At 61.9% G+C, this 51,779-nt stretch carries 49 protein-coding genes; 29 read left to right on the forward strand and 20 right to left on the reverse strand.

Annotated features, from left to right (window positions below; all coding sequences use genetic code 11):
* Positions 1-379 precede the first annotated feature (379 nt).
* Genes QD408_RS24430 through QD408_RS24445 form a run of 4 tightly spaced genes read left to right on the forward strand, consistent with a single transcriptional unit; the run spans position 380 to position 5,756 of the window.
* Positions 380-1,327 (forward strand): ornithine cyclodeaminase family protein, encoded by a 948-nt coding sequence (locus QD408_RS24430; RefSeq protein WP_414141072.1) that lies wholly within the window; start codon positions 380-382, stop codon positions 1,325-1,327.
* Positions 1,324-3,789, forward strand: coding sequence for an ATP-dependent helicase HrpB (gene hrpB / locus QD408_RS24435; RefSeq protein WP_414141073.1), 2,466 nt, complete (start codon positions 1,324-1,326; stop codon positions 3,787-3,789). Before QD408_RS24430 ends, hrpB begins: the two co-directional genes overlap by 4 nt.
* Positions 3,790-3,810: 21 nt before the next feature.
* Complete coding sequence (locus QD408_RS24440; RefSeq protein WP_088683061.1) at positions 3,811-5,121, forward strand: ActS/PrrB/RegB family redox-sensitive histidine kinase; 1,311 nt, start codon at positions 3,811-3,813, stop codon at positions 5,119-5,121.
* A gap of 56 nt (positions 5,122-5,177) precedes the next feature.
* Positions 5,178-5,756, forward strand: a complete 579-nt coding sequence (locus tag QD408_RS24445; protein WP_088683004.1) for an ActR/PrrA/RegA family redox response regulator transcription factor — start codon at positions 5,178-5,180, stop codon at positions 5,754-5,756.
* Positions 5,757-5,765: 9 nt separating this feature from the next.
* On the opposite strand, the gene QD408_RS24450 is transcribed toward QD408_RS24445, so the two are convergent.
* Together QD408_RS24450 and QD408_RS24455 are read right to left on the reverse strand one after the other, a co-directional pair.
* Complete coding sequence (locus QD408_RS24450) at positions 5,766-6,260, reverse strand: MmcB family DNA repair protein (protein WP_088683005.1); 495 nt, start codon at positions 6,258-6,260, stop codon at positions 5,766-5,768.
* Positions 6,261-6,310: 50 nt separating this feature from the next.
* Complete coding sequence (locus tag QD408_RS24455) at positions 6,311-6,436, reverse strand: hypothetical protein (RefSeq protein WP_280950446.1); 126 nt, start codon at positions 6,434-6,436, stop codon at positions 6,311-6,313.
* Positions 6,437-6,438: 2 nt separating this feature from the next.
* On the opposite strand from QD408_RS24455, the gene QD408_RS24460 reads away from it, so the two are divergent.
* Complete coding sequence (locus QD408_RS24460; protein WP_414141074.1) at positions 6,439-7,122, forward strand: L,D-transpeptidase; 684 nt, start codon at positions 6,439-6,441, stop codon at positions 7,120-7,122.
* 63 nt (positions 7,123-7,185) lie between these two features.
* Here QD408_RS24460 and QD408_RS24465 read toward each other — a convergent pair whose 3' ends face one another.
* The 5 genes from QD408_RS24465 to hslV all read right to left on the reverse strand — a co-directional run bounded on the left by QD408_RS24465 (position 7,186) and on the right by hslV (position 13,977).
* Entirely contained in the window at positions 7,186-9,357 is a 2,172-nt protein-coding gene (locus tag QD408_RS24465; RefSeq protein ID WP_414141075.1) for a malate synthase G, read from the reverse strand.
* An 85-nt stretch (positions 9,358-9,442) separates the two neighbouring features.
* On the reverse strand, positions 9,443-10,855 hold the full coding sequence (locus QD408_RS24470) for a cytochrome P450 (RefSeq protein WP_414141076.1): 1,413 nt from the start codon (positions 10,853-10,855) through the stop codon (positions 9,443-9,445).
* A gap of 48 nt (positions 10,856-10,903) precedes the next feature.
* On the reverse strand, positions 10,904-11,851 hold the full coding sequence (locus tag QD408_RS24475; protein WP_088683009.1) for a DUF1402 family protein: 948 nt from the start codon (positions 11,849-11,851) through the stop codon (positions 10,904-10,906).
* 188 nt (positions 11,852-12,039) lie between these two features.
* On the reverse strand, positions 12,040-13,347 hold the full coding sequence (gene hslU / locus QD408_RS24480) for an ATP-dependent protease ATPase subunit HslU (RefSeq protein WP_414141077.1): 1,308 nt from the start codon (positions 13,345-13,347) through the stop codon (positions 12,040-12,042).
* A 102-nt stretch (positions 13,348-13,449) separates the two neighbouring features.
* Entirely contained in the window at positions 13,450-13,977 is a 528-nt protein-coding gene (gene hslV / locus QD408_RS24485) for an ATP-dependent protease subunit HslV (RefSeq protein ID WP_414141078.1), read from the reverse strand.
* Positions 13,978-14,153: 176 nt separating this feature from the next.
* Between hslV and hisB the strand changes: the two genes are divergently transcribed.
* From hisB to coaA, 9 genes are read left to right on the forward strand one after another with little or no spacing between them, the layout of a single operon-like run.
* Positions 14,154-14,762, forward strand: coding sequence for an imidazoleglycerol-phosphate dehydratase HisB (gene hisB / locus QD408_RS24490; protein WP_010033258.1), 609 nt, complete (start codon positions 14,154-14,156; stop codon positions 14,760-14,762).
* 22 nt (positions 14,763-14,784) lie between these two features.
* Positions 14,785-15,270: a DUF2628 domain-containing protein gene (locus QD408_RS24495; RefSeq protein WP_414141079.1), complete on the forward strand. Its 486-nt coding sequence runs from the start codon at positions 14,785-14,787 to the stop codon at positions 15,268-15,270.
* A gap of 2 nt (positions 15,271-15,272) precedes the next feature.
* Positions 15,273-15,923 (forward strand): imidazole glycerol phosphate synthase subunit HisH, encoded by a 651-nt coding sequence (gene hisH / locus QD408_RS24500; RefSeq protein WP_414141080.1) that lies wholly within the window; start codon positions 15,273-15,275, stop codon positions 15,921-15,923.
* Between the two features lie 52 nt (positions 15,924-15,975).
* Positions 15,976-16,158 carry a hypothetical protein gene (locus QD408_RS24505; protein WP_088683013.1) on the forward strand — a complete coding sequence of 61 codons (183 nt, stop codon included), beginning with the start codon at positions 15,976-15,978 and terminating at the stop codon, positions 16,156-16,158.
* Entirely contained in the window at positions 16,155-16,712 is a 558-nt protein-coding gene (locus QD408_RS24510) for a hypothetical protein (protein WP_414141081.1), read from the forward strand. Before QD408_RS24505 ends, QD408_RS24510 begins: the two co-directional genes overlap by 4 nt.
* 6 nt (positions 16,713-16,718) lie before the next feature.
* Positions 16,719-17,465: a 1-(5-phosphoribosyl)-5-[(5-phosphoribosylamino)methylideneamino]imidazole-4-carboxamide isomerase gene (gene hisA / locus QD408_RS24515; RefSeq protein ID WP_414141082.1), complete on the forward strand. Its 747-nt coding sequence runs from the start codon at positions 16,719-16,721 to the stop codon at positions 17,463-17,465.
* Positions 17,466-18,254, forward strand: coding sequence for an imidazole glycerol phosphate synthase subunit HisF (gene hisF / locus QD408_RS24520; protein ID WP_414141083.1), 789 nt, complete (start codon positions 17,466-17,468; stop codon positions 18,252-18,254).
* A gap of 17 nt (positions 18,255-18,271) precedes the next feature.
* Complete coding sequence (locus QD408_RS24525; RefSeq protein WP_414141084.1) at positions 18,272-18,595, forward strand: phosphoribosyl-ATP diphosphatase; 324 nt, start codon at positions 18,272-18,274, stop codon at positions 18,593-18,595.
* Positions 18,592-19,587 (forward strand): type I pantothenate kinase, encoded by a 996-nt coding sequence (gene coaA, locus QD408_RS24530; RefSeq protein ID WP_414141085.1) that lies wholly within the window; start codon positions 18,592-18,594, stop codon positions 19,585-19,587. Before QD408_RS24525 ends, coaA begins: the two co-directional genes overlap by 4 nt.
* A 14-nt stretch (positions 19,588-19,601) precedes the next feature.
* Here coaA and QD408_RS24535 read toward each other — a convergent pair whose 3' ends face one another.
* The 3 genes from QD408_RS24535 to QD408_RS24545 form a co-directional block, all read right to left on the reverse strand.
* Complete coding sequence (locus QD408_RS24535) at positions 19,602-20,213, reverse strand: alpha-ketoglutarate-dependent dioxygenase AlkB family protein (protein ID WP_414141086.1); 612 nt, start codon at positions 20,211-20,213, stop codon at positions 19,602-19,604.
* Between the two features lies 1 nt (position 20,214).
* On the reverse strand, positions 20,215-20,652 hold the full coding sequence (gene arfB / locus QD408_RS24540) for an alternative ribosome rescue aminoacyl-tRNA hydrolase ArfB (protein ID WP_088683020.1): 438 nt from the start codon (positions 20,650-20,652) through the stop codon (positions 20,215-20,217).
* A 109-nt stretch (positions 20,653-20,761) separates the two neighbouring features.
* Entirely contained in the window at positions 20,762-22,372 is a 1,611-nt protein-coding gene (locus QD408_RS24545; protein WP_088683021.1) for a phosphoenolpyruvate carboxykinase, read from the reverse strand.
* A 339-nt stretch (positions 22,373-22,711) separates the two neighbouring features.
* Here QD408_RS24545 and QD408_RS24550 point away from each other — a divergent pair, with 339 nt between their 5' ends.
* From QD408_RS24550 to trxA, 12 genes are all read left to right on the forward strand, one after another.
* Positions 22,712-23,449 carry a response regulator transcription factor gene (locus QD408_RS24550; RefSeq protein ID WP_189636746.1) on the forward strand — a complete coding sequence of 246 codons (738 nt, stop codon included), beginning with the start codon at positions 22,712-22,714 and terminating at the stop codon, positions 23,447-23,449.
* Positions 23,450-23,528: 79 nt separating this feature from the next.
* On the forward strand, positions 23,529-25,319 hold the full coding sequence (locus tag QD408_RS24555; protein WP_414141087.1) for a stimulus-sensing domain-containing protein: 1,791 nt from the start codon (positions 23,529-23,531) through the stop codon (positions 25,317-25,319).
* Entirely contained in the window at positions 25,316-25,768 is a 453-nt protein-coding gene (locus tag QD408_RS24560; RefSeq protein ID WP_414141088.1) for an HPr kinase/phosphorylase, read from the forward strand. The genes QD408_RS24555 and QD408_RS24560 overlap by 4 nt, the downstream gene beginning before the upstream one ends.
* Before the next feature lie 150 nt (positions 25,769-25,918).
* On the forward strand, positions 25,919-26,320 hold the full coding sequence (locus QD408_RS24565; RefSeq protein WP_004672623.1) for a PTS sugar transporter subunit IIA: 402 nt from the start codon (positions 25,919-25,921) through the stop codon (positions 26,318-26,320).
* A gap of 9 nt (positions 26,321-26,329) precedes the next feature.
* A complete protein-coding gene (locus tag QD408_RS24570) occupies positions 26,330-26,605 on the forward strand; it encodes an HPr family phosphocarrier protein (protein WP_088683024.1) in 276 nt (91 codons plus the stop codon).
* A gap of 144 nt (positions 26,606-26,749) precedes the next feature.
* Positions 26,750-28,150 (forward strand): adenosylhomocysteinase, encoded by a 1,401-nt coding sequence (ahcY, locus tag QD408_RS24575; protein ID WP_088683025.1) that lies wholly within the window; start codon positions 26,750-26,752, stop codon positions 28,148-28,150.
* Positions 28,151-28,352: 202 nt separating this feature from the next.
* Complete coding sequence (locus QD408_RS24580; RefSeq protein ID WP_414141089.1) at positions 28,353-30,938, forward strand: ATP-binding protein; 2,586 nt, start codon at positions 28,353-28,355, stop codon at positions 30,936-30,938.
* Complete coding sequence (gene tsaE, locus QD408_RS24585; RefSeq protein ID WP_414141090.1) at positions 30,935-32,446, forward strand: tRNA (adenosine(37)-N6)-threonylcarbamoyltransferase complex ATPase subunit type 1 TsaE; 1,512 nt, start codon at positions 30,935-30,937, stop codon at positions 32,444-32,446. The genes QD408_RS24580 and tsaE overlap by 4 nt, the downstream gene beginning before the upstream one ends.
* Before the next feature lie 13 nt (positions 32,447-32,459).
* Entirely contained in the window at positions 32,460-33,191 is a 732-nt protein-coding gene (locus QD408_RS24590; RefSeq protein ID WP_414141091.1) for a nucleotidyltransferase family protein, read from the forward strand.
* A 4-nt stretch (positions 33,192-33,195) separates the two neighbouring features.
* Positions 33,196-36,390 (forward strand): double-strand break repair protein AddB, encoded by a 3,195-nt coding sequence (addB, locus tag QD408_RS24595; RefSeq protein ID WP_414141092.1) that lies wholly within the window; start codon positions 33,196-33,198, stop codon positions 36,388-36,390.
* Positions 36,383-39,937, forward strand: a complete 3,555-nt coding sequence (gene addA, locus QD408_RS24600) for a double-strand break repair helicase AddA (RefSeq protein ID WP_414141093.1) — start codon at positions 36,383-36,385, stop codon at positions 39,935-39,937. Before addB ends, addA begins: the two co-directional genes overlap by 8 nt.
* A gap of 71 nt (positions 39,938-40,008) precedes the next feature.
* Positions 40,009-40,329: a thioredoxin gene (gene trxA, locus QD408_RS24605; RefSeq protein ID WP_008528748.1), complete on the forward strand. Its 321-nt coding sequence runs from the start codon at positions 40,009-40,011 to the stop codon at positions 40,327-40,329.
* Positions 40,330-40,404: 75 nt separating this feature from the next.
* On the opposite strand, the gene QD408_RS24610 is transcribed toward trxA, so the two are convergent.
* The 10 genes from QD408_RS24610 to QD408_RS24655 all read right to left on the reverse strand — a co-directional run bounded on the left by QD408_RS24610 (position 40,405) and on the right by QD408_RS24655 (position 50,456).
* Complete coding sequence (locus tag QD408_RS24610) at positions 40,405-41,757, reverse strand: bifunctional folylpolyglutamate synthase/dihydrofolate synthase (RefSeq protein ID WP_414141094.1); 1,353 nt, start codon at positions 41,755-41,757, stop codon at positions 40,405-40,407.
* A 27-nt stretch (positions 41,758-41,784) separates the two neighbouring features.
* Positions 41,785-42,690: an acetyl-CoA carboxylase, carboxyltransferase subunit beta gene (gene accD / locus QD408_RS24615; protein WP_088683032.1), complete on the reverse strand. Its 906-nt coding sequence runs from the start codon at positions 42,688-42,690 to the stop codon at positions 41,785-41,787.
* 141 nt (positions 42,691-42,831) lie between these two features.
* Positions 42,832-43,671: a tryptophan synthase subunit alpha gene (gene trpA, locus QD408_RS24620; RefSeq protein WP_039617059.1), complete on the reverse strand. Its 840-nt coding sequence runs from the start codon at positions 43,669-43,671 to the stop codon at positions 42,832-42,834.
* Positions 43,672-43,674: 3 nt separating this feature from the next.
* Positions 43,675-44,895 (reverse strand): tryptophan synthase subunit beta, encoded by a 1,221-nt coding sequence (trpB, locus tag QD408_RS24625; RefSeq protein ID WP_088683033.1) that lies wholly within the window; start codon positions 44,893-44,895, stop codon positions 43,675-43,677.
* A gap of 2 nt (positions 44,896-44,897) precedes the next feature.
* Positions 44,898-45,566: a phosphoribosylanthranilate isomerase gene (locus QD408_RS24630; protein WP_088683034.1), complete on the reverse strand. Its 669-nt coding sequence runs from the start codon at positions 45,564-45,566 to the stop codon at positions 44,898-44,900.
* 74 nt (positions 45,567-45,640) lie between these two features.
* A complete protein-coding gene (locus QD408_RS24635; protein ID WP_414141095.1) occupies positions 45,641-46,399 on the reverse strand; it encodes a M48 family metallopeptidase in 759 nt (252 codons plus the stop codon).
* 108 nt (positions 46,400-46,507) lie between these two features.
* Positions 46,508-46,942: a DUF2852 domain-containing protein gene (locus QD408_RS24640; RefSeq protein ID WP_414141096.1), complete on the reverse strand. Its 435-nt coding sequence runs from the start codon at positions 46,940-46,942 to the stop codon at positions 46,508-46,510.
* A 143-nt stretch (positions 46,943-47,085) separates the two neighbouring features.
* The gene (locus QD408_RS24645) at positions 47,086-48,363 is read right to left on the reverse strand and encodes a polyhydroxyalkanoate depolymerase (RefSeq protein WP_414141097.1); all 1,278 of its coding nucleotides are present in this window, start codon (positions 48,361-48,363) and stop codon (positions 47,086-47,088) included.
* Positions 48,364-48,565: 202 nt separating this feature from the next.
* Positions 48,566-49,408: a fumarylacetoacetate hydrolase family protein gene (locus tag QD408_RS24650; RefSeq protein ID WP_414141098.1), complete on the reverse strand. Its 843-nt coding sequence runs from the start codon at positions 49,406-49,408 to the stop codon at positions 48,566-48,568.
* Between the two features lie 94 nt (positions 49,409-49,502).
* A complete protein-coding gene (locus QD408_RS24655; protein WP_414141101.1) occupies positions 49,503-50,456 on the reverse strand; it encodes a glutathione S-transferase family protein in 954 nt (317 codons plus the stop codon).
* A 172-nt stretch (positions 50,457-50,628) separates the two neighbouring features.
* Between QD408_RS24655 and QD408_RS24660 the strand changes: the two genes are divergently transcribed.
* The 3 genes from QD408_RS24660 to QD408_RS24670 form a co-directional block, all read left to right on the forward strand.
* Entirely contained in the window at positions 50,629-50,913 is a 285-nt protein-coding gene (locus tag QD408_RS24660; RefSeq protein WP_088683063.1) for a DUF2218 domain-containing protein, read from the forward strand.
* Between the two features lie 36 nt (positions 50,914-50,949).
* Positions 50,950-51,549 (forward strand): nitroreductase family protein, encoded by a 600-nt coding sequence (locus QD408_RS24665; RefSeq protein WP_414141100.1) that lies wholly within the window; start codon positions 50,950-50,952, stop codon positions 51,547-51,549.
* Between the two features lie 80 nt (positions 51,550-51,629).
* The coding region (locus QD408_RS24670) for a transposase (protein ID WP_414141102.1) at positions 51,630-51,779 on the forward strand (150 nt) is incomplete at its 3' end.

Consider the following 51,779-nt stretch of genomic DNA (forward strand, 5'->3'; position numbering starts at 1 on the left):
GAACACAAACCAGCATCAGCCAATCCGCTTGAGTTTCACTAGAACGAGTAACTTCGTCGCCAGCAGCGCCGCCGCCCTCGTCAGTGAGTGGGCTTATAGAACTAACCCTCCCAAACAGTCAACACTCATTCCAAAAGTTTTTTGACATTTTTGTAACAGGTTGAAAATCAAGGGTTTTTAGCAACAATTTTCAAAAGCGCGCAAAATTGCCGCCTGATGAAGCGGTTTTTGGGATTCATTTTCGCCGAATCCCGCAGAATGGCTTCGCCGATGAAGACAAGGCTTATATGGGAAGCCCGAGATCGAATTCCAGCGTGCTTGCCTCTCACACGCCTCACTCGCTAGTTTGGAGAAGAACGATCCGGCGGAGTGAAGAATAATGCTTGTCCTCGATGAAGAACAGACGCGTGCGGCCCTGCCCTGGCCGGAGCTGATCGAGGCGATCGCCGCCATGTTTACGAGCGAATGCGTGATGCCGGTGCGCCATCACCACGACATGGACGTGCCCGGCGAGGAAAGTGCGACGCTGCTTCTGATGCCGGCCTGGGTTCCCGGGCGCTATGCCGGGGTGAAGGCGGTTTCCGTTTTTCCCGGCAATGCGCGGCGCAGCCTGCCGGCAATCTCAGGGACCTATCTTCTTTCCTCCGGCGCCACCGGCGAAATGCTCGCCGTCATCGACGGCGGCGAATTGACGGCACGGCGGACGGCGGCGGCATCGGCGCTGGCCGCCCGTTATCTCGCCCGCCCGGATGCGCAGGAGCTGCTCGTCTGCGGAACCGGTCGGCTGTCGCTCAACCTGATGTTCGCCCATGGCGCGACCCGGCCTATCAAGAAATATAGGATCTGGGGACGCAACACGGACGCGGCAGAGAAAACCGCAGCAGAGGCACGGACGCTCGGTCTGGATGCGGAGGCGACCTCGGACAGGGAAGCAGCCGCTCGAACGGCCGACATCATTTCCTGCGCCACGCTTTCGAGCGAGCCGTTGATATCGGGCGAATGGCTGAAGCCCGGCGCGCATCTCGATCTCGTCGGCGCCTTCAAGCCGAGCATGCGCGAAAGCGACGATGAGGCCATCCGCCGTGCTTCTGTCCATGTCGATACCCGTGCCGGCGCCTGCAGCGAGGCCGGCGACATCGTCCAGCCGTTGAAAAGCGGCGTGCTTGAGATGAGCGACATCAAATCGGAGCTTGCCGAGCTTATCAGCGGCGCGCGTGGCGGGCGAAGCCATGACGGGGAAATCACCCTGTTCAAGTCGGTCGGCGCAGCACTCGAGGATCTCGCCGGCGCCATCCTTGCCTATGAGACGGTGGCGGGCCGCAAGTGACGATCAGCGCATCCTTGCCGGAGCTTCCGGTTTCGCATGTCCTGCCGGCCGTCGGCGCGGCGCTGGCCGAACGAGGGCGCGCCATCCTTTCCGCCCCGCCCGGCGCCGGCAAGACGACCTTGGTGCCGCTCTACTTGCTCGACCAAGCCTGGCGCGGCGACGGCAAAATCATCCTGCTCGAGCCGCGGCGGCTCGCGGCACGGGCGGCGGCAAGCCGCATGGCATCGCTGATCGGCGAACAGGTGGGCGAGACGATCGGCTACCGCATGCGCCTCGACAACAGGATATCGGCGGCGACCAGGGTCGAAGTGGTGACCGAAGGGGTTTTCGCCCGGATGATCCTCGACGATCCGGAGCTGTCAGGCGTCTCGGCCGTGCTCTTCGACGAATTCCATGAGCGGTCGCTCGATGCCGATTTCGGGCTGGCGCTGGCGCTCGACGTGCAGTCGGCGCTACGTGACGATCTGCGTATCCTGGTCATGTCGGCGACGCTCGACGTGGAACGCGTGGCCGCCCTGCTCGATCACCCGCCTGTCATCGAAAGCCTGGGGCGCAGTTTTCCGATCGATATCCGCTATCAGGACCGGCCAGGCGGCGAGCGCATCGAGGATGCTGTCACACGGGCGATTATCAATGCGCATGCCGATGAAGACGGCTCGATGCTGGCCTTCCTGCCCGGACAGGCGGAAATCACGCGCACCGTGGAGCGCCTGCAGGGGCGCTTCGGGCCTGAAACGCTGATTGCTCCCCTCTATGGCAATCTCAGCCAGAAGGAGCAGGATGCCGCGATCCGGCCGGCGGCCAAGGGAACGCGCAAGATCGTCCTTGCCACCTCGATTGCCGAAACCTCGATCACCATCGACGGTGTCAGGATCGTGATCGACAGCGGGTTGCAGCGTCTGCCGGTTTTCGGGGCCTCGACCGGGATTACGCGGCTCGAGACGGTGCGCGTCTCCAGGGCCTCCGCCGATCAGCGGGCCGGCCGCGCCGGACGAACGGAACCCGGCATCGCAATAAGGCTGTGGCACCAGGGACAGACGGCGGCTTTGCCGGCTTTCACGCCGCCGCAGATTCTTTCCAGCGATCTTTCCGGACTGGTGCTCGATCTCGCCCATTGGGGCGTTCAGGACCCAACGTCGCTCGCCTTCGTCGATCAGCCGCCGGAAACGACGCTCAGGGAAGCGCGGGCACTGCTCGGCCAACTCGGCGCGCTCGACAAGGACGGCGCTCTGACGGCGCGCGGCAAGATCATGCGCGATCTCGCTTTGCCGCCGCGGCTTGCCGCCATGGTCGTTTCATCAGGCGAATCGGGCCATGCCCGGGAGGCGGCGATGATATCAGTGCTTCTGACCGAACAGGGGCTCGGCGGACCGAGCACCGACATCGAGGAACGGCTGCGGCGTTTCAAGGCCGAGCGCGGCGAAAGAGCCGACGCCTCGCGGCGGCTGGCAGGGCGGCTGGCCGCCGGCCTCGACAGCGTTGCCGCAACGGCGCCGGCGCTCGCGGGCCAGCTTCTGCTGCATGCATTCCCTGACAGAATAGCGCTTCAGCGCGGCGGACGCGGACGATTCGTGATGGCGAACGGGCGGGGAGCGGAACTGCCGGAAACCGAAAGGCTGGCCGGCAGCCAGATGCTCGTCATCGCCGATCTCACCGGGCGGGCGGCGCAGGGGCGGATTCTCGCGGCCGCCGAAGTGACACGCGCCGACATCGAAGCAGAGCTGCCGGGCGAGATCAAAACGGGCGACCAGACATTCTTCGACCGGCAGAGCCGGCAGGTGCGGGCGCGGCGGGCAACCCGGCTCGGCGCGATCGTCTTCGACGAGACGCCCTTGCCGCGCCCTTCCGGAACCGCCGTCACAGCGGCGCTGATGGAAGGGGTGCGCGAATTGGGGCTCGATCAGCTCGCCTTCTCGAAGGAGGCACTCCAGCTTCGCGAACGGATCGGGTTCCTTCACCGGACGATCGGCGATCCGTGGCCCGACGTCAGCGACGATGCAATGCTTTCCCGGCTGGACGAATGGTTCGCCCCCTTCCAGACGGAGGCGCGCGGCCTTTCGGAAGTTTCCGCGGGCGGTCTTTCGAACGGGCTGATGTCGCTGGTGCCGCACGAGCTGCAGCGCGATCTTAGCCGGCTTGCGCCGACGCATTTCGAGGCGCCGACCGGACAGCGGCATCCGATCCAATATGAGGGCGAAGAGCCGGTGCTGACGATCCGCGTGCAGGAGCTGTTCGGGCTGAAGCAGCACCCGGCCATCGCCGGAGGCCGCCTTCCTCTGCTCCTGGAACTGACCTCGCCGGCGCACCGGCCGATCCAGACGACCCGCGACCTGCCGGGCTTTTGGGCCGGCTCTTGGAAGGATGTGCGCGCCGAGATGCGCGGGCGCTATCCCCGCCATCCCTGGCCGGAGCGGCCGGAAGAAGCGCCCCCGACGACACGGGCAAAACCGCGTGGTACATGAGGGCGAGCCAAGGAGCCTGGCATGATCGACAAGACGGAAAGCCACACGCTGGAAGATCGGCACAGCAGCCGCAGGCTGCGCCTGCAGACGCTGGTGCGGCTGCGCTGGCTTGCCGTCGGCGGGCAAGCGGCGACCGTGTTCATCGTTGCCTTCTGGCTGAAATTTCCCCTGCCGCTGATCGCCAGCTGCTCACTGATCGCCGCCCTTGCCTGGGTGAATTTCTACCTGACGATCCGCTATCCGCCGACGCATCGGCTGGGGCCACCTGCCGCCTTCGCGCTGCTCGGCTTCGATCTTCTGCAACTCTGCGCGCTGCTCTTCATCACCGGCGGCCTTGCCAATCCCTTCGCCGCTCTCGTCTGCGTGCCCGTCATCATCTCCTTTGCCTCGCAGCCCATCCGCTACAGCACCGCGCTGATCGGTTTTGCGATGGTCTGCATCACGGTGCTTGCCTTTTCGCCCTTCCCGCTGCCCTGGTTCGACGGGGTAGAGATCAATGTGCACAATGTCATGCAGTTCGGTGTCTGGTGCTCGATTGCCTCGACGATGGCCTTTGCCGCTTTCTATGCCTATCGCGTCTCGATGGAGGCGGGCCAGCTTGCCGACGCGCTGGCGGCAACCGAACTGGTGCTGCAGCGGGAAAAGCATCTTTCGCAGCTCGACGGGCTGGCTGCCGCCGCCGCGCATGAACTCGGCACGCCGCTGGCGACGATCAGCGTCGTCGCCAAGGAAATGGAACGGGAGCTCAAGGACGACGACCGGTTTCGCGAAGACGTGATGCTGCTGCGCAGCCAGAGCGAACGCTGCCGCGACATCCTGCGGCGGCTGACGACGCTTTCCTCGGAAGGCGAGGCACATATGCGCCGGCTACCATTATCCTCGATGATCGAGGAGATCGTGGCACCCCACCGGGAATTCGGCATCACGCTCGAGCTCATCGAAAAGAGCCCGCGCAAGGGCGAACCAGTCACCGACCGCAATGCCGGCATCATGTACGGGCTCGGCAACCTCATCGAAAATGCCGTCGATTATGCCAGGGAGAAGGTGACCGTGACGGTCGAGCACAATCACGACAAAGTGCGGATCATCATCGAGGACGACGGCAATGGTTATTCGCCCGACATTCTGACGCGGATCGGCGAACCCTATGTGACCAAGCGGCAGAAGGAGGATACGGCCGGCGGGCTCGGGCTCGGGCTTTTCATCGCCAAGACGCTGCTGGAACGCTCCGGCGCATCGCTGATTTTCGAGAATCGCGACCCGGAAAGCGCGGGTGCGCGCATCCGAATCGAATGGCCACGCATGCTGATCGACGCAAATTCGACAAAATGAGTTTATCGGCATAAGTAGGAATTGAGATCGGCGCTCAGCCGCCAGGACCCGAGACGATGACAGAACAGAATCATGAAAATTTCGCAGCATCTGATGAAGACCATATCGGTCCCGACGCCAGCCTGCTGATCGTCGACGACGACGGGCCGTTCCTGCGCCGGCTGGCGCGGGCGATGGAGACGCGCGGTTTTCAGGTGGAAACGGCCGAATCAGTGGCGGAAGGCGTTGCGAAATCGAAAGGCAGGCCGCCAAAATATGCGGTGGTCGACCTTCGCCTCGGCGACGGCAACGGGCTCGACGTCATCGAAGCGATCCGCCAGCGGCGCGACGACACCCGAATTATCGTATTGACCGGCTATGGCAATATCGCCACGGCGGTGACCGCCGTAAAACTCGGCGCCGTCGATTATCTCGCAAAACCTGCCGATGCCGACGACGTCTTTTCGGCGCTGACGCAGCGGCCAGGCGAAAAGGCGGAGCTTCCCGAAAATCCGATGTCGGCCGACCGCGTGCGCTGGGAGCATATCCAGCGGGTCTATGAAATGTGCGAGCGCAATGTTTCCGAGACGGCGCGCCGGCTCAACATGCATCGGCGGACGCTGCAGCGCATCCTTGCCAAACGCGCGCCGAAATAGGCAGCGGGATTAGACATCGTCCACATTGAACGGCTTTCCGTTCGCCCATTCGGCCATCATCAGCCTTTGGGCGGCGGCCCGCGAGAAATTGAGCGTGACCGATTTGCGCGTGGCGGGCGCCAAACGGTGTTCCGGCGCCTCGCGAATCATGTGGGCGCCATAACCGTCCGAGAGGAAAAGCCCGCATTCTTCAGGAAAAATGTCGAGCGGCACGCCCTCGTGAGTCGCAAAGAACAGTCGGTCGCAATGCAGCCTATATTCCGGCCATTTGCGATCGACCCTGAAATCCTCGATCGAGGTCTTGATTTCGATGATCCAGACCTCGCCCTTTTCCGAAAGCGTGATCAGATCGGCGCGGCGGCCGCTCGCCAGCGGCAGTTCCGGCAGTACGGCGTGACGCATTTCATGCAGCAATATCTGCGTTCCCCGCCGCACCATCATGGCTCTATCCGATTGCCGGCCATCGATTAACGGATTGTTATTGTAAACGCTCAAAATCGTCATGGATAACCATCGCGGTGTCGGGTGTGTTGTTGCAAAAAAACCATGCGCTTTTAATTTGCGCGCGAGACGGATTTGTCGTGCTGCAGCAGTCTTGCAAAGCGCAAGTTAATCGAAAATAAACCATAATCAACGATGGTCGAAAGACCTTCTCCTTGCCCCAAAACTTCAAGAGTCATCTATGCGCTTCCGCAATGCATTCCCTGTATTTGGCCTGCTGACGACGCTCGCTCTGGCCGGTTGCTCCACGAGTTCCGACAGCGCCTCCGTCGACGACAAGGGCGCAGGCCCGACGGTACAGACGGCACAGATCTTCAACGACGCCTACGGCGTGACGAAGGATGCCGGATACTCCCTGCCGGCGATCCCGATCGACAGGGTCAAGCCGCAGTTCCGCCGCCAGGTCGTCAGCTACCAGACCACCGAGCGTCCCGGAACGATCATCGTCAACACGCGCGAGCGCTTCCTCTATTACATCCTGGCCAACGGCAAGGCGATGCGCTACGGCATCGGCGTCGGCAAGCAGGGCTTCGCATGGGCCGGCACCGCCTACGTCGCCTGGAAGCAGGAATGGCCGACCTGGCACCCGCCGAAGGAAATGGCCATTCGCCGCCCCGACGTCGCCAAATACGTCGAAGACGGTATGGGCCCGGGTCTCAGCAATCCGCTCGGCGCGCGCGCCATGTATCTCTTCAACGAGGACGGCAAGGACACGCTCTTCCGCCTGCACGGCACGCCGGAATGGGCCTCGATCGGCACCGCCGCTTCCTCGGGCTGCATTCGCCTGATGAACCAGGACGTCATCGACCTTTACAGCCGCGTCCGTCCCGGCAAGGGGACGTCCAAGGTCGTCGTCATTCAGTAAGCTAGATACCGAATTCGGTATAAAAAAGGCCGCCGGAACCTCGTTCCGGCGGCCTTTTCATATTCACACGGCCTGCTTCGCTTTCAATTCGAGGCGGCGGCGGTGAAGCACCGGCTCGGTGTAGCCGTTCGGCTGCTCCCTGCCCTTCAGGACGAGATCGAGAGCCGCCTGGAAGGCGATCGAACCATCGAAATTGCCTGCCATCGGCTGGTAGGCGGGGTCCGACGCGTTCTGCCGGTCGACGACGGCGGCCATACGCTTCATCGTCTCGACGATCTGAGCCTCGCCGACGACCTTGTGATGCAGCCAGTTCGCCATGTGCTGGGCCGAGATGCGCAAGGTCGCGCGGTCTTCCATCAGGCCGACATTGTTGATGTCGGGCACCTTCGAGCAGCCGACGCCGTGATCGATCCAGCGCACGACATAGCCGAGGATGCCCTGGGCATTGTTGTCGAGCTCGCGCTGGATTTCCTCCGGCGTCCAGTTCGGCCGCACCGCGACCGGCACGGAGAGAATATCCGACAGCTTGGCGCGGGCGCGGTCCTTCAGCCCCTGCTGGACCTTGGCGACATTGACGCGGTGATAGTGGGTGGCGTGCAGGGTCGCCGCCGTCGGCGACGGCACCCAGGCGGTGTTGGCGCCGGCTTTGGGATGGGCAATCTTCTGTTCCAGCATCGCCGCCATCAGATCCGGCATCGCCCACATGCCCTTGCCGATCTGGGCATGACCCGACAGGCCGCATTCGAGGCCGATATCGACGTTCCAGTTCTCATAGGCCGAAATCCAGGCCGCCTGGCGCATGTCGCCCTTGCGAATCATCGGGCCGGCTTCCATCGAGGTATGGATTTCGTCGCCGGTGCGGTCGAGGAAGCCGGTATTGATGAAGACGACGCGCTCGCGGGCGGCGCGAATGCATTCCTTGAGATTGACGGTGGTCCGGCGCTCCTCGTCCATGATGCCCATCTTGATGGTGTTGCGCGCCATGCCGAGCGCATCTTCGACCCGCGAAAAGATCTCGACGGCGAAAGCGACTTCTTCGGGCCCATGCATCTTCGGCTTGACCACATACATGGAACCGGTGCGGGAATTCTTCTTCCGGCCGGCCGGGCCGATATCATAGAGCGCGATCAGGCCGGTGATGACGGCATCCATGATGCCCTCGGGCACTTCATTGCCGTCCCGGTCGAGGATCGCGGGATTGGTCATGAGGTGGCCGCCATTGCGCACCAGCATCAGCGAGCGGCGATGCACCTCGAAGGAAACGCCATCGGGGCCGGTATAGTCCAGATCCGGGTTGAGCTTGCGGATGAAGCTCGTTCCACCCTTCGCCACCTCTTCCTGCAGATCGCCCTTCATCAGGCCGAGCCAGTTACCGTAGACGACGACTTTGTCTTCGGCATCGACGGCGGCAATCGAATCCTCGCAGTCCATGATCGTCGTGATCGCCGATTCCAGCCAGACGTCGGAAATATGCGCCGGGTCGGACTTGCCGATCGCCGTCGACGCGTCGATGACGATATCGATGTGAATGCCGTTATTCCTGAGGAGAATATGCGAGGGAGCGGCCGCATCGCCGCGATAGCCGGCAAAATGCCCGCTATCCCGAAGCGTTACCTGCTCGCCGTCGACCGATCTGACGACAAGCGCTCCATCCTGGACGGCGAAGCTTCCGACGTCCTTCCAGCTCCAATCCTGCAGCGGCACCGATGCATCGAGGAAGTCGCGCACCCAGGCGATGACCTTCTCGCCGCGCTTCGGATTGTAGCCCTTTCCCTTCTCGGCGCCGTCGCTCTCGGGAATGGCGTCCGTGCCGTAGAGCGCATCATAGAGCGAACCCCAACGGGCATTGGCGGCGTTGAGCGCATAACGCGCATTCATGACGGGAACGACAAGCTGCGGACCGGCGATCGAAGCGATTTCAGGATCGACATTTTCTGTCGAGACCTGAAAATCCGAGCCCTCCGGCAGCAGATAACCGATTTCGCGGAGGAATGATTGGTATTCGTCCATATCCGCCGGCGCACCATGGCGGCGATACCAGTCATCGATCTTTGCCTGCAGTTCGTCGCGTTTGGCGAGCAATGCGCGATTCCTCGGGCCGAGATCGTGAACGATCGCCGAAAAATCAGCGAAAAACTTCTCCGCATCGACCGCCAGACCCGGCAATACGTCCTTGACTAGGAAATCGTGAAGGACGGTTTCGATGGCAAGACCGTTCTTGTCTATGCGGCTCATGCGACATTCTCCCTGCAGCAGCTTTCGGAAGCTGACACTTTGCCCGGCTTTCATTCACAGTCAATTCAGCAATAATTCGAAAGATTTATGCTCTTTCGGAAATTATGCGCGGCGTCACGCGCATCGGCAGTCCGTTCTGTGGCTGAGTCGTCAGCTTCTGCACCGGCCAGGGGTTGGTCTGATCGGTGGAATCGAAGCGATAACGGTGCATCAGGACGGCAAGGGCGATCACCGCCTCCTGAAGCGCGAAGGTCGCTCCGATGCAGACGCGCGGACCGGCGCCGAAAGGCAGGAACTGGAAGCGTCCGATAGAGCCGCGATTTTCCGGCAGGAAGCGCTCCGGCATATAGACGCGCGGTCTGTCCCAGTGACGTTCGTGGCGATGCAGCGTCCAGGGCATGATGAGCACCGTGACGCCGGCCTCGATCTCGACCCGCTCGCCCTTGGCGCTCGTCCAGGAATCATCCGCTATAGCGGCACGGTTGATGGATGGCGCAGGGGGATAAAGGCGCAGGGCCTCCTCGAAGGCGGCGCGCGTCTGCGGCATCATATCCAGCCATTCCACAGGTTCGGCGCCGGTGGCGAGCACCGCGTCGATTTCCTCTTCCATCGCCGCGCGGATATGTGGGCTGTTCGATACGCAATAGAGCGTCCAGGCCAATGCCCTGGCTGTGGTCTCATGCCCTGCGCCGATGAAGGTCAGGATATTGTCTTCGATCTCTTCCTTCGTCAGTCCGTCAGGGCCTGCCTGTTCCAGGAGCAGCGTCAGGAAATCCTCGGGCGCGGCACGGCGATCCGCCTTCATCTTGGCAAGCCGCATATCCATCGTGTCACGCACGATGGCGCGGAATTTCTCCAGCACTTTCTGGCCACCGATGCGTGTCACACGTGGAACCCAGGATGGAGCGCGCATCAGATCCATCGGGTCGACGCGACCCATGCGATGCAGAAGTTCATTGACGTCGTCAGCGAAATGGCCGCTCGAGGTGACGATTTCACCGGAGAATAACGTGTCGGCGAGAATCGCGAAGGTCAGCTCGGTCATATCTGTGCTGATATCGAAAATTGCGCCTGCCTCGCCTGCGCTCTCATATTTGCGGACATAGTCTTCGGACTGGCGCAGCATCTGTCCGGCAAAGCCCTGGGCATGGCGGGGTGTGAAGACAGGCGCCACCGCCTTGCGTGATCTCTTCCAGACCGGACCTTCGGCGGTCAGAAGGCCGTCACGGAGGATCGGTCGCAGGACGAGCTGGCGAACATCCGACATGCGGTAATTATTGGCATTGTCGACCAGCACATGCTTGATGAGGCCGGGATCGTTGACGATCAGCGTCCTCTGGCCGAAGAAGCTCGTTCTGATCCAGGGCAGCGTATAGGAGGGCTCGCCCCAGAGTTCGAGCGGGTTGCGCAGTATGATGCGGATGATTTCCAGCCGGCTCGGCGGCACGGTGCGCGGCAGCGGTGCCGGCGGAACGAAGGGATCAGGACGCATGTCCATCGTCAAAGCCTTTCGGGGAAGATCGGCGCCTTCCCGGCAAGCTTGAAGCTAGAGCAGGCCCTTGAGTTCGTCCAGCTTGTCGTTGATCAGCCAGCCGTAATAATTCTCCTCCGGCCAGACCGTCGTGCCGCCAGAACGGTTCTTCGCGGCAAGGGCCGCGGCACGCTGGCGCGAATTGCCGACATTATAAAGCGTCGCGGTCAAGCCGGGATTGCCCGAGATATCCATGCCGGCAATCTCCTTGTAATCGTCGATCGACCTGCGGATCGAAGCGGCGACGAAGGCAAGCGAGATATCGGGGTCCATGATGGCCTTGTAGACCGCGCCGGCATTCTTCTCGTTCAGCTTCGGATAACCCGACACGCGGCTGACGAGATCAGAGAGCATCAATGCCGTCAGCGGGTTGACCTGGCCGAGACCGAAGGTCTGGCCGGCATAGAAGGGCTGGAAGAAGACGGCGCTGAAGCGGTTGTTGGGGAAGCTTTGACCGCCGACGGTCTTACCACGGAAATCGCTTTCCCAAACGTCTTCACGGCAGGACCAGAGCGTATAGGAATCGCTCTTGCCCTTGCATTCGGCAAATTGCGGCCGCGCGACGAAGTCGTCGATGTTTTCGCCGTCATAGGCGAAGCGGAAGCTTTCTCCGGCATAGGAGGCGGCTTTTACATAATAGGCCTGCAACCGGTCGTAGGCGTCGACATTATAGGTATGTTCGCCGACGATCGCGCCGATGACATGAATGGGATTGATGCCGTAGGCGCTGGAGACCTTGCGGATCTTGGCCATCAGCTCGCGATCGGTCGCCAGAAGCTCGTGGACCTTCTCATATTTCAGATCGAAGCTGCTTTTGGTGCCCTTGGTGCGGCGAACGGATGCGCCCGGAATATCGGGCTGCTCGGCATGACGATTGCCTGCCGGCACTGTCTGCATTGCGAAGGCCGGCGCTGAATTCACCAGGGCAACGGCAATCATAAGGCTTGTCAAAAGGCGTCGCACGATCCGCTATCCCGTCCGTTCATCGTCCTGTTCGCGATGCGGCTGACTGGACCAGAATCTTGGCCGAATAAAGCCGGAGCGGAAAACAAAACGGGCCTTCACTAAAAAGTAAAAGGCCCGCTGTCGAGAGTGGAATTCGTCACAACTCGGCATTCACACCGGTAAAGAGATGGACCGGTGCGCCGAAATCACAGAATGAAGCGCGACAGGTCGGTATTCTGCGCGAGATCGCCGACATGTTCGCGAACATAGGCGGCATCGATCGTAATCGCCGTGCCGCCACGATCCGGGGCGTTGTAGGAAATATCGTCCAGGACCCGCTCCATCACCGTCTGCAGGCGGCGCGCGCCGATATTCTCGACGGAGGAGTTCAGATGCACGGCGACGTCAGCGAGCGCGTCGATCGCGTCCTCGGTGAAATCGAGGTTCAGGTTTTCGGTCTCCATCAGCGCGCGATACTGGCGGATGAGGCTCGCTTCCGTCTCGGTCAGGATCCGGCGGAAATCCTCCTTGTTCAGCGGGCGCAGCTCGACACGGATCGGCAGTCGGCCTTGCAGCTCGGGAAGAAGATCCGACGGCTTGGCGACATGAAAGGCGCCCGACGCGATGAAGAGGACATGGTCGGTTTTAACAGGTCCGTATTTGGTCGAGACCGTCGTGCCTTCGACGAGCGGCAGGAGGTCGCGTTGCACGCCTTCACGGGAAACGCCCGCACCCATGCCGCCGTCACGGGCGGCGATCTTGTCGATTTCGTCAAGGAAGACGATGCCGTCATTCTCAACCGAGCGGACGGCCTCGCGCTGGATCACCTCATTGTCGATCAGCTTGTCGGACTCGTCGCGGATCAGATCGGTATAGGAAGCCTTGACTGTCGTGCGGACCTTCTTGGTACGGCCGCCCATAGCCTTGCCGAACATTTCCGACAGGTTCAGCACGCCGATATTGGCGCCCGGCATGCCGGGAATTTCGAAGCCGCCCATGCCGGAACCGGTATCGGCCACCTCGATATCGATTTCCTTGTCGTCGAGTTCGCCGTCCCTCAGCTTCTTACGGAAGTTCTCGCGGGTGGCAGGCGAAGCGGTGGTGCCGACCAAGGCATCGAGAACACGCTCTTCGGCGCTGACATGCGCCTTGGCCTGCACTTCGGCCCGCTTCTTCTCGCGCACCAGGCCGATGCCGACCTCGACAAGATCGCGGATGATCTGCTCGACATCGCGGCCGACATAGCCGACCTCGGTGAATTTGGTGGCTTCCACCTTGATGAAGGGCGCGCCGGCGAGCTTTGCCAGGCGGCGGGAAATTTCCGTCTTGCCGACGCCGGTCGGCCCGATCATCAGGATGTTCTTCGGCATGACTTCGTCGCGCAGGCTCGGATCGAGCTGCTGGCGGCGCCAGCGGTTGCGCAGCGCGATCGCGACGGCGCGCTTGGCCTCATGCTGGCCGATGATGTAGCGGTCGAGTTCGGAAACGATCTCGCGAGGGGAAAAGGTCGTCATTGCGTATCATTCTCCTGGCGGTCCGGGGCAATCAGCGGCACCCGGCCGTAATTCATCGTTATTTTCGCCAAGCCTTGAAAGCATGGTTGGTCCGGCCGCACGTCAGCCTTCGACCTCAAGCGATTCCACTACGATATTATGGTTTGTGTAGACGCAGATGTCGGCGGCAATCTCGAGGGCGCGGCGCGCGATCTCTTCGGCCGATTTGTCGGTATCCATGAGCGCGCGGGCGGCCGCGAAGGCGTAGTTGCCGCCCGAGCCGATCGCCGTCGTGCCATGCTCAGGCTCCAGAACATCGCCGTTGCCGGTGATCGCGAGCGTGATCGACTTGTCGGCGACGAGCATCATGGCTTCGAGATTACGCAGGTATTTGTCGGTACGCCAGTCCTTGGCGAGTTCGACGGCGGCTCGCATCAGCTGGCCGGGATACTGCTCCAGCTTCTTTTCGAGCCTTTCGAGCAGGGTGAAGGCATCGGCGGTGGCGCCGGCGAAACCGGCGATGACCTCGCCCTTGCCGATGCGGCGCACCTTGCGGGCATTGCCCTTCATGACGGTCTGGCCGAGGCTCACCTGGCCGTCGCCCGCCATCACCACCTTGCCGCCTTTTCGAACTGTAATGATCGTTGTCATAAAACACCTGTCTGCCCATGACGCGGGCTACTCTGCCAAGCCGCTCACCGGCCTTGTTGAACCCTATGTAAGTGGGCCGGAGCCGATTGCAAATGGGCCGGCTTTTCTCTTCCCCGGCTTCTGGATATTTCCCCATGCGCCTGATAAGGAACGGCCTTATTCCGATGGAGGGCCAGATGGCCGAGACCGCAGCAAGCCGCACGGGCAGCGTTTCCCGCAAGACCAACGAGACCTCGATTTCCGTTTCCGTCAATCTCGATGGCACCGGCAAATCGAAGATTTCGACGGGCGTCGGCTTCTTCGATCATATGCTCGACCAGCTTTCGCGGCATTCCCTCATCGACATGGAGATCGACGCCAAGGGCGACCTGCATATCGACGATCACCATACCGTCGAGGATACGGGTATCGCGATCGGCCAGGCGATCTCCAAGGCGCTCGGCGACCGGCGCGGCATCACGCGCTACGCTTCGATAGACCTTGCCATGGACGAGACGATGACCAAGGCCGCGGTCGATCTTTCCGGCCGGCCCTTCCTCGTCTGGAACGTCGCCTTCAGCGCGCCGAAGATCGGAACCTTCGACACCGAGCTCGTCCGCGAATTCTTCCAGGCGCTCGCCCAGAATGCCGGCATCACCTTGCATATTCTCAACCATTATGGCGCCAACAACCACCATATTGCCGAGACATGCTTCAAGGCCGTTGCCCGCGCATTGCGCACGGCGACAGAGATCGATCCGAGACAGGCGGGCCGTGTTCCCTCGACCAAGGGCACGCTCGTCTGAGCCCCTCAAGGGAGCGGCGAGAATGACTTCAAGCTATATTTTCCTGACGCCGCCCGGCAGCGCAGGTACACGCCTTGACGAAACGCGAGCCATCCGCGACGGCTTCACGTGGCTCGGCTTCCTGTTCCCGTGGATTTGGCTACTGGCGCATCGGCTGTGGCTGCCGGCGGGCGTGGCCTTTCTGGCGCAGGCAGTCGGCGGCGCGCTGATGGACGAGCCGGGTCTCGGGCTGGCGGGAGCGGCGATCGCGCTTGGTGTGAATGTGCTGGTCGGCCTCGAAGGCCAGAATTTGCGCATTCGCAGCCTTGCCGCCAAAGGCTGGAACGAAGACGGGCTCGTTACAGCCGATACGATCGGCATTGCCGAGGACGTCTATTTCTCGGACAAGGCAAACATTACAGAGAGCGACGGCGCCGCCGCACCGGACTGGGAGAACAAGACCCGCCCGGACGGCCGCCACGGCCATGCCACCTCGCTCGGTCTTTTCGGTTTTGATGGAGGACGCTGATCATGCGCGTCGCGATTATCGACTACGGTTCCGGCAACCTGCGCTCGGCGACCAAGGCTTTCGAACGGGCTGCCCGCGAGGCGGGCATCGATGCGCATATCGATCTCACCGACAAGGCGGAGAATGTCGCCGCGGCTGACCGTATCGTGCTTCCCGGCGTCGGCGCCTATGCCGATTGCCGACGTGGCCTCGATGCCGTGCCTGGGATGACCGAAGTGCTGATCGAGGCTGTCGAGAAGAAAGCGCGGCCATTCCTCGGCATCTGCGTCGGCATGCAGCTCATGTCCTCGCGCGGCCTCGAAAAGACCGTCACCCATGGTTTCGGCTGGATTCCCGGCGACGTCATCGAGATGACGCCTGGAGATCCCACGCTGAAGATCCCGCAAATCGGCTGGAACACCCTCTATCTCCAGCGCGAACACCCGCTCTTCGACGGCATTCCCACAGGATCGCAGGGGCTGCACGCCTATTTCGTCCATTCCTACCATCTTGCCGCCGAAAATGCGGGCGATGTCATCGCGACCGTCGACTATGGCGGCCCGATGACCGCTCTCGTCGGGCGCGACAACATGGTCGGAGCCCAGTTCCACCCGGAAAAGAGCCAGAAACTCGGGCTTGCGCTGATCGCCAATTTCCTGCGCTGGAACCCGTAATACGGCCGCCTTATTTTTCCTTTATGGAAACGGCGGAACAGGAGTGTGCTCGATGCCGGCTTCGCGGAAATCAGGCAAGGTGCTCTATACGCTCAGGCCCTCCCGGGAAGGCCTTCCTCCCTTCTCGGATATCAGGCTTCCCGGCGGAACGATCATCCGCCGCGTTGACGAAGCCATCCATAGGAGGGCGCTTTCCAATGCGGCCAAGGCGTTGAAAGAAAGGCTGGACCGATGATCCATGAGTTTCTTGCCGGCAACGAGAATTCCCAGCTGCGCGCCAATGGCATCAGCGCCGGCGATATCGCCGAGGCGGTGCTGGAATTCTATATCGAGGGCGAAGACGACCTGATCGGCCTGCTCGCCTATGCCCTTTATGAACGGCAAAAGCGCGATTTCGTCCTCAGCCATCGCAAGCGCAACGCCGGTCGCTCGCCCAACGAGGCCGAGCTTGCCGCCGTCAACGGCAACTACCTCTCCACCGACCTGCGCAACACGCTGCGCGACCGCGCCTCGCAGATCCTTGCGAGTTATGCCGAGACCTATGTGGAGGCGATGGAGCCCGAAATCCGGCTTGCCGCCGTCAACAGCGATGCGCTGCGCCTGGTGCGCGAGATCGAGAAATCGGTGAAGAAGCGTCTGGGCTTCTGGCGCCAAGTACGCGCCGGTTTCACCGTTACCCTGCTGATCCTACTGCTTTTCGGCGCGGCCACCATTGCCGCTGTCTTTTTCCGCTCGGATATCGTAGATGCGTGGAATGCGCTGATGGTACCGACCACTTTACGGACGTAAGACGACATGATCCTTTTTCCCGCGATCGACCTGAAGGGCGGCCAGTGCGTCCGCTTGAAGCTCGGCGACATGCAGCAGGCGACGGTCTACAACACCGATCCGGCCGCCCAGGCGAAATCCTTCGAAGACCAGGGTTTCGAATGGCTGCACGTAGTCGATCTCGACGGCGCCTTTGCGGGACATTCGGCCAATGGCGACGCCGTCGAGGCGATCCTGAAGGCGACCAAGAATCCGGTGCAGCTCGGTGGCGGCATCCGCACGCTCGATCATATCGAAGCCTGGCTGTCGCGCGGCCTGCGCCGCGTCATTCTCGGCACCGTCGCGGTCAGAAATCCTGAGCTGGTCATCGAGGCCTGCCGGAAATTTCCCGGCCGCGTCGCCGTCGGCATCGATGCCAAGGGCGGCAAGGTGGCGGTCGAGGGTTGGGCTGAAGCTTCCGAACTCGGCATCATCGAGCTCGCCAGGAAATTCGAGGGCGCCGGTGTTGCCGCGATCATCTACACCGATATCGACCGCGACGGGATCCTGACCGGTATCAACTGGGCGTCGACGCTGGAGCTTGCCGACGCCGTCTCCATCCCCGTCATCGCTTCGGGCGGCCTTGCCTCCATCGAAGACATCGAGCGCATGCTGCAGCCCGACGCACAGAAGCTCGAAGGAGCGATCTCGGGCCGTGCGCTTTACGACGGCCGGATCGATCCGGCGGAAGCGCTGGCGCTGATCAAGGCCAGCAGGGCCAGGGAGACTGCGTAAATGACCCTCAAGGCTCGTGTCATCCCCTGCCTCGATGTCAAGGACGGCCGTGTCGTCAAGGGCGTCAACTTCCTCAATCTCGTCGATGCCGGCGATCCCGTCGAAGCGGCGAAGGCCTATGATGCGGCCGGCGCCGACGAACTCTGCTTCCTCGATATCACCGCTTCTTCGGACAATCGCGAGACGATCTTCGATGTCGTGTCGCGCACAGCCGACCAGTGCTTCATGCCGCTGACGGTCGGCGGCGGGGTCAGAACCATCGCCGATATCCGCAAGCTCCTGCTGTGCGGCGCCGATAAGGTCTCGATCAATTCGGCAGCCGTCAGCAATCCCGATTTCGTCGCCGAGGCGGCCGACAAGTTCGGCGATCAGTGCATCGTCGTCTCGATCGACGCCAAGCGCAGGCGCACGCAAGCAGTCGGCGGCGACAATCTAAGCGCCTGGGAGATCTATACGCATGGCGGCCGTAACGCGACCGGCATCGACGCCATCGAATTCGCCCAGAAGATGGTGGCCCGCGGCGCGGGCGAACTGCTCGTTACCTCGATGGACCGCGACGGCACCAAGGTGGGCTACGACCTGGAACTGACGCGGGCGATCGCCGATGCGGTGCGGGTGCCGGTCATCGCGTCGGGCGGCGTCGGCGATCTCGACGATCTCGTCGCCGGGGTGAAGGAAGGCCATGCCAACGCGGTACTTGCCGCCTCGATCTTCCATTTCGGCACCTATACCGTCGGCGAGGCCAAGCACTATATGTCGAAGTGCGGCATCGACATGCGTCTCGACTGAACCTTGAAAGCAGACATATGAGCGGATTTTCCCTTTCCGACCTCGAAAGGATCGTCGCAGAGCGATCGAACGCCTCGCCGGAGCAATCCTGGACGGCAAAGCTCGTGGCCGCCGGCCAGCCGAAAGCGGCAAAAAAGCTCGGTGAAGAGGCGATTGAAGCCGTGATGGCGGCGGTGACTGATGACCGCGACAATCTGACCTATGAAGCCGCCGATGTGCTCTATCATCTCTTGGTCGTATTGCGGATTGCTGAAATACCGTTAGAGAATGTCATGGCCGAACTCGAGCGCAGAACCGTGCAGTCCGGCCTCAAGGAAAAGGCCAGCCGGCAGGGTTCATGAGTATCGCGACTGAGATTATCGGGGTGCCGGAAACGTTGGATCACTTCCAGTCGGAATCCTATTCGCCCTACCATTTCTTTTCTTCCGAACAATGGGCGAAATTCCGGGCCGACACGCCGCTGACGCTGACCAGCGACGAGGTCAAGCGGCTGCGCTCGATGGGCGATCCGATCGATCTCGACGAGGTCCGGCGCATCTATCTCTCGCTGTCGCGCCTGCTCTCGTCGCATGTCGAATCGTCGCAGATGCTGTTCAACCAGCGCAACCGCTTCCTCAGCATGTCGGATGTGACGAAGACGCCTTTCGTCATCGGCATCGCAGGTTCGGTCGCGGTTGGAAAATCGACCACTGCCCGTATCCTCAAGGAGCTTCTGGGACGCTGGCCCTCCAGCCCGAAAGTCGATCTCATCACCACCGACGGCTTCCTCCACCCGAACGCCGTGCTGCAGCGGGAAAAGCTGATGCAGCGCAAGGGTTTTCCGGAGAGCTACGATACGGCCGCGATCCTACGCTTCCTCTCGGCGATCAAGGCGGGACAGCCTGACGTGAAGGCGCCCTGCTATTCGCACCTCGTCTACGACGTGCTGCCGGACGAATACAAGATCATCGACCGGCCCGACATCCTGATCTTCGAAGGCATCAACGTGCTGCAATCGCGCAATCTGCCGGCCGACGGCAAGATCGTGCCCATGGTGTCCGACTTCTTCGACTTTTCGATCTATATCGATGCGGCGGAAAACAAGATCCATAACTGGTATGTGACGCGCTTCATGCGGCTGCGTGAAACCGCCTTCCGCGATCCCAACTCTTATTTCCATCGCTACGCGTCGATCACCGATGCGGAAGCGCTTGAAATCGCCGAGGATCTCTGGACGAACATCAACCTGAAGAACCTGCGCCAGAACATCCTGCCGACGCGGCCGCGCGCCGATCTCATCCTGAAAAAAGGCAAGGACCACCTGATCGAGCAGGTTGCGCTCAGGAAACTATAGCAGGCGATCAATTTTCACGAATGGACGCGTCGCAGCGTCAGATTGATGCGGCCGCCGTTCTTCAGCAGCGTCGACGTCCCGGGATGAATGCGGTCGACGCCATGGAAACAGAGCCTCCCCTCGCCGCCCAGCACGACCAGATCGCCGCTCGCAAGCTTGAAGGATAGCGTGCGATCATTGCGGTTGAGGCCGCCGACCCGAAAGAGGCAGCTGTTGCCGAGCGAGATTGAGACGACCGGCGCCTGCAAATCCCTCTCGTCCTTATCCTGATGCAAGCCCATGCGGGCGTCATCGGAATAGAAATTAACGAGGCAGGCCTCCGGCGGCTTCTCATAACCGGAAACATCATTCCAGATATCGAGCAAGAGCTTCGGCATCTCAGGCCAAGGCCTGCCGGTTGCCGGATGCGTCGGCTGATAACGATAGCCGCGTTCCTTGTCCGTTACCCAGCCCAGCGGCCCGCAATTCGTCATCCTGACCGACATCGGCTTGCCGGTGCCGGGCATGACGGGCACATAGAGCGGCGCTTCGGTGACGACGGTACGGATGAGCTCGACCAATTCTTCCTGGCGCGCCCGGTCGAGGTAGCCGGGGAGATGGCGGATGCCGTTCAGGAGACCCGGCATATCACTCGCCGCCGCCCGGGCGGCCACGCATTTTCTTGACTTCAGAGCGGCCGGATTTTTCTTTCAGCCGACGCTCGACAGAACCCTTGGTCGGCTTGGTCTTCTTGCGCGGCGGCGGTGGCGGCTTGGCCGCTTCCAGGATCAGCTCCTTCAGCCGCTCGCGCGCATCCTCCCGGTTGCGGTCCTGGCTGCGAAAGCGGCTAGCCTCGATCATCAGCACGCCCTCCTTCGACATACGCCGGCCGGCGAGCTTGACCGCATTGGCCTTGACGCGATCATTGAGGGAAGGGGAATTCGGGATGTTGAAGAACAACTGGACCGCGGTCGAAACCTTGTTGACATTCTGCCCGCCGGGACCGCCCGCCAGAACGAATTGTTCCGTCAGTTCCCATCCCGCGATGGTGATCCTGTCATCGATGTAGAGCGCGTCGCTGGCCATGCGGCGTTCTATCTCATATCGCCGGCCAATTGGAAATATCGGCCGGCAACGAGAAAACCCGGCAATCCTGCGACGCCGGGTTTCACGTGAATCAGAAAGTTTTTCCGCTTTATTCGGCTGCGACCTTCACGCCCGGGGCCGCGTCGCGGACGCCGCCATCGACATGATTTTCGAACTTGGCGAAGTTGGCGATGAACATCGAGACCAGCTTTTCGGCCTGCGCGTCATAGGCCGCCTTATCGGCCCAGGTCGAGCGCGGATCGAGAATGCCGCCGTCGACACCATCGACGGAGACCGGCACGGCGAAGCCGAAGTTGGCGTCCGTGCGGAACTCGACCTGGCCGAGCTTGCCGCTCAGAGCCGCGGCCAGCAGCGCGCGTGTCGCCTTGATCGGCATGCGCTTGCCGGTGCCGTAGGCGCCGCCGGTCCAGCCGGTGTTGACGAGCCAGCACTCGACGCCGTGACGGCCGATCAGCTCCTTGAGCAGATTGCCGTATTCGGCCGGGTGGCGCGGCATGAAGGGTGCGCCAAAGCAGGTGGAGAAGGTCGCTTCCGGCTCGACGACACCCTTTTCGGTGCCGGCCACCTTGGCGGTGTAGCCGGAGAGGAAGTGATACATGGCCTGATCGGGCGTCAGGCGCGCGATCGGCGGCATGACGCCGAAGGCATCGGCGGTCAGCATGATGATCGTCTTCGGATGCCCGGCGCGGCCGGTTTCCGAAGCGTTCGGGATGAAATGCATCGGGTAGGCGCAACGGGTGTTTTCCGTCAGCGAACCGTCATCGAAATCGGGCTCGCGACGTTCGTTGAGGACGACGTTTTCGAGCACGGTGCCGAAGCGCTGCGTCGTCGCGTAGATTTCCGGCTCGGCTTCGGCCGAAAGGCGGATGGTCTTGGCGTAGCAGCCGCCTTCGAAGTTGAAGATGCCGTTTTCGCTCCAGCCATGTTCGTCATCGCCGATCAGCGTGCGGGCCGGATCGGCCGAAAGGGTGGTCTTGCCGGTGCCGGAAAGGCCGAAGAAGACTGCCGCATCACCATCCGGGCCGACATTGGCCGAGCAGTGCATCGGCATCACGCCCTTGGCCGGCAGCAGGTAGTTGAGCACGGTGAAGACCGATTTCTTCATTTCGCCGGCGTAAGACGTGCCGCCGATGAGAACGAGGCCGTTGGTGAGATCGCAGGCGATCACCGTTTCCGAACGGCAGCCGTGGCGCGCCGGATCGGCCTTGAAGCTCGGCAGATCGATGATCGTCAGCTTGGGCAGGAAAGTCGGCAGTGCTGCGGCGTCGGGACGGATCAGCAGATTGCGGATAAACAGCGAATGCCAGGCGAACTCGGTTACGACGCGGGTCGGCAGAGCATGGCCTTCTTCGGCGCCGCCGACGAGGTCCTGGACGAAAAGGTCCTTGCCGGCGGCATGCGCCAGCATGTCGTCACGCAGCAGAGCGAAATGCTCCGGCGAGAGCGGCTTGTTGTTGTCCCACCAAATTTGACCATCCGTATTGGCGTCACGGACGACGAACTTGTCACGCGGCGAACGGCCGGTGTGCTGACCGGTAAGGGCCCGAAGAGCGCCCTGAGCGGTCAGTTCGGCTTCACCCCGGCGGATCGATTCCTCATAGAGCGCTGCGGCGGAAAAGTTATAGCGAACGCTGGCTGCGCCGCCCAATCCAACCGTTGCAAGCTCCGTTGCCGGGTTATGAACTCCGAACTTTTCCATGGCTAGTTCCCTTTGCTCAGGCTCGTTGCCGTTAAAACTAAGCGGGAAAATACGGGGAGAAATTTTAAAAGACAAGAGACAAAAATTGAGAAAATGCAGTAATATCAAATAATTAATCGATTTAAATTTCTGCCGTTCTTTTTAAATCGTTTGAAGGCGCCGCGTTGAAACATTTTGGTGCACCACTTCGGGTTGCGTTGGAATTTTACGACAATCCTCCCCTTTATCTTTGCCACAATTTGTTCCACCTTTATCCTCCATAAGCGCATCCGGTCACTGAGACCGCCTGGGGACGACTAAAATCCGGGAGATTGCGCACTGATGACGGAGACCAACACCATGCCGACAATCGCGCTCGTTGACGACGACCGCAACATCCTGACCTCGGTGTCGATCGCACTGGAGGCCGAAGGATATAAGGTCGAGACCTATACGGACGGTGCCTCGGCGCTCGACGGCCTTCTGGCGCGACCGCCGCAGCTTGCGATCTTCGATATCAAGATGCCGCGCATGGACGGCATGGAACTTCTGCGCCGCCTGCGGCAGAAATCGGATATTCCGGTCATCTTCCTCACCTCCAAGGATGAGGAGATCGACGAACTGTTCGGCCTGAAGATGGGCGCGGACGATTTCATCACCAAGCCTTTCTCGCAGCGCCTGCTGGTGGAGCGCGTGCGCGCCGTCCTGCGCCGCGCCTCGAGCCGCGAAGCCGCGGCCGCCGGCGGCACGAGCCCCAGCGGCGCGCCGAAAGCCGGCGCGGTGCAGCAGGCCCGTTCGCTGGAACGCGGACAGCTGGTCATGGACCAGGAGCGCCACACCTGCACCTGGAAGGGCGAGGCTGTGACGCTGACGGTGACGGAGTTCCTGATCCTGCATTCGCTGGCGCAACGCCCCGGCGTCGTGAAAAGCCGCGACGCGCTGATGGATGCGGCCTATGATGAACAGGTCTATGTCGACGACCGGACCATCGACAGCCACATCAAGCGGCTGCGCAAGAAATTCAAGATGGTCGATACCGACTTTGATATGATTGAAACGCTCTACGGAGTGGGATACCGCTTCCGCGAAGCAGCCTGAGCCCGAACGGCGCAGCGCGAGGAATTGTTGAGGGTTGCGGGCCGGTCGATCCGGCCCCGCCCTTCGAAAGGGCCTGTCATTGGCACAATTGGTTCAGGAAAGGGATCTGGACGACGCGGAGGGCGTGAGCACCCGTCGCGTCCGAGGCCGCCGTTGGTCACATCCCTTCACGCTGATCCGCCGCATCTTCGGCAATGCGGTGTTTTCGAGCCTGACGCGGCGCATCCTGTTCTTCAACCTCGTCGCGCTGGTCGTGCTCGTCGGCGGCATCCTCTATCTCAACCAGTTTCGCGAAGGCTTGATCGACGCCCGCGCCGAAAGCCTGTTGACGCAGGGTGAAATCATCGCCGGCGCCGTTTCGGCCTCCGCGTCGGTCGATACGAACTCGATCACCATCGATCCGCAGAAGCTGCTCGAGCTGCAGGCCGGCCAGAGCATTACGCCGGTGCCGAACGACGAGGACCTGGAATTCCCGATCGATCCGGAGAAGGTGGCCCCTGTCCTGCGCCGGCTGATCTCGCCGACGCGCACGCGCGCGCGCATCTTCGATGCCGACGCCAATCTGCTGCTCGATTCGCGTCACCTCTATTCGCGCGGCCAGGTGCTGCGCTTCGACCTGCCGCCGGTCGAGGAAGAGAAGCAGACCTGGAGCGATTGGTTCGCGACCCTGTTCAACAAGGCGCTGCAGCCCGGCAATCTGCCGCTCTACAAGGAAGCGCCGGGCGGCGACGGCTCGATCTATCCCGAAGTCATGAACGCGCTGACCGGCGTGCGCGGCGCTGTGGTACGCACTACGGAGAAAGGCGAGCTGATCGTTTCCGTCGCCGTGCCGATCCAGCGCTTCCGCGCCGTACTCGGCGTGCTGCTGTTGTCGACGCAGGCGGGCGACATCGACAATATCGTCCATGCCGAACGGCTTGCCATCATGCGGGTCTTCGGCGTGGCGACGCTCGTCAACGTGCTGCTGTCCCTGGTGCTGTCGTCGACCATCGCCAATCCGCTGCGCCGGCTTTCGGCAGCGGCGATCCGCGTGCGCCGTGGCGCCAAGACGCGCGAGGAGATCCCCGACTTCTCCGCCCGCCAGGATGAAATCGGCAATCTTTCCATCGCCTTGCGCGAGATGACGACGGCCCTTTACGACCGCATCGATGCGATCGAGAGCTTTGCTGCCGATGTCAGCCACGAACTCAAGAACCCGCTGACCTCGCTGCGCAGCGCCGTCGAAACGCTGCCGCTCGCCAAATCCGAAGAATCCAAGAAACGGCTGCTTGACGTCATCCAGCATGATGTGCGCCGCCTCGACCGCCTGATCAGCGACATATCGGACGCCTCGCGCCTCGATGCCGAACTTGCACGCGTCGATGCCGGCTCCGTCGACATGGAAGTGCTGCTGCGCGACCTGATCGACGTGTCCCGCCAGATCCGGGGCAGCAAGAAGCAGGTGGAAATCGAATATACGATCGAACGCAAGCCGAACATCAAGACGCGTTTCGTCGTCAACGGCCACGATCTGCGCATCGGTCAGATCGTCACGAACCTGATCGAAAACGCCCGCTCCTTCGTGCCCGAGAAGGGCGGCAAGATCACCGTGAGGCTGGTGCGCACGCGCTCGCGCTGCGTCACGACCATCGAAGACAACGGCCCCGGCATCCAGGCGGAAAATATCGACCGCATCTTCGAGCGTTTCTATACGGATCGGCCGGAATCGGAAGGTTTCGGCCAGAATTCCGGCCTCGGCCTTTCGATCAGCCGCCAGATCGCCGAAGCCCATGGCGGCTCGCTGAGGGCGGAGAACATCACCGATGGCGAGAACGGGCGCGTGCTCGGCGCGCGCTTCATCCTCGCCCTTCCGCTTGACGCCGCCGCATGAGCGGGCCGGCTCCCAACATCCATGCGACGGCGATCGTCGTCGGCAGGACGGGGCTCCTGTTCAGCGGGCCGTCCGGCTGGGGAAAGTCGATGCTGGCCTTCACCTGCATGACCGAGGCCCGCCGGCTGGGTCTCTTTACGGCGCTCGTCGCTGACGACCAGGTCCTCCTGTCGGAAGAAGCCGGCTCGGTGATTGCCGCATGCCCGCCGTCGATCGCCGGGTTGATCGAGCTTCGCGGCACCGGCATCGTCCGGCAGGATCACGTGCCCCAGGCAATCATGCACTATGCCGTGCTTCCCGGCAGCGCTTCCGGTGAAAACCGCGTCCCTGCGGAGGGCGAAATCGTCAGTCTCGCCCCGGGTTTTTCGCTTCCCGCATTGCGGCTGCTCACAAATGTTGCCTCACCGCTGGCGATCCTCATGGCGAAAGCGCCTGACATCGGATGCTGAAGGCTTCCGGATTGATCAATCCGCCTTATATATTTGCATTTTTATCTTGCACTTCGGCTTTTCATAGCCAAGATGTGCCGCCACCGGTGGACGAAATTGCTGCATTGCGATATCTCAGCCACCGTTTGCGGATATGGGAGCAGTAATATCATGATCGGACTTGTGCTTGTCACTCATGGCAAGCTGGCTGAAGAGTTTCGTCATGCTGTCGAGCACGTCGTCGGTCCTCAGAAATTCATCGAGACGGTCTGTATTGGCCCCGAAGACGATATGGACCAGAGACGGCAGGACATTCTGCAAGCCGTTTCCGGTGCTGACGACGGCCATGGCGTCGTCATCCTGACCGACATGTTTGGCGGCACGCCGTCCAATCTTGCCATATCGGTCATGAGCAGCGGCCATACCGAGGTCATTGCCGGCGTCAACCTGCCGATGCTGATCAAGCTCGCCGGCGTGCGCGGCGAGAACAACATGGAGAAGGCGCTGGTGGAGGCTTCCGAAGCCGGGCGGAAATATATCAATGTCGCGAGCCGCGTACTCAGCGGAAAATAACGGACCTTCATGACGTCGCTTTCCCGGGAACTCCTCATCATCAACAAGCGCGGTCTTCACGCGCGCGCCTCCGCCAAATTCGTGCAGATGGTCGAGAATTTCGATGCAGCCATCACCGTTTCCAAAGATGGAATGACGGTCGGCGGCACCTCGATCATGGGCCTCATGATGCTGGCGGCAAGTCCTGGCTCGAGCGTGGTCGTCTCGGCGAGCGGCATCCAGGCCGCCGAAGCGCTGGAGGCGCTGGATCAGCTGATCCAGAATAAGTTCGGCGAAGAAATGTGACCTCGGCCGAGTTCATATAAACATATAAAGACTTCTTTATATCCTTATTGCCATCCCAGGTGAAGCCTGCTAAACGGCTGGCATGCCGTGCGCTTGCTTGCGCCTGCGCCAATTTTTGAGACGTTTTTCAGCCTGGAGACCTCTATGAGCACTGAAAAAGATTATGTCGTCGCCGATATCGGGCTTGCGGATTTCGGCCGCAAGGAAATTACGATCGCCGAAACCGAAATGCCGGGGCTGATGTCCTGCCGCGCCGAATTCGGCCAGGCAAAGCCGCTGAAGGGCGCGCGCATCACCGGTTCGCTGCACATGACCATCCAGACGGCCGTGCTGATCGAGACGCTGGTGGCGCTCGGCGCCGAAGTCCGCTGGGCTTCGTGCAACATCTTCTCGACGCAGGACCATGCCGCCGCTGCGATCGCCGCTGCCGGCGTTCCGGTATTCGCCATCAAGGGTGAATCGCTCGAAGATTACTGGGTCTATACGGACAAGATCTTCCAGTGGGCCGATGGCGGTCTTTCCAACATGATCCTCGATGACGGCGGCGACGCCACCATGTACATCCTGCTCGGCGCCCGCGCCGAAGCCGGCGAGGACGTGCTCTCCAACCCGCATTCCGAAGAAGAAGAAATCCTCTTCGCACAGATCAAGAAGCGCCTCGCCGCTTCTCCGGGCTGGTTCACCAAGCAGCGCGACGCCATCAAGGGCGTCACGGAAGAAACCACCACGGGCGTCAACCGCCTCTACCAGCTCAGCCAGAAGGGCCTGCTGCCCTTCCCGGCGATCAACGTCAACGACTCCGTCACCAAGTCGAAGTTCGACAACAAGTACGGCTGCAAGGAATCGCTGGTCGACGGCATCCGCCGCGGCACCGACGTGATGATGGCCGGCAAGGTTGCCGTCGTCTGCGGTTACGGTGACGTCGGCAAGGGTTCTGCCGCTTCGCTTTCCGGCGCCGGCGCCCGCGTCAAGGTGACCGAAGCCGATCCGATCTGCGCCCTGCAGGCGGCCATGGATGGTTACGAAGTGGTTCTGCTCGAGGACGTCGTTTCCTCGGCCGATATCTTCATCACAACGACCGGCAACAAGGACGTCATCCGCATCGACCACATGCGGCAGATGAAGGACATGGCGATCGTCGGCAACATCGGCCATTTCGACAACGAAATCGAAGTCGCCGCGCTGCGGAACCTCAAGTGGACCAACGTCAAGCCGCAGGTCGACCTGATCGAGTTCCCCAAGGGCAACCGCATCATCCTTCTCTCCGAAGGCCGTCTGCTGAACCTCGGCAATGCGACGGGCCATCCGTCCTTCGTCATGTCGGCTTCCTTCACCAACCAGACGCTGGCGCAGATCGAGCTCTTCACCAAGCCCGGCCAGTACGAGAACAAGGTGTACATCCTGCCGAAGCACCTCGACGAGAAGGTTGCGCGCCTTCATCTCGATAAGCTCGGCGTGAAGCTTACCCAGCTCAGCGAAGAGCAGGCTGCCTATATCGGCGTGAAGCCGCAGGGCCCGTTCAAGTCCGACCACTACAGATATTGATAGGATCATCAATATCCACAAGATGTAGAAGCCGCGGCATTGACAAATGCCGCGGCTTATTTTTTGGACGCTCCCTTCCCGCCGATTCCCTTCCGAAGTATTGTTTTAAGACTTGATTCGGGACGCCGGACACCGTCCGACCGTCTCGAAATGGGATGTCTTGTCGTAATGCGGCACATTGAAAGACGGAGACATACCGCGGATGTCGGAAATGAAAAACAGCCTGCTCGGTCAGGCGGATGACGGCGTTCGCGCCGGTCGCCGCCCGTTCACGGCAGGCCAAGGATATCAATCTGCAACGGCACACGAGGCCGCAAAGCAAGAGCATGGATCATTGGCGCGCTTCCTGAAAACCTGCGCAGCCGGCACGGCGTTTGCCGCGCTGGCGCGGCCGGTTCTGGCACAGACCGAGCAGCAGGCGGCGGCCTCGGCTCACCTCTTCACCTCCTCGCAGGTCGTCGGCGTTTCCGTCGTCATCGGCGTCATCTCGGCAGCGCTGCTGTCGACACTGTGGCTCGTGCGCCAGCGCGGCAACCTGGAAAACGAGAGCAGGGAAATCCGCTCGGCACTTTCCGACGCCCAACAGCGCATTTCGCAATACCAGGCTCTGATCGCCGACAAGAACCGGCGGATCGTCATCTGGGACGGCAATGCCCGCCCTGAGCTTCTCGGTCAGCTTCCGCCCGAAACCGGCGCGCCGCAAGACGGCGAATTCCTGGCCTTCGGCCTCTGGCTGAAATCACGCTCCGCCTCCGATCTGGAAAAGGCGATCGACCGGCTGCGCGACGGCGCGCAAAGCTTCGACATGGTGGTCGAAACCATCCGTGACGAAGTGCTCGAGGCGCAGGGCCGGGTTTCCGGCGGGCGCGCCTTCGTCCGCTTCGTGGCGCTCAACAATCTGCGCGCCGAGCTCGCAGAGATCAGGATCGAGCGCGACCGGCTGATGACCTCGATCTCGGCCTTCCAGACCATGCTCGACGCGATCGACATGCCGGCCTGGCAGCGCGACCCGGCGGGCCGCCTGACCTGGGTCAACCTTGCTTACGGCGAGGCGGTCGAAGCACGATCGCCGCAGCAGGCGATCAATGAAGGCCGCGAGATGCTGACGACCGTGGCGCGCGAACGCATCCGCGCGACGGCGACGCCGGAATCGCCCTTCCACGACACGATCTCGACAGTCGTGCGGGGCAACCGCACATTCTTCGACGTCGTCGACGTCAAGGTTCCCGGCGGCTCGGCCGGCATTGCGGTCGACGTGTCCGACATAGAGGCGGTTCGCGCCGAGCTGGAACGGACGCTGAAGAGCCACGCCGAAACACTCGACCATCTCGCGACACCCGTCGCCATCTTCGACGGCGACCGCAGGCTGCAATTCTACAACCAGGCCTTCGTCGCCCTTTGGGAATTGGATATCGCCTTCCTCGAAAGCCGGCCCGACAATAGCGAGCTGCTCGAACGGCTGCGCGCGGCCAAGAAGCTGCCGGACCAGCTCAACTGGAAAAGCTGGAAGGAAGCGGCGCTTTCGGTCTATCGCGCGCTCGATACGCAATCGGATCTCTGGCACCTGCCGAACGGGCAGACGCTGCGCGTCTTCGCGACCGCCCATCCGCAGGGCGGCGCCACCTGGGTGTTCGAAAACCTGACCGAGCAGGTCGACCTCGAAACGCGCTACAACACGCTGGTCAAGGTACAGGGCGAAACGATCGACCATCTTTCCGAAGGTGTCGCGGTGTTCGGGCCCGATGGACGCATCCGCCTGTCCAACCCGGCGTTCCGCGCGCTCTGGGGGATCACCGAAGCCGAGGCCAAGCCCGGCACCCATATCCGTGCCCTCGGCGAGGCCTGCGCGCCCTCCTACGACCGGCCGGACGGCTGGAAGACCTTCTCCGAACTGATCACCAGCTTCGACGACGAACGCCGCTCGGGCCAAGGCACGCTGGAACTCTTCTCCGGCCTCGTGCTCGACTACGCCGTCATCCCGCTGCCGAACGCCCAGACCATGCTGACCTTCGTCAACATGACCGACAGCGTGCGCGCCGAACGCGCGCTGACCGAGAAGAACGAGGCGCTGCGCAAGGCCGACGAGCTGAAGAACGACTTCGTTCAGCACGTTTCCTATGAGCTGCGCTCGCCGCTGACGAATATCATCGGCTTCACCGATCTCCTGCGCACGCAGGGCGTGGGGCCGCTGAACGACCGGCAGGCCGAATATATCGACCACATCTCGACCTCGTCTTCGGTTCTGCTGACGCTCGTCAACGATATACTCGACCTCGCGACCGTCGATGCGGGCATCATGCGGCTGAACTATGCGGAGATCGACCTCAACGACCTGCTCGACGACGTCTCGATGCAGATCGCAGATCGCCTCCACGAAAGCGGCGTGGCGCTCGAAATCACCGCGCCCGCCTATCTCGGCTCGATCGTCGCCGATCCGCAGCGGCTGAAGCAGATCCTGCTGAAGCTCCTGTCCAATGCGGCGAATTTCTCGCCCGAGGGCACCTCGATCTCGCTGGAATGCCATCGCGAGGGCTCGGATTTCGTCTTCGCCGTCAGTGATCGCGGCCCCGGCATCTCGCCTGAGATGATCACCACCGTTTTCGACCGCTTTGCGACGGGTTCAAAAAGCGGCAAACGCGGCGGCGCCGGCCTCGGCCTCTCGATCGTCGACAGCTTCGTCAGCCTGCATCATGGCGACGTGACGATCGACAGCGAGCCGGGCAAGGGCACGACCGTCGTCTGCCGCATCCCCTCGGTCGATATCCCGCATTCTGCCGCTGCCGAATGACGACGAGCGATACGATCTCGCTTTTCCTGAAGGACGAGGCGGCGACCATTCGCCTCGGCGAAGACCTGGCTCTCGCCCTGAAAGCCGGCGATTGCCTTGCCCTTTCGGGCGATCTCGGCGCCGGAAAATCATCGCTGGCGCGCGCCATCCTGCGGGCGATGGCCGATGACGAGGGTCTGGAAGTCCCGAGCCCGACCTTCACGCTGGTACAATCCTACGATTTACGCATCCCGGTTTCGCACTTCGATCTCTACCGGCTGGGCGATCCTGCCGAGCTGACTGAACTCGGCTTCGACGAGGCCTTGCAGAACGGCATCTGCCTCGTCGAATGGCCCGAGATGGCCGAAGGCGAGTTGCCGGCGTCTCGCATCTCCTTGCGGCTCGAACATGAAGGCGCCGGTCGCCGCGCCACGATTACGGCGGCTGAGAAGACCGCGGCCCGTATCCGGCGCGTGCTTGATATCCGCGACTTTCTTGCCGATGCCGGTTATGGAGACGCCAAGCGGCGTTTCCTTATCGGGGATGCGTCGCTGCGCGCCTATGAATCCGTCTATCCGAAGAAGGGCGAACGCAAGATCCTGATGGACTGGCCGCCGCTGCCGGATGGCCCACCGGTTCTGGACGGCAAACCTTACCCCAAGGTCGCCCATCTCGCAGAAAACGCCTATCCCTTTGTGGCGATCGCTAATACCTTGCGCGAGCGGGGCTTTGCGGCCCCGGAGATTTACAAGGTCGACTATAACAAGGGCATCATGCTGATCGAGGATCTCGGCAGCGAAGGCGTGCTCGATGACGAGGGGCTGCCGGTCGCCGAGCGTTACCGGCAAAGTGTCGCCTGTCTCGCACACCTTCATTCCATGCAGATTCCTCAAGATATCCCGGTTACAGCAGACCATACGCATCACATTCCCGACTTCGACCGCACGGCGATGAAGATGGAAGTGCGGCTGATGCTCGACTGGCATATTGCCTGGAAGCGCGGCACGGCGCCGACGGATACCGAGCGCGAGGAATATCTTGCAATCTGGGACGACCTGATCGACGAGTTGCAATCGGCCGAAACCAATCTGCTTCTGCGTGACTTCCATTCACCCAACATCATCTGGCGCGAACATGAGAGCGGCGTCCGCAGGATCGGTATCATCGACTTTCAGGATTCGATGATAGGGCCGACCGCCTATGACCTTGCCTCCATCGTCCAGGATGCGCGCGTCACCATCGAGCCGGATCTTTTCCGGCAACTGATGGACGACTACCTCACCATCCGCCGCGCGCAGGGCGGCTTTGACGAAGCCGGATTCATGAAGGCCTGGGCCATCATGTCGGCGCAGCGCAACTGCAAGCTTGCCGGTCTCTGGGTGCGGCTGCTGCAGCGGGACGGCAAGCCCGGCTACCTCAAGCACATGCCGCGAACGCTCTCCTATCTCCAGGTCGCGCTCGAGCACGAAACGCTTGCCCCCTTGCGCGATTGGTGCTCAAGGGCTGGAATAGGCCAAAGCGAATCATAAGTTCCGGATCAGCATGACGATCAGACAAGCCATGGTATTGGCCGCGGGTCTCGGGACCCGCATGCGCCCGATCACCGATACGATCCCGAAGCCGCTGGTGAAGATCGACGGCAAGCCGATGATCGACTACGCGCTGGATTCGCTTGTTGCGGCCGGCGTCGAACGAGCCGTCGTCAACATTCACCATCACGCCGGCCAGATGCTCGATCATCTGGAAAACTATCGCGGCCTCGACATCGTCATATCAGACGAGCGGGAGGCGCTGATGAATTCCGGCGGTGGGCTGGCGAAGGGCCTGACACTGCTGACGCGCGACAGCCTCTTCGTCATGAATGCCGATCTCTTCTGGATCGGCGAACAGCCGGGACGACCAACCAACCTGCAGCGCTTAGCCGGATTCTTCGATGCCGAGCGCATGGACATGGCCCTGCTCTGCGTCCGCATCGAGGATACGACGGGCCATAACGGCAAGAACGATTTCGGCCTTGCCGCTGACGGCCGGCTGACGCGTTATCGCGACGATCCCACCAATCCCGTCGTCTATGCCGGGGCGATCGTCATGAACCCGGCGCTGTTCGACGATGCGCCGAAGGATGCCTTCAACCTCAATATCTATTTCGACAAGGCGATCGCGCGCGCGCGGCTGTTCGGGATCGTGCTCGAAGGCCATTGGCTGACCGTGGGAACGCCGGAGGCGATCGGCGAAGCGGAGGAAACGATCCGCCGATTGCGGGCGTTCGCGTGAGCTCATGGCGGAGCGGCACCAGCCACGCATCCTGACGATCCCGGCGGGCCTTCCCTTCCTGAAAACGCTGGCGACGACGCTTTGCGACGGCCGGCTGACGCCGCTCTTCCGGCACGAGCCCGACGATCCGCTGTCTCTCGCCGGGGTGACGATCTATCTGCCGACCCGGCGCGCGGTACGCGTGCTGCGATCGGAATTCGTCGACCTGCTCGGCGGCCGCTCGGCCATCCTCCCCGTCATCCGTCCCCTCGGCGAAACCGATGACGACAGCGGCTATTTCGACGAGGCGCTGCCGGCGACAATCGATCTCGCCCAGCCGCTGTCGAATACCGCCCGCCTGCTGGAGCTTGCGCGCCTTATCCTCGCCTGGCGCAACAAGCTGCCGGAAATCGTCCGCCACATTCATTCGGATTCGCCGCTCGTTGCGCCTGCAAGCCCGGCCGATGCGATCTGGCTTGCCCGCAACCTTGCGGAGCTGATCGATTCCATCGAAACCGAAGATCTCGACTGGTCGGAGCTGTCGAAACTCGACACCGGCGACTATGCCGCCTGGTGGCAGCTGACGGCGGAATTCCTGCAGATCGCCAGCGCATTCTGGCCGGAGCGGCTTTCCGAGCTCGGCAAGTCCTCGCCGGCGCGGCACAGGAACGCTATCCTCCGGGCCGAAGCACACAGGATTTCGACGATGACGCCCACGGGGCCGATCATCATTGCCGGTTCGACGGGCTCCGTTCCCGCCACGGCCGATCTCATCGCCGCCGTCGCCAATCTGCCCGAAGGCGTGATCGTGCTGCCGGGCCTTGATCTCTCCATGCCGGACAGGCACTGGCCGATGGTCGCGCCGGAACCGGCGCCCGGCCAACACGTAAACCCAGCAAGCCGCAGCCATCCGCAATATGGCCTGTCGTTCCTGCTCAAGCGCCTGAAGCTCACGCGCGCCGACATCGCGCTTCTCGACAGGCCGGAAGCCGATCTCGACCGGCGCGCAGAAATCCTGTCACGCGCACTCAGCCCAGCCGAGGCGACCAGCGACTGGGGGGCATGGAAAAACGATCTGCCTGACGGCGCCCTGTCCTCGGCCTTCGCCGATGTGTCGCTGATCGAAGCCGCCAACGAGCGCGAGGAAGCGACCGCGATTGCCATTGCGCTCCGGCTGGCGCTGGAAAGGCCTGGGCAGGACGGCGAAAGCCGGGCGGCACTCATCACGCCGGACCGCAATCTCGCCCGCCGGGTAATGGCGGAGCTTTCCCGCTTCGGCATCCTGGCCGACGATTCGGCCGGCACGCCGCTTTCCGCCACGCCGCAGGGCACCCTGCTGCAATTGCTCTTGGAGGCGTCGCTGCGGCCGGGCGATCCGGTGGCGATCGTTTCGCTGCTCAAACATCCCCTCGCCCGTTTCGGGCTCGAACGCGACGCGTTGATTTCGGCCACCGAGGCGCTCGAGCTGCTGGCGCTGCGCGGCGGCGTGGCGGAGGTCGACATCAGCACGCTCGAGCCGCTGCTCACCCATCAGCTTGCCGAACAGGCCCTGGACAGGCACGCGCCGCAATGGCGAAAGACGCTTGGCCCCGAAGCAGCCGATGCCGCATACGGGCTTGCGCGCCGGGTTCAACAGGCGACCGCGCCGCTCGCTTCGGCGCTGCTGCGGCACCGGCCGGAAGATCGCGGCGGGACGGCGAGTTTTCCCTTGTCCGAATGGGCGGAGCGCACCGGCCGCTCCCTCGAAGCCGTCGCCGCTGATCCGCAAGGCAATCTCGCCGATCTCTGGTCGAGCGAAGCGGGAGACGCGCTCGCAGCGCTGCTTAGCGAAGTGATCGATACGGACGGCCAGATGGAGGTCGACGGGCCGCAATGGATCGATATCATGGCGGCGCTCGCCGCCGGCCATGCGGTGAAGCCGCGGGCGCTCAGCCATCCCAGGCTCTTCATCTTCGGGACGCTGGAAGCCCGCCTGCAGAGCGTCGACACGCTGATCCTCGGCGGCCTGAACGAGGGTTCCTGGCCGGGACAGACCGCCAACAATCCCTTCATTCCCAGGATGATGAAGACCGAAATCGGGCTGGAGCCGCCGGAACGGCGCATCGGCCAGCTGGCGCACGATTTCGAGATGGCGAACGGCACGCGCCATCTGATCTACTCGCGCGCACTGCGCCAGGGCTCGACGCCGACTGTCGGCTCACGCTGGCTGCAGCGGCTCTTGGCGCTCGGCGGAGAGGCTTTCGAAGCGGAGTTGAAGGGACGCGGCAACCGATACCTGCAATGGGCCGGTCTCATCGATCGGGGAGAGGCCCAGGCACCGGCACAGCGCCCCTCACCAAAGCCGCCGCTCGAGCTACAGCCGAAATCCTATTCCTTCAGCGAAGTCGGCCGGCTGCGCCGCGATCCCTATTCCATCTATGCCCGCCGTGTTCTGCGGCTCGACCCGGTCGATCCGTTCAATCGTGATCCGGGAGCGGCCGAACGCGGCACGCTCTACCACAAGATCATCGACCGCTTCATCCGTGAGGCCCATATCGCCGGCACGCCGGATGCGGCAGCGGCGATGGAGCGCATCCTTTCCGAGCTCTTCGACATGGAGCAGCTGCCGCCGCATATCGATGCGGTGTGGCGACCGCGCTTCCGCGAGGTGGCCCGGGCCTTCCTCGAATGGGAGGCCGGACGGCGGCCCGGCATCCGCAAGACGCTGACGGAAGTGCGGGGCGGCGTCGAACTGGAGGCGATCAATATCCGGCTCAACGGTGTCGCGGACCGCATCGACGTCACCGGACCGAACGCTGCCGATATCATCGACTACAAGACCGGCTACAATCCCTCGCCGGCACAGGCGCGCGCGCTTCTCGATCCGCAGCTTGCACTCGAAGCGGCGGCGCTGAGCGCCGGCGCTTTCCGCGATGCCGGCAGCCTCGTGCCGCAGGACCTGCTCTATGTCCGGCTGCGCCCGGGACGGCGCTTCCAGGTCGATACCGTCAATAACGAGAGCTCGGCGCGCAGCGACAAGGCAAAATCAGCGATGGATCTCGCCGAGGAATCGATCGATCAGCTGGTCAAATTCGTGGGATTGCTGCAATCCGGCGAGAAGGGCTTCACCTCGCGGCTCATTCCGGCGCAGCAATTCGATTTCGGCGGCGACTACGATCATCTCGCCCGTGTTTCCGAATGGTCGACGGCCGAGACCGAGGAAGGCGGCGGCGATGAATGATGTGACCGACCTTCCCGACGACGACGATCCGGGCGCCTGGATCGGTTGGACGACGATCCAGCAGGCCATCGCATCCGATCCGGTGCGCTCGGCATGGGTTTCGGCCAATGCCGGTTCCGGCAAGACGCATGTTCTGACACAGCGCGTCATCCGGCTTCTGCTCGCCGGGGCGCGGCCTTCGGCCATTCTCTGCCTCACCTATACCAAGGCTGCGGCTTCCGAAATGTCGAACCGCGTCTTCGAACGGCTGGCCGAATGGGTGGTGCTCGACGATGAAGATCTCAGCCGGCGGATCGGCCAGATCGAGGGCACGGCACCCGACAGGATCAAACTTGCCGAGGCCCGGCGGCTGTTTGCCAAGGCGCTGGAGACGCCGGGCGGGTTGAAGATCCAGACGATCCACGCCTTTTGCGAGGCGCTGCTGCATCAGTTCCCGCTGGAGGCCAATGTCGCCGGACATTTCTCGGTTCTCGACGATCGCGCGGCCGCCGCACTGCTTTCCGATGCGCGTCGGGCACTGCTGACGGCAACCGCGCCGGCGCAAGACCGCGCGCTTGCCGAGGCATTTGCCTATGTGCTCAATCTCGGCGACGAATCCGGTCTCGAGAACCTGCTCGGCGACATCGTTGCCAATCGTAATGCCATTCGCCGTTTCACCGCGGCGGCCGACCAGCATGGCGGTGTTGAGCTGGTGCTGCGCAAAAGGCTCGGCCTTGCATCAGACGACACGGAAAGAGGGATCGCGGCGCAATATTGGCCGCTGCCCGGGCTTTCCGGCAGCACGCTGGAACTTTACCTCTCGCTTGCCGACCACAAGGGGGGCGCAAAGGCACAGGACGTTGCCTACGGCCTCCGGCTCGCCGGACGGGAGCGCGATGATGCAAGACGCGCCGAAATGCTCGAAAAGATCTTCCTGACGGCGGCAAAGGGCGAGCCGAAGGCGGATTCGCAATTCCTCGTCAAAGCCATGCTCGCCGAAGCGCCTGAATTGGCTGACGCCATCGCCGCTGCCCGCGCGCATGTTGCGGCAAGCCGCGACCGGTTGAAGCTCATGCGGATGTACGGCGCCACGCATGCAGCACTCGTGCTCGCCGACCGGCTGAACCAGGACTACGAGGAGCTGAAGAAGCAGCGCAGCCAGCTCGATTTCGAGGACCTGATCACCCGCACCGCCGATCTCCTGACGAAAAGCGGCGTCGGGCCCTGGATTCACTACAAGCTCGACCGCGGCATCGACCATATCCTGGTCGACGAGGCGCAGGACACCAGCCCGATCCAGTGGAGCGTCATTCAGTCGCTCGCCGAAGATTTCTTCTCCGGCGAAAGCGCCCGGCCGATCGTGCGCACGCTCTTTGCCGTCGGTGACGAAAAGCAGTCGATCTATTCCTTCCAGGGCGCGCGGCCCGAGCGTTTCTCCGAAGAGAGCGACCGGACCCGGCGGCGTGTTTCCGACAGCGGGCAGAGCTTTTCCTCCGTTCGGCTGCCGCTCTCCTTCCGCTCGACGGCCGACGTGCTCGAAGCCGTCGACCACATTTTCAAAGAGCCGGACAATGCACGCGGCCTCAGCGCGCTCGGCGAACCGGTCGTGCATCGTTCGAGCCGCATCGGGCATCCCGGCGCCGTCGATTTCTGGGAAATGGTGGCACCGGAAGCGGTGGTGAAGGAGGAGGACTGGACCGCGCCCTTCGACGCGACGCCGGAAAGCGCGCCGGCAGCCATCCTGGCGCGGCGGATCGCCCATTCGATCGGAACGCTCGTCGGCCGCGAGACGATCGTCGAAAAGGGCAAGGAGCGGCTGATCGAAGCCGGCGACATCCTCGTGCTGGTGCGCAAGCGTGACGCTTTCGTCAATGCCCTGACGCGCGCGCTGAAGCGCCGCGGCGACATCCCCGTCGCCGGCGCCGACAGGCTGGTGCTGACCAGCCATATCGCCGTACAGGATCTGCTGGCGCTCGGCCGTTTCCTACTTCTGCCGGAGGACGATCTCTCGCTCGCCGCCGTGCTCAAGAGCCCGCTTTTCGATCTTTCCGAGGAGGACGTCTTTTCGATCGCCGCGCTGCGTGGCGACAATGAGAGCGTCTGGAGCCATCTCAGGAAATTCGCCGCAGACGGCACCGAACGTTTCCGGACCGCGGTCGAAAAGCTCGAACTGTTCCTGCGGCAATCCAGGAGCCTGTCGGTTCATGATTTCTACGCGCGGGTGCTGGGCAGCCACGGCGGGCGGCGGCAATTTCTGGCGCGTCTCGGCACCGAGGTCAGCGATATTCTCGATGAATTCCTGACCTTTACCCTCGACCACGAGAGTTCCGGCCTTCCCGGGCTGCAATCCTTCATCTCTACCCTGGAGCTCGAGGCGCCCGAGGTGAAGCGCGAGCAGGACAAGGGGCGCAACGAGGTGCGGATCATGACCGTGCATGCCTCGAAGGGCCTCGAAGCGCCGATCGTTTTCCTCGTCGACGGCGGCTCCAAGGCTTTCACGCATACCCATATGCCGAAACTTCGGCTGATCGAATCGCCGTCCGGCGAGCCGCCGATGCCTGTCTGGGTTCCCGTTTCCGACCTTGCCAATTCACTGACGCAGAGCGATGCGGCGCGTGTGCAGAGACTGGCGGAAGAAGAATATCGCCGGCTGCTCTATGTCGCCATGACGCGCGCCGCCGACCGCTTGGTCGTCTGCGGCTATCGCGGGGTGCGGGAGAACAACGACACCTGGCACAAGATGATCTCGACGGCGCTGCGTGAAGATCATCCCTATGTCGAGGCGGCGGCGTTCTCCGGCCCCGATGGCGAATGGCAGGGCACCAGATGGCGCGTGCCGCGGGTGGACCGCAGCTTCGAGCGTCTCGACCGCAGCCAACACCACGAAAGCCAGGAAGCCCTGCCGGACGGCCTGTTGCGTCCGTTGCCGCCGCAGGCCGAGCTGCCCCGGCCACTCAGCCCTTCCGGCGCGGGGACGATCGTCGACGAAGACGAAGGCGGCCTGCTCATCACTTCACCGCTGTTCGGCGAGAAGGAGCGCAGCGATCGTTCGCTGGAGAAAGGCAGGCTGATCCACCGTATGCTGCAGGCGCTTCCCGATATTCCGGCCGGCGAACGGCCCGATGCCGCGCAGCGCTATGGCGAACGGGCGGCCCGGTTCTGGCCGGAGGCCGAGCGGCGCAAGCTCATCGATTCGGTTCTGAAACTATTAAACGAGGAGGGCCTGCAGCCGGTCCTCGGCCGGGAGGCGCGGCCCGAGGTCTCGATCATGGGCACGTTGACGCTCGACGGCAGACGCTATGCCGTTTCCGGCCGTATCGACCGGCTCGCCGTGCTTGCCGATCGTGTCGTCATTCTCGACTACAAGACCAACCGGGTGCCGCCGGCGACCGAGGAGGCGATCCCTTTTGCGCATAAGGCCCAGCTCGCGATCTATCGCGAGATCCTGGCGCCGCTCTATCCCGGCAAGCGCATCGACTGCATGCTCGTCTATACCGAGAATGCGTCGCTCTACACGCTGAGCGAAAAGGCGCTCGGTTTGGCGCTTGCAGGACTCAAGACAAAGTGAAATACCGGACATTGAAATTTCGGCACCGCACCATCACATGTGGTTCAACACTTGAGTTAAAGGAGCAGCCCATGGCTACCGTGAAAGTCGATATCAATAACTTCCAGTCGGAAGTTCTGGAATCCGCAGAACCCGTCGTCGTCGATTTCTGGGCTGAATGGTGCGGCCCGTGCAAGATGATTGCTCCGAGCCTCGAAGAAATCGCCGTCGAGATGGAAGGCAAGGTCAAGGTCGCCAAGCTCAATATCGATGAGAACCCGGAACTCGCCGCCCAGTTCGGCGTGCGCTCCATTCCGACACTTGCGATCTTCAAGGGCGGCGAAGTGGCCGATATCTCGGTCGGCGCCAAGCCGAAGACGGCTCTTTCGAACTGGATTTCGAACGCCGCCTGATTGGTATCGCCTACATGAAAAAAGCCCGGCTTCGACCGGGCTTTTTTCATTTTACATTTCTTCACTTCGCCCGCTTCACTTCGGCGGCGTGCCGTTGTCGGCAAGCACATCGCCGACGAGATAGAGGGAACCGCCGATCAGGATGCGCGGCGGCAGCGCCTCGGGGTCGAGGGCGGATTTTATCGCTTCCAGCGCATCGCCGACCGTCGACATCGGTTCGGCGACCAGGCCGGCATCATAGGCGGCATTCGACAGGATCACCGGGTCGATCACCGCATCGCTGCCGCGGATCGGCACGCAGAAAACCTTCTCGACCAGGCCCGCGAAGGCCTTAAAATATCCGATCGGATCCTTGGTGTTGATCATGCCGGTGATCAGGAACAGCGGCCGTGGCTGGCGCTCTTCGAAATTGGCCATGGCTTCGGCGATCACCTCGCCGGCGCCGGGATTGTGCCCGCCATCGACCCAGATCTCGGCGCCGGCGGGCGCCTGCTGCATCAGGCGGCCCTCGCTCAGGCGCTGCAGCCGGCCCGGCCATTCCACCAAATTCATCGCCTTTTCCATCATCGTCTCGGTGACGGTGAAGCCAGCTGCCTTGACGGCGCGGATGGCGGCGGCAGCATTGGCATATTGATGGCGGCCGGGAAGGCGCGGCAGCGGCAGATCGGCAAGCCCATACTCGTCCTGATAGACGAGCCGGCCATATTCCTCGTGCGCCATGAAATCCTGCCCGAAGACCGCACTCGGGCAATGCAGCCGCTCGGCCGTCGACATCAGCACATCGAGGGCGGCGTCATATTCCTGATGGCCGATGACGACCGGCAGTCCCGGCTTCATGATGCCGGCCTTTTCGGCGGCGATCAGTTCGACCCTGTCGCCGAGATAGGGCTGGTGATCCAGCGAGATCGGCATGATGACCGAGACGGCCGGATCGGAAATGACATTGGTGGCGTCGAAACGGCCGCCGAGGCCGACTTCGATGATCGCGGCATCGGCCGGATGTTCGGAAAATAGGATGAAGGTGACTGCCGTCAGAATTTCGAAGACGGTGATGTGCTGCCCGGCATTGGCATCGGCCACGCGTCGCAGGGCCTCGGCAAAGACGGCGTCATCGACAAGCTGCCCGCGTCCGCCCGCTACGCCGATGCGATAACGCTCGTGCCAATTGACGAGATGCGGTGAGGTGTGGACGTGAGCGCTATAGCCGCCGGCTTCGAGCAAGGCGCGGCAGAAGGCGGTGACCGACCCTTTGCCGTTGGTGCCGGCGACATGAATCACCGGCGGTAATTTCTTGTGCGGATTGCCGAGCACATCGAGAAGACGGGTGATGCGATCAAGAGACAGATCGAACCCCTTGGGATGCAATCCCATGAGTTTTTCGATCTCTTGCGCTGCCTCACTCACCGCGGTTTGGCCTCTGGGTATCATTTCGGCACCCCGCCCGTTTGCCTGATATCAGGCGCTCGCCGCCAGGGCGATCGCTCCGCGAGTCACGTCGTTGGCTGCCGAGACGGGCTTCTTCGTCAGGATCTTCAGAAGACGCGCCAGCGTTTCCGGAATGTCGTGACGCTTAACGACCATGTCGACCATACCATGTTCCAGCAGATATTCGGAGGTCTGGAAGCCCTCAGGCAGTTTTTCACGCAGCGTCTGCTCGATCACCCGCTTGCCGGCAAAGCCGATTTCTGCGCCGGGCTCGGCCAGATGGATATCGCCGAGCATGGCATAGGAGGCCGTGACGCCGCCCGTCGTCGGATTGGTCAGTACGACGACATAAGGCTGGCCGGATTCCTTGAGCAGATCGACGGCAACGGTCGTGCGCGGCAACTGCATCAGCGAGAGAATGCCTTCCTGCATGCGCGCGCCGCCGGAAGCGGGGAACATCACCAGCGGGCATTTTTCCGACGTCGCACGTTCGAAAGCCTTGACGATCGCCTCGCCGGCAGCAATGCCGAGCGAACCGCCGATGAAGTTGAACTCGTGCACGACGGCAACGAGTTTCAGGCCCTGCACCTTTCCGAGGCCGGCGAGGATCGTGTCCTCCTGCTCGGTCTTCAGGCGGCTGTCGCGGAGACGATCGCTATATTTCTTCGAATCGCGGAACTTCAGCGGATCCTGGACGACCTTCGGCTGCGGCAGCGCTTCGTATTCACCGTTGTCGAAAAGATCGGCAAGGCGAGCCTTGGCCGGCATCTTCATGTGATAACCGGATGCCGGAATCACCCATTTGTTGGATTCCAGGTCCTTATGGAAGACCATCTCGCCCGTTTCCGGGCACTTGATCCAGAGGTTCTCCGGCACTTCGCGACGGCCCAGCATGGAATTGATCCGCGGGCGAACGTAGTTGGTGATCCAGTTCAACTCGAATTCTCCTGATTGACTAAAGCGCGTCACGATCTTTCAGATCGGTTTCCACGCTTTAGATCTTTGTTTTCCCGCAGTCGTTGCCGCAAAACCGCTGCACACTTTTGCGCGACATGCTCTAATACCAATGTGGGGAAATTATTCGGCAGCAACAAGGCGCGCCGAACGTGTTCCCGAGGAAAGGCCGCGCACTAGCGTTGCGACTGCCTGAACCGTATCTGCCGTGGCCTTCCCGTCTTTCGTCAAGCTGGTCGCGACCTGATTGACGATGGCGGTGCCGACGACGACGCCGTCGGCCGAACCGCCGATGACCTTCGCATGCTCCGCCGTCTTGACGCCGAAGCCGACGCAGACAGGCAGCTCCGTATGCTGCTTGATGCGCTGGACTGCGCCCGACACCAGCGACGGATCGGGCAGCGCCGAGCCGGTGATGCCGTTCATCGAGACGTAATAGACGAAGCCGGAGGTGTTCTTCAACACGGCCGGCAGGCGCTTCTCGTCGGTGGTCGGCGTCGCCAGGCGGATGAAATTGATACCCTTGCGGATTGCCGGAATGCAGAGTTCGTCATCCATCTCCGGCGGCAGGTCGACGACGATCAGGCCGTCGATACCGGCGGCGATCGCGTCATCGAGGAATTTTTCGACGCCGTAGATGTAGATCGGATTGTAATAGCCCATCATGACGATCGGCGTCGCATCGTTGGTCTTGCGGAAATCGGCCGCCAGCTGCAGCGTTTTCTTCAGCGTCTGGCCGCCTTTCAGCGCGCGCTGGCCGGCCAGCTGGATCGCCGGTCCATCGGCCATCGGATCGGAAAAGGGCATGCCGAGCTCGATAATGTCGGAGCCCGCTTCCGGCAGCGCCTTCATGATGCCGAGAGACGTATCGTAATCAGGATCGCCGCCCATGAAATAGGTCACAAGCGCCGGACGGCCCTCGGCCTTCAGCTCGGCAAAGCGTTTGTCCATGCGTGCGGTCATGTCTTACAGTCCCATTCCCAGAATCTTGCCGACGGTGAAGATATCCTTGTCGCCGCGGCCGGAGAGGTTCATCAGGATGATCTCGTCCTTGCCCATCTTCGGCGCGCGCTTGATGACCTCGGCAATCGCATGCGCGGCCTCGAGCGCCGGGATGATGCCTTCGAGACGGGTCAGAGTCTGGAACGCCTCGAGCGCTTCGTGGTCCATGATCGGCACGTAATCGACGCGGCCGATATCGCTCAGCCAGGAATGTTCGGGGCCGATGCCGGGATAATCGAGACCGGCTGAAATCGAGTGGCCTTCCTTGATCTGGCCGTCGCCATCCTGCAGCAGATAGGTACGGTTGCCGTGCAGCACGCCAGGCGAACCGGCGGTGATCGAAGCGCAATGTTCGTCGCCCTGCAGGCCCTTGCCGCCGGCTTCGACGCCGACGATCTTCACGGAGGAATCGTCGAGGAAGGGGTGGAAGATGCCGATCGCATTCGAGCCACCGCCAACGGCAGCGACGACGAGATCCGGCAGGCGGCCCTCAGCGGCCAGCATCTGCTCTTTCGCTTCCGTGCCGATCACCGACTGGAAGTCGCGGACCATCTCCGGATAGGGATGCGGGCCGGCCGCCGTTCCGATCAGGTAATAGGTATCCTCGACATTGGTGACCCAGTCGCGGAGCGCCTCGTTCATGGCGTCCTTCAGCGTGCCGCTGCCTGCCGTCACCGGCTTCACTTCCGCGCCGAGCAGCTTCATGCGGAAAACGTTCGGCGCCTGACGTTCGACATCGGTCGCGCCCATGTAGACGACGCAGGGAAGACCGAAGCGGGCGGCAACAGTCGCCGAGGCTACGCCATGCTGGCCAGCGCCGGTTTCGGCGATGATCCGCGTCTTGCCCATGCGCTTGGCAAGCAGGATCTGGCCGATGCAGTTGTTGATCTTGTGGGAACCGGTGTGGTTCAGCTCTTCGCGCTTGAAATAGATCTTCGCGCCGCCAAGCTCGGCCGTCAGCCGTTCGGCGAAATAAAGCGGGCTCGGGCGGCCGATATAATGGGCACCGAGATGCTTCAATTCCGCCTGGAATGCCGGATCGCTCTTTGCCTTGTTCCATTCATCCTGCAGATCGAGGATCAAAGGCATCAACGTTTCGGCAACGAAACGACCGCCATAGATGCCGAAACGGCCATCTTCATCGGGGCCGGAACGGAAGGAATTCGGTTTAAGCGTTTCGTTCACTCTCAACTCCCTGAGGCCATGACAGGCGTATCCGCCTTTTCGACCGCATCGAAAAATTCATCGATCATCGCGACGCTCTTCACGCCGGGCGCGCTTTCGACGCCCGAGGAAACGTCGATACCACGTGTCTTGGTGGCCGATAGCGCGTCCGCGACATTGTCCTTGTTCAGCCCGCCGGAAAGCATGTAGTCGATGCTGCCGTCGAGCCAGCTCAAAAGGCTCCAGTCGAAGGAAATCCCGTTGCCGCCGGGCAGTTCCGAACCTTTCGGCGCTTTCGCGTCGAAGAGGAAACGGTCGGCGATGCCGATATAGGCTTCGACGCGTTTCAGATCATCGGCCGTGCGCACGGAAAAGACTTTCATGACCGGCAGGCCATAGAGCGCCTTGATCGTCAGCACATGTTCGGGGCTCTCGTTGCCATGAAGCTGCAGAATATCCGGCTTCAACAGCGATACGATCTCGTCCAGCTCGTCATTGGTGGGATCGACGACGACGGCGACGATCTTCGCCTTGCCGCGGGCGGGTTCGGCAAGTTTTGCCGCAATATCCGGTTCGACGTAACGCGGGCTCTTTTCGAAGAAGATAAAACCGATATGGGTCGCGCCGCGTTTCAGCGCACGATCGATCGCTTCGGGCGTCTTCAAGCCACAGATCTTGATATCGGGTTTCATGGCAGCGAAGTGACACGAAATGCGGCAAGAGTCGAGCCAATTTGCGTGGAACGCTGCATTTAGCGGACGCTCAGCTAATCGAAATCAATGGCGTGCAATTGGCTACCGTGCCGCTTCAGCCAGGATTTCGCGTCCTCCATGCCGGGGCAAAGCTTCTTGCAAAGCGCCCAGAAACGAGGCCCGTGGTTCATCTCCTTGAGATGGGCAACTTCGTGGGCGGCGAGATAATCGATCACCGAAGGCGGCGCCATGACGATACGCCAGGAAAAGCTCAAGTTTCCTTCCGACGAGCAGGAGCCCCACCGGCTGCGGGTATCCTTCATCGAGATCGACCGTATCGGCGACCGTATCGTTGCGGCATGCATCGTCGCCAGTCGTTCGAGATCGGCCCGCGCCTCCTTCTTGAGGAAGGCCGCGATGCGCCGCCCGACATGCTCGGGCATGCCGCTGACGCGCAGCACGGGGCCGCCGTCCACAGAGACCACCTCCGTCAAGCCGCGCAGGCTGCCGGTGTGCTCGATACGATGGGAAACGCCGCGCAGGAGGATCTTGCCGCCATCGCTTAAGCCCGTATCGGTCGAAAACTTCGCAAGCCTGGTGAGCAGCCATCCCTGGTGCCGATCGAGGAAGGCATTGACCTCACGCGCCGCAAGGCCTCTCGGCACTGTCATCTTCAAGGCCCGCCCGCCCGGCTCGATGCGCAGCGTGATGCGCGTCGCCTGGTCATGCTGCTTGATGGTCAGGGGCATGAGCCGGCCGGCGACGTCAAGCGTCCGCGTTTCGGGCGGAGCCGGCTTTCGCGCCTTTGGCCGTGTCTTCAGAAGCGGAAACATGGGAGTTTTCTATACGATTCGCCGGGGAATCTAAACGATTGCCGGGTAGGCAGGCATGGAAAAACCGGCATCGGTGAGATGCCGGTCATCACTTCATTGCTTGAGCCTTCACGGCGTCTGGAACTCCGGGACCGGGCCATTGTCGTCGCGCTTGGCGCTCTTGCGGTCACGCATGAAGCGGTCAAACTCTTCCTGGTCCTTGGCGCGGCGGAGTTCACGCAGATATTCGTCGAATTCCTCGCGCATTTCGTCAAGCTTGCGGCGCTCTTCCTCGATCCGGTCGAGCTCGGCCTTGCGCCAGTCGTCGAAAGCGACGTTGCCGGTCGAGAAATGCGGGCGATGACGGCCATGCGAACGGCGGCAGGAGGCGAAGAAGCCATCGGTCGCCTGATTGACGTCGCGCTTGAAGCCGCGCAGACGATCGCCGAAGATGATATAGGCAAGCATGGCCAGACCCAGAGGCCAGAAAACCATGAAGCCGAGAATCATCAGGGCAATGGTAGCCGGAGTCCAATCCGGTCGAAGCAATGCTGACTGGTTCATCGTGCGGTATCCTTGCTTTCCGCGCCCGGCAAGATGCCGAACGCTGAAATCGATGTGGTTACCGCAAGAACCGCCTTCAAGGCGATTGCCCGCGAAATCGGACAAGGCCTTGAATCGCCTTTTCTAATTCAGCTGCCGCTCATTCAGGCGGTCCGGCCGCCCTTGATGACCCGCTGAACCGGGTTTTTGACGGCGGAACGGGAATGCTGGCGGACGAAGCTGACGATGCGCGGCGCAATCTCACGGCGGAACCGGGAACCGTTGAAAACGCCGTAGTGACCGACATCCGGCTGAAGATAATGCATGCGCATATCTTCGGGGATGTTCACGCAAATGGTCTGCGCCGCCTTGGTCTGGCCGACGCCCGAAATGTCGTCGTTCTCGCCTTCGACGGTCAGAAGCGCCACCTTGCGGATCGCTGCGGGATCGACGCGCTTGCCGCGATGCATCAATTCACCCTTCGGCAGGGAGTGCTTGATGAAGACCTCCTCCACCGTCTGCAGGTAGAATTCGGCGGTCAGATCCATGACGGCGAGATATTCGTCGTAGAAATCGCGGTGTTTTTCCGGCTCGCCGTCGTTCTTCACGAGATGCATGAAGAATTCCTTGTGGGCGACCAAATGGCGATCGAGATTCATCGACATGAACCCGGAAAGCTGCAGGAAGCCCGGATAGACGGGACGCATGAAGCCCGGCTGCGGCCAGGGCACGTTCATGACGACATTGTCGGAGAACCACTGCAGCGAGCGTTCCTGGGCAAGCTTGTTGACCGCCGTCGGATTGATGCGCGTATCGATCGGGCCGCCCATCAGCGTCATCGACGAGGGAGACAGCGGATCGTTGGCTTCTTCCATCACGGCAGCCGCCGCTAGCACCGGAACGGACGGCTGACAGACGGCGATGACATGGGTGTCATGACCGAGGAAATGCAGCATCTCGATGACGTAGTCGACATAATCGTCGAAATCGAACCTGCCTTCCGTCATCGGCACCATGCGGGCGTCGATCCAATCGGTGATGTAGACATCAGCGCTCGGCAGCAGCGCTTCGACCGTGCCGCGCAAGAGCGTCGCATAGTGGCCGGACATCGGCGCGACGATCAGGATACGGGGATCGCTGGCCCGGCCGGGCGGAACGTTCCGCGCGAAATGGAGGAGATTGCAGAAGGATCTCGACCAGACGACCTCTTCGCGGACGGAAACCGTCTGGTCGCCGATCGTCGTCTGCTTCAACCCGAATTCCGGCTTTCCATAGCGGCGTGTCGTGCGCTCGAACATTTCGAGGCTTGCCGCCATCGTCCGGCCGAAGGGTGTATGGGAGAACGGGTTCAGCGGATTGGCATAGGCAAATCGCATAATGTCCGCTGCGGCACGAAAAGGCGCCATAGCGGCATGATTCAATTCATAAAGCTGATAGAACATAAACGGCGCCACCTTTCTCTATCGAAAAGATGACGTCGATTGGTAGACGTCGAATCTTTCCGCACGCTGGCCCAAAACGCAGACTAACAGGTTTTTGTTGCACAGCAACATGAACGAGTCGGACCTGCACAAGAAATGCCAGAGAGTTGATCTCTGGCATACCATACGACTGAAAACTTAAGGTTCAGCGCAAAAGGCGTCCTTAACGATCCGCAACGAAGGTCTGCTTCTGGCTGCCGAGGCCTTCGATGCCGAGTTCGACGACATCGCCGTCCTTGAGATAACGCGGCGGCTTCATGCCCATGCCGACACCCGGAGGTGTTCCCGTCGAGATGACGTCGCCGGGATGGAGCGACATGAACTGGCTGAGATAGGAAACGATGTGGGCGACGCCGTAGACCATGGTCTTGGAAGAGCCGTTCTGCATCGTCTGACCGTTGACCTTCAGCCACATGCCGAGGTTTTGCGGATCGGCGATCTCGTCCTTGGTGACCAGCCAGGGGCCGATCGGCCCGAAGGTGTCGCAGGACTTGCCCTTGGTCCACTGGCCGGCGCGTTCCGTCTGGAAAGCGCGCTCGGACACGTCATGCGACACGCAGTAGCCGGCGACATAGTCGAGTGCATCGGCTTCGCTGACATATTTCGCCGTCTTGCCGATGACGACGCCAAGCTCGACTTCCCAATCGGTCTTTTCCGAGCCGCGCGGAATGAGAACGGTGTCGTTCGGACCAACGATCGCTGAGGTCGCCTTCATGAAGATGACAGGCTCGGGCGGCACGGTGGCGCCGGTTTCGGCGGCGTGGTCGGAGAAATTCAGGCCGATGCAGATGAATTTGCCCGTGCCGGTGACGCATGCGCCGATGCGCTCGGGGGCAAGCTCCGGAAGACTCTTCGGATCGATCGTCGCTATCTTTGCCAGGCCCGCCGGCGAAATCGCCTCACCGCCGATATCGGCGACGTGACCGGAGAGATCGCGGATCTTGCCATCGGCATCGAGAAGCGCGGGTTTTTCGCGACCTGCTTCGCCAACACGCATCAGCTTCATGGAATTCCTCCTCATCGAAAACGGATTTGCAACCACCTATGAACGAATTATTCATCGGTGTCATTACGGCTTTGACGAGAAGCGGTACGGCCTTCTAGAAAATTTCGGAGAGATCCGGGCCGGCGGGCACGATTTTCGTCGGATTGAGGCTTTCAACCGAATAATAGCCGCGCTTGATGTGATCGAGATTCACGGTTTCGGCAACGCCCGGCCAATCCAGTATGCGCCGACAGAAAGCGCGCAGATTGGCATAATCCGAAAGCCGGCGCAGATTGCATTTGAAGATGCCATGATAGGCAACATCGAAGCGCACCAGCGTCACGAAAAGCCGGATATCGCTTTCCGTGGGATGATCGGCAAAAAGGAAGGGCCGGCCTTCGAATTGCGGTTCGACCCAATCGAGGCACGAGAAGACATCGGCGAAGGCTTCCTCATAGGCGATCTGCGTGGTGGCAAAACCGGCGCGATAGACCCCGTTGTTGAGGGCGGGATAGATGCGGTCGTTGAAAGCATCGATCTCGGCGCGTCTCTCGATGGGATAAAGATCGATCGGATTTTTCGCGAGCGCGCCGAAGCCGCCGTTCAGCATGCGCAGGATGTCAGAGGATTCATTGTTGACGATCGTCTGCCTCCGCTTGTCCCAGAGAACCGGCACGGTGGCGCGGCCGGTAAAATCCGGCGCCGCCCTGGTATAGATTTCGTGCATATAGGTGGCGCCGTTGAGGTGATCCTGCGTGGCGCCGGGATAGTCGCCGAAGCGCCAGCCCTGCTTGCTCAATTGCGGCTCGACGACGGAAACCGAGATCACGTCTTCCAGGCCCTTGAGCTTGCGGCCGATCAAAGCGCGCGACGCCCAGGGACAGATATAGGCGACATAGAGATGGTAACGGCCGGCGCCGGCTTCGAAACCGCCCTCGCCCGTCGGCCCGGCGCTGCCATCCGGCGTCACCCAGTTGCGGAAGCTGGAGATTTGCCTGACAAAGCCGCCCTTTTCATCTTTTGCCTGAACGGGCTGCCAGTCTTCCATCCATTTTCCGTTCACCAGCATGCGCAACTCTCCAACCGATTGACTGAAGCGGTTCATACCCCGCTTCCGCGCGTGCGTAAGGCCGCTTTTATGGAGACAGTGCGTCCACCCAGCTGCGACGACGCTGCGCTTGCCAAGCCGGCGAAGCAGGAAATATGACTGCGCTGCAGTCCAAGATAAGATGGAGTTCGAAATGCACCTCTCCAAGGCCGTCGTTCGCACCGAACATGCGAGCCGCTATCTCCAGCAGCTCTGCAAACACTGGAGCCACAAGTTCAGCGTCGAGTTCGATCCGCATAAGGGCCGAGTGCCGTTCAGCGATACGGCCGAGGTGACGTTTACCGCCGACGATGCGGCGCTGACCATGGCGCTTTCCGTCGCCGATCCCGCTCAGCAGGCAAGGATGCAGGGCGTCGTCGACGATCATCTGAAGCGTTTTGCCTTCCGCGAGGAGCTCGACATCGTCTGGACCGACTAATCGCAACGATTTTATGCCCCCAACCCCGGAACAAGCATGACCAAGAGCAATAGCCGCGAATCCCAATATCCGATCGATCCGATGTTTCTCGACCGCTGGTCGCCCCGCGCCTTTACCGGCGAGATCATCGAGGAGGCACAGCTGCTCAGCCTGCTCGACGCCGCCCATTGGGCGCCGTCTTCGTCCAACCAGCAGCCCTGGCGCTTCATCTATGCCCTCAAGGGCTCGGAGCATTGGGAGAAATTCGTCGCACTGCTCGTTGATGCCAATCAGGAATGGGCGAAGAACGCGTCGGCGCTGATCTTCGTCGTGTCGCGCAGCTTCACCGGTGCTGCCGGCTCCGGCGAGGAAAAGCCGAGCTATACCCATTCCTTCGATGCTGGTGCGGCCTGGGGATATCTGGCGCTGCAAGCGCGCCTGTCCGGCTTCTATGCCCATGGCATGGGCGGCATCAAACATGAAGACATCAGAAAGACGTTCGATATCCCAGAGGGTTACCGGGTTGAGGCGGGCGTTGCCATCGGCCGCCTGGCCGATAAGAGCGTTCTTTCCGAACGCAACCAGGCGCGTGAGGTCCCGAGCCAGCGTAAGCCGCTCTCCGAACTCGCCTTCAACGGCCGTTTCGTCGCAAACTGAGAAAGCCAGACAAAAGAAAACCCCGCCGTTCGAGGTGAACTGACCCCCGAAAGTTGGACACCCAACTTCGGGGGTTTTGCATGTCCAAATACAGCACGTCGTTCAAGCAGAGTGTTGTGGAGTTTTACAGCGGCGGCAAGCGTAGCGTGCGTGAGGTGAGTGCGCATTTTGGGGTCGACCATTCGACGGTGCGCAACTGGGTGGCGATGCACGCGGCGCATGGAGTTTAC

Source organism: Rhizobium sp. BR 249, from assembly GCF_047445895.1.
Lineage (GTDB): Bacteria > Pseudomonadota > Alphaproteobacteria > Rhizobiales > Rhizobiaceae > Rhizobium.

Excerpts from the sequence above, each read along its gene's own strand:
- QD408_RS24430 (WP_414141072.1), top strand. The coding sequence starts at position 380 with ATGCTTGTCCTCGATGAAGAACAGACGCGTGCGGCCCTGCCCTGGCCG.
- QD408_RS24440 (WP_088683061.1), top strand. The coding sequence starts at position 3,811 with ATGATCGACAAGACGGAAAGCCACACGCTGGAAGATCGGCACAGCAGC.
- QD408_RS24445 (WP_088683004.1), top strand. The coding sequence starts at position 5,178 with ATGACAGAACAGAATCATGAAAATTTCGCAGCATCTGATGAAGACCAT.
- QD408_RS24450 (WP_088683005.1), bottom strand. The coding sequence starts at position 6,260 with ATGACGATTTTGAGCGTTTACAATAACAATCCGTTAATCGATGGCCGG.
- QD408_RS24455 (WP_280950446.1), bottom strand. The coding sequence starts at position 6,436 with ATGACTCTTGAAGTTTTGGGGCAAGGAGAAGGTCTTTCGACCATCGTT.
- QD408_RS24460 (WP_414141074.1), top strand. The coding sequence starts at position 6,439 with ATGCGCTTCCGCAATGCATTCCCTGTATTTGGCCTGCTGACGACGCTC.
- QD408_RS24465 (WP_414141075.1), bottom strand. The coding sequence starts at position 9,357 with ATGAGCCGCATAGACAAGAACGGTCTTGCCATCGAAACCGTCCTTCAC.
- QD408_RS24470 (WP_414141076.1), bottom strand. The coding sequence starts at position 10,855 with ATGGACATGCGTCCTGATCCCTTCGTTCCGCCGGCACCGCTGCCGCGC.
- hslU (WP_414141077.1), bottom strand. The coding sequence starts at position 13,347 with ATGACGACCTTTTCCCCTCGCGAGATCGTTTCCGAACTCGACCGCTAC.
- hslV (WP_414141078.1), bottom strand. The coding sequence starts at position 13,977 with ATGACAACGATCATTACAGTTCGAAAAGGCGGCAAGGTGGTGATGGCG.
- hisB (WP_010033258.1), top strand. The coding sequence starts at position 14,154 with ATGGCCGAGACCGCAGCAAGCCGCACGGGCAGCGTTTCCCGCAAGACC.
- QD408_RS24495 (WP_414141079.1), top strand. The coding sequence starts at position 14,785 with ATGACTTCAAGCTATATTTTCCTGACGCCGCCCGGCAGCGCAGGTACA.
- hisH (WP_414141080.1), top strand. The coding sequence starts at position 15,273 with ATGCGCGTCGCGATTATCGACTACGGTTCCGGCAACCTGCGCTCGGCG.
- QD408_RS24505 (WP_088683013.1), top strand. The coding sequence starts at position 15,976 with ATGCCGGCTTCGCGGAAATCAGGCAAGGTGCTCTATACGCTCAGGCCC.
- QD408_RS24510 (WP_414141081.1), top strand. The coding sequence starts at position 16,155 with ATGATCCATGAGTTTCTTGCCGGCAACGAGAATTCCCAGCTGCGCGCC.
- hisA (WP_414141082.1), top strand. The coding sequence starts at position 16,719 with ATGATCCTTTTTCCCGCGATCGACCTGAAGGGCGGCCAGTGCGTCCGC.
- hisF (WP_414141083.1), top strand. The coding sequence starts at position 17,466 with ATGACCCTCAAGGCTCGTGTCATCCCCTGCCTCGATGTCAAGGACGGC.
- QD408_RS24525 (WP_414141084.1), top strand. The coding sequence starts at position 18,272 with ATGAGCGGATTTTCCCTTTCCGACCTCGAAAGGATCGTCGCAGAGCGA.
- coaA (WP_414141085.1), top strand. The coding sequence starts at position 18,592 with ATGAGTATCGCGACTGAGATTATCGGGGTGCCGGAAACGTTGGATCAC.
- QD408_RS24535 (WP_414141086.1), bottom strand. The coding sequence starts at position 20,213 with ATGCCGGGTCTCCTGAACGGCATCCGCCATCTCCCCGGCTACCTCGAC.
- arfB (WP_088683020.1), bottom strand. The coding sequence starts at position 20,652 with ATGGCCAGCGACGCGCTCTACATCGATGACAGGATCACCATCGCGGGA.
- QD408_RS24545 (WP_088683021.1), bottom strand. The coding sequence starts at position 22,372 with ATGGAAAAGTTCGGAGTTCATAACCCGGCAACGGAGCTTGCAACGGTT.
- QD408_RS24550 (WP_189636746.1), top strand. The coding sequence starts at position 22,712 with ATGCCGACAATCGCGCTCGTTGACGACGACCGCAACATCCTGACCTCG.
- QD408_RS24560 (WP_414141088.1), top strand. The coding sequence starts at position 25,316 with ATGAGCGGGCCGGCTCCCAACATCCATGCGACGGCGATCGTCGTCGGC.
- QD408_RS24565 (WP_004672623.1), top strand. The coding sequence starts at position 25,919 with ATGATCGGACTTGTGCTTGTCACTCATGGCAAGCTGGCTGAAGAGTTT.
- QD408_RS24570 (WP_088683024.1), top strand. The coding sequence starts at position 26,330 with ATGACGTCGCTTTCCCGGGAACTCCTCATCATCAACAAGCGCGGTCTT.
- ahcY (WP_088683025.1), top strand. The coding sequence starts at position 26,750 with ATGAGCACTGAAAAAGATTATGTCGTCGCCGATATCGGGCTTGCGGAT.
- QD408_RS24580 (WP_414141089.1), top strand. The coding sequence starts at position 28,353 with ATGTCGGAAATGAAAAACAGCCTGCTCGGTCAGGCGGATGACGGCGTT.
- tsaE (WP_414141090.1), top strand. The coding sequence starts at position 30,935 with ATGACGACGAGCGATACGATCTCGCTTTTCCTGAAGGACGAGGCGGCG.
- QD408_RS24590 (WP_414141091.1), top strand. The coding sequence starts at position 32,460 with ATGACGATCAGACAAGCCATGGTATTGGCCGCGGGTCTCGGGACCCGC.
- addB (WP_414141092.1), top strand. The coding sequence starts at position 33,196 with ATGGCGGAGCGGCACCAGCCACGCATCCTGACGATCCCGGCGGGCCTT.
- addA (WP_414141093.1), top strand. The coding sequence starts at position 36,383 with ATGAATGATGTGACCGACCTTCCCGACGACGACGATCCGGGCGCCTGG.
- trxA (WP_008528748.1), top strand. The coding sequence starts at position 40,009 with ATGGCTACCGTGAAAGTCGATATCAATAACTTCCAGTCGGAAGTTCTG.
- QD408_RS24610 (WP_414141094.1), bottom strand. The coding sequence starts at position 41,757 with ATGATACCCAGAGGCCAAACCGCGGTGAGTGAGGCAGCGCAAGAGATC.
- trpA (WP_039617059.1), bottom strand. The coding sequence starts at position 43,671 with ATGACCGCACGCATGGACAAACGCTTTGCCGAGCTGAAGGCCGAGGGC.
- QD408_RS24630 (WP_088683034.1), bottom strand. The coding sequence starts at position 45,566 with ATGAAACCCGATATCAAGATCTGTGGCTTGAAGACGCCCGAAGCGATC.
- QD408_RS24635 (WP_414141095.1), bottom strand. The coding sequence starts at position 46,399 with ATGTTTCCGCTTCTGAAGACACGGCCAAAGGCGCGAAAGCCGGCTCCG.
- QD408_RS24640 (WP_414141096.1), bottom strand. The coding sequence starts at position 46,942 with ATGAACCAGTCAGCATTGCTTCGACCGGATTGGACTCCGGCTACCATT.
- QD408_RS24645 (WP_414141097.1), bottom strand. The coding sequence starts at position 48,363 with ATGTTCTATCAGCTTTATGAATTGAATCATGCCGCTATGGCGCCTTTT.
- QD408_RS24650 (WP_414141098.1), bottom strand. The coding sequence starts at position 49,408 with ATGAAGCTGATGCGTGTTGGCGAAGCAGGTCGCGAAAAACCCGCGCTT.
- QD408_RS24655 (WP_414141101.1), bottom strand. The coding sequence starts at position 50,456 with ATGCTGGTGAACGGAAAATGGATGGAAGACTGGCAGCCCGTTCAGGCA.
- QD408_RS24660 (WP_088683063.1), top strand. The coding sequence starts at position 50,629 with ATGCACCTCTCCAAGGCCGTCGTTCGCACCGAACATGCGAGCCGCTAT.
- QD408_RS24665 (WP_414141100.1), top strand. The coding sequence starts at position 50,950 with ATGACCAAGAGCAATAGCCGCGAATCCCAATATCCGATCGATCCGATG.